64 protein-coding genes and 1 tRNA gene (1 of these 65 only partly in view) are annotated in these 53,025 nt (G+C 64.9%); 28 read left to right on the forward strand and 37 right to left on the reverse strand.

Features of this window, described 5'->3' with window-relative positions; all coding sequences use genetic code 11:
* A partial coding sequence (locus ATE59_RS18270; protein WP_231737418.1) for a restriction endonuclease subunit S occupies nt 1-447 on the forward strand: 447 nt, incomplete at its 5' end.
* A gap of 2 nt (nt 448-449) precedes the next feature.
* Complete coding sequence (locus ATE59_RS14865) at nt 450-1,673, forward strand: DUF3644 domain-containing protein (protein ID WP_058813121.1); 1,224 nt, start codon at nt 450-452, stop codon at nt 1,671-1,673.
* Between the two features lie 178 nt (nt 1,674-1,851).
* On the opposite strand, the gene ATE59_RS14870 is transcribed toward ATE59_RS14865, so the two are convergent.
* From ATE59_RS14870 to ATE59_RS14895, 6 genes are all read right to left on the reverse strand, one after another.
* A tRNA-Thr gene (locus tag ATE59_RS14870) sits at nt 1,852-1,931 on the reverse strand.
* A gap of 7 nt (nt 1,932-1,938) precedes the next feature.
* Nucleotides 1,939-2,970, reverse strand: a complete 1,032-nt coding sequence (gene queA / locus ATE59_RS14875; protein WP_058813122.1) for a tRNA preQ1(34) S-adenosylmethionine ribosyltransferase-isomerase QueA — start codon at nt 2,968-2,970, stop codon at nt 1,939-1,941.
* Nucleotides 2,971-2,995: 25 nt separating this feature from the next.
* Nucleotides 2,996-3,742 (reverse strand): peptidylprolyl isomerase, encoded by a 747-nt coding sequence (locus ATE59_RS14880; RefSeq protein ID WP_058813123.1) that lies wholly within the window; start codon nt 3,740-3,742, stop codon nt 2,996-2,998.
* 98 nt (nt 3,743-3,840) lie between these two features.
* Nucleotides 3,841-4,347 (reverse strand): pantetheine-phosphate adenylyltransferase, encoded by a 507-nt coding sequence (gene coaD / locus ATE59_RS14885; protein ID WP_003040543.1) that lies wholly within the window; start codon nt 4,345-4,347, stop codon nt 3,841-3,843.
* The gene (locus ATE59_RS14890; protein WP_058813172.1) at nt 4,347-5,246 is read right to left on the reverse strand and encodes a polyprenyl synthetase family protein; all 900 of its coding nucleotides are present in this window, start codon (nt 5,244-5,246) and stop codon (nt 4,347-4,349) included. The genes coaD and ATE59_RS14890 overlap by 1 nt, the downstream gene beginning before the upstream one ends.
* A gap of 27 nt (nt 5,247-5,273) precedes the next feature.
* Nucleotides 5,274-5,537, reverse strand: a complete 264-nt coding sequence (locus ATE59_RS14895) for an exodeoxyribonuclease VII small subunit (protein WP_058813173.1) — start codon at nt 5,535-5,537, stop codon at nt 5,274-5,276.
* 73 nt (nt 5,538-5,610) lie between these two features.
* Here ATE59_RS14895 and ATE59_RS14900 point away from each other — a divergent pair, with 73 nt between their 5' ends.
* From ATE59_RS14900 to ATE59_RS14920, 5 genes are all read left to right on the forward strand, one after another.
* A complete protein-coding gene (locus tag ATE59_RS14900) occupies nt 5,611-6,282 on the forward strand; it encodes a hypothetical protein (protein WP_058813124.1) in 672 nt (223 codons plus the stop codon).
* A complete protein-coding gene (locus tag ATE59_RS14905) occupies nt 6,279-6,692 on the forward strand; it encodes a DUF2177 family protein (RefSeq protein WP_058813125.1) in 414 nt (137 codons plus the stop codon). Before ATE59_RS14900 ends, ATE59_RS14905 begins: the two co-directional genes overlap by 4 nt.
* A gap of 132 nt (nt 6,693-6,824) precedes the next feature.
* Complete coding sequence (locus ATE59_RS14910) at nt 6,825-7,121, forward strand: hypothetical protein (RefSeq protein WP_003040557.1); 297 nt, start codon at nt 6,825-6,827, stop codon at nt 7,119-7,121.
* Nucleotides 7,122-7,205: 84 nt separating this feature from the next.
* Nucleotides 7,206-9,461 carry a phosphoribosylformylglycinamidine synthase subunit PurL gene (gene purL / locus ATE59_RS14915; protein WP_058813126.1) on the forward strand — a complete coding sequence of 752 codons (2,256 nt, stop codon included), beginning with the start codon at nt 7,206-7,208 and terminating at the stop codon, nt 9,459-9,461.
* A gap of 109 nt (nt 9,462-9,570) precedes the next feature.
* Entirely contained in the window at nt 9,571-10,311 is a 741-nt protein-coding gene (locus ATE59_RS14920; RefSeq protein WP_058813127.1) for a DUF72 domain-containing protein, read from the forward strand.
* A gap of 13 nt (nt 10,312-10,324) precedes the next feature.
* Here the strand turns inward: ATE59_RS14920 and ATE59_RS14925 are convergent, their stop codons facing one another.
* A complete protein-coding gene (locus ATE59_RS14925; RefSeq protein WP_058813128.1) occupies nt 10,325-11,143 on the reverse strand; it encodes a Coq4 family protein in 819 nt (272 codons plus the stop codon).
* A 150-nt stretch (nt 11,144-11,293) separates the two neighbouring features.
* Here ATE59_RS14925 and ATE59_RS14930 point away from each other — a divergent pair, with 150 nt between their 5' ends.
* The gene (locus tag ATE59_RS14930) at nt 11,294-12,547 is read left to right on the forward strand and encodes a DUF418 domain-containing protein (protein ID WP_058813129.1); all 1,254 of its coding nucleotides are present in this window, start codon (nt 11,294-11,296) and stop codon (nt 12,545-12,547) included.
* On the opposite strand, the gene ATE59_RS14935 is transcribed toward ATE59_RS14930, so the two are convergent.
* The 6 genes from ATE59_RS14935 to panB all read right to left on the reverse strand — a co-directional run bounded on the left by ATE59_RS14935 (nt 12,540) and on the right by panB (nt 17,814).
* Entirely contained in the window at nt 12,540-12,938 is a 399-nt protein-coding gene (locus tag ATE59_RS14935) for an Hpt domain-containing protein (RefSeq protein WP_003040572.1), read from the reverse strand. The genes ATE59_RS14930 and ATE59_RS14935 overlap by 8 nt on opposite strands.
* Before the next feature lie 116 nt (nt 12,939-13,054).
* On the reverse strand, nt 13,055-13,294 hold the full coding sequence (locus ATE59_RS14940) for a sulfurtransferase TusA family protein (protein ID WP_058813130.1): 240 nt from the start codon (nt 13,292-13,294) through the stop codon (nt 13,055-13,057).
* On the reverse strand, nt 13,284-14,660 hold the full coding sequence (gene der, locus ATE59_RS14945; RefSeq protein ID WP_058813131.1) for a ribosome biogenesis GTPase Der: 1,377 nt from the start codon (nt 14,658-14,660) through the stop codon (nt 13,284-13,286). The genes ATE59_RS14940 and der overlap by 11 nt, the downstream gene beginning before the upstream one ends.
* Nucleotides 14,661-14,704: 44 nt before the next feature.
* A complete protein-coding gene (locus ATE59_RS14950; protein ID WP_058813132.1) occupies nt 14,705-16,039 on the reverse strand; it encodes an outer membrane protein assembly factor BamB family protein in 1,335 nt (444 codons plus the stop codon).
* Nucleotide 16,040: 1 nt separating this feature from the next.
* Nucleotides 16,041-16,823 (reverse strand): tetratricopeptide repeat protein, encoded by a 783-nt coding sequence (locus tag ATE59_RS14955; protein ID WP_058813133.1) that lies wholly within the window; start codon nt 16,821-16,823, stop codon nt 16,041-16,043.
* Nucleotides 16,824-16,947: 124 nt separating this feature from the next.
* Nucleotides 16,948-17,814 carry a 3-methyl-2-oxobutanoate hydroxymethyltransferase gene (panB, locus tag ATE59_RS14960; protein ID WP_058813134.1) on the reverse strand — a complete coding sequence of 289 codons (867 nt, stop codon included), beginning with the start codon at nt 17,812-17,814 and terminating at the stop codon, nt 16,948-16,950.
* Nucleotides 17,815-17,941: 127 nt separating this feature from the next.
* Here panB and ATE59_RS14965 point away from each other — a divergent pair, with 127 nt between their 5' ends.
* The 3 genes from ATE59_RS14965 (at nt 17,942) to ATE59_RS14975 (ending at nt 19,070) form a co-directional block, all read left to right on the forward strand.
* A complete protein-coding gene (locus ATE59_RS14965; protein ID WP_058813135.1) occupies nt 17,942-18,364 on the forward strand; it encodes a hypothetical protein in 423 nt (140 codons plus the stop codon).
* A gap of 66 nt (nt 18,365-18,430) precedes the next feature.
* Entirely contained in the window at nt 18,431-18,856 is a 426-nt protein-coding gene (locus ATE59_RS14970) for a DUF2178 domain-containing protein (RefSeq protein WP_058813136.1), read from the forward strand.
* Nucleotides 18,849-19,070, forward strand: a complete 222-nt coding sequence (locus ATE59_RS14975) for a helix-turn-helix transcriptional regulator (protein ID WP_040589196.1) — start codon at nt 18,849-18,851, stop codon at nt 19,068-19,070. The genes ATE59_RS14970 and ATE59_RS14975 overlap by 8 nt, the downstream gene beginning before the upstream one ends.
* A gap of 80 nt (nt 19,071-19,150) precedes the next feature.
* Here ATE59_RS14975 and ATE59_RS14980 read toward each other — a convergent pair whose 3' ends face one another.
* The 4 genes from ATE59_RS14980 to ATE59_RS14995 are packed head-to-tail and all read right to left on the reverse strand — an operon-like array spanning nt 19,151 to nt 22,194.
* Nucleotides 19,151-20,095, reverse strand: coding sequence for an aldo/keto reductase (locus ATE59_RS14980; protein ID WP_058813137.1), 945 nt, complete (start codon nt 20,093-20,095; stop codon nt 19,151-19,153).
* Nucleotides 20,092-21,165 (reverse strand): glycerophosphodiester phosphodiesterase, encoded by a 1,074-nt coding sequence (locus ATE59_RS14985; protein ID WP_058813138.1) that lies wholly within the window; start codon nt 21,163-21,165, stop codon nt 20,092-20,094. The genes ATE59_RS14980 and ATE59_RS14985 overlap by 4 nt, the downstream gene beginning before the upstream one ends.
* Complete coding sequence (locus ATE59_RS14990; RefSeq protein WP_058813139.1) at nt 21,162-21,512, reverse strand: ArsC family reductase; 351 nt, start codon at nt 21,510-21,512, stop codon at nt 21,162-21,164. Before ATE59_RS14990 ends, ATE59_RS14985 begins: the two co-directional genes overlap by 4 nt.
* A gap of 7 nt (nt 21,513-21,519) precedes the next feature.
* Nucleotides 21,520-22,194 (reverse strand): cyclic nucleotide-binding domain-containing protein, encoded by a 675-nt coding sequence (locus tag ATE59_RS14995; RefSeq protein ID WP_003040605.1) that lies wholly within the window; start codon nt 22,192-22,194, stop codon nt 21,520-21,522.
* A gap of 257 nt (nt 22,195-22,451) precedes the next feature.
* Between ATE59_RS14995 and ATE59_RS15000 the strand changes: the two genes are divergently transcribed.
* Both ATE59_RS15000 and ATE59_RS18065 read left to right on the forward strand, forming a co-directional pair.
* Nucleotides 22,452-23,825 carry a class II 3-deoxy-7-phosphoheptulonate synthase gene (locus tag ATE59_RS15000; RefSeq protein ID WP_003040609.1) on the forward strand — a complete coding sequence of 458 codons (1,374 nt, stop codon included), beginning with the start codon at nt 22,452-22,454 and terminating at the stop codon, nt 23,823-23,825.
* Nucleotides 23,822-23,992: a hypothetical protein gene (locus ATE59_RS18065; RefSeq protein WP_003040612.1), complete on the forward strand. Its 171-nt coding sequence runs from the start codon at nt 23,822-23,824 to the stop codon at nt 23,990-23,992. The genes ATE59_RS15000 and ATE59_RS18065 overlap by 4 nt, the downstream gene beginning before the upstream one ends.
* 30 nt (nt 23,993-24,022) lie before the next feature.
* On the opposite strand, the gene ATE59_RS15005 is transcribed toward ATE59_RS18065, so the two are convergent.
* Together ATE59_RS15005 and ATE59_RS15010 are read right to left on the reverse strand one after the other, a co-directional pair.
* Nucleotides 24,023-25,522 carry a M28 family peptidase gene (locus ATE59_RS15005; RefSeq protein WP_231737424.1) on the reverse strand — a complete coding sequence of 500 codons (1,500 nt, stop codon included), beginning with the start codon at nt 25,520-25,522 and terminating at the stop codon, nt 24,023-24,025.
* An 81-nt stretch (nt 25,523-25,603) separates the two neighbouring features.
* Nucleotides 25,604-26,416 (reverse strand): HpcH/HpaI aldolase/citrate lyase family protein, encoded by an 813-nt coding sequence (locus ATE59_RS15010; protein WP_058813141.1) that lies wholly within the window; start codon nt 26,414-26,416, stop codon nt 25,604-25,606.
* 72 nt (nt 26,417-26,488) lie between these two features.
* Here ATE59_RS15010 and ATE59_RS15015 point away from each other — a divergent pair, with 72 nt between their 5' ends.
* Nucleotides 26,489-27,409 (forward strand): SPFH domain-containing protein, encoded by a 921-nt coding sequence (locus ATE59_RS15015; RefSeq protein WP_058813142.1) that lies wholly within the window; start codon nt 26,489-26,491, stop codon nt 27,407-27,409.
* Nucleotides 27,410-27,425: 16 nt separating this feature from the next.
* Entirely contained in the window at nt 27,426-27,872 is a 447-nt protein-coding gene (locus ATE59_RS15020) for an NfeD family protein (protein WP_058813143.1), read from the forward strand.
* Between the two features lie 97 nt (nt 27,873-27,969).
* On the opposite strand, the gene ATE59_RS15025 is transcribed toward ATE59_RS15020, so the two are convergent.
* The 3 genes from ATE59_RS15025 to ATE59_RS15035 all read right to left on the reverse strand — a co-directional run bounded on the left by ATE59_RS15025 (nt 27,970) and on the right by ATE59_RS15035 (nt 30,136).
* Complete coding sequence (locus ATE59_RS15025; protein WP_058813144.1) at nt 27,970-28,500, reverse strand: GNAT family N-acetyltransferase; 531 nt, start codon at nt 28,498-28,500, stop codon at nt 27,970-27,972.
* 31 nt (nt 28,501-28,531) lie between these two features.
* Complete coding sequence (locus tag ATE59_RS15030) at nt 28,532-29,092, reverse strand: hypothetical protein (protein ID WP_058813145.1); 561 nt, start codon at nt 29,090-29,092, stop codon at nt 28,532-28,534.
* A gap of 150 nt (nt 29,093-29,242) precedes the next feature.
* Nucleotides 29,243-30,136, reverse strand: a complete 894-nt coding sequence (locus ATE59_RS15035; protein ID WP_058813146.1) for a metal-dependent hydrolase — start codon at nt 30,134-30,136, stop codon at nt 29,243-29,245.
* A gap of 77 nt (nt 30,137-30,213) precedes the next feature.
* Between ATE59_RS15035 and ATE59_RS15040 the strand changes: the two genes are divergently transcribed.
* From ATE59_RS15040 to ATE59_RS15055, 4 genes are all read left to right on the forward strand, one after another.
* Nucleotides 30,214-30,822, forward strand: coding sequence for a TetR/AcrR family transcriptional regulator (locus ATE59_RS15040; protein WP_231737435.1), 609 nt, complete (start codon nt 30,214-30,216; stop codon nt 30,820-30,822).
* Between the two features lie 125 nt (nt 30,823-30,947).
* The gene (locus ATE59_RS15045) at nt 30,948-31,598 is read left to right on the forward strand and encodes an ATP-dependent Clp protease proteolytic subunit (RefSeq protein WP_058813148.1); all 651 of its coding nucleotides are present in this window, start codon (nt 30,948-30,950) and stop codon (nt 31,596-31,598) included.
* A gap of 166 nt (nt 31,599-31,764) precedes the next feature.
* Nucleotides 31,765-33,033 carry an ATP-dependent Clp protease ATP-binding subunit ClpX gene (clpX, locus tag ATE59_RS15050; RefSeq protein WP_003040640.1) on the forward strand — a complete coding sequence of 423 codons (1,269 nt, stop codon included), beginning with the start codon at nt 31,765-31,767 and terminating at the stop codon, nt 33,031-33,033.
* 282 nt (nt 33,034-33,315) lie between these two features.
* A complete protein-coding gene (locus tag ATE59_RS15055) occupies nt 33,316-35,814 on the forward strand; it encodes a TonB-dependent receptor (RefSeq protein ID WP_058813149.1) in 2,499 nt (832 codons plus the stop codon).
* A gap of 119 nt (nt 35,815-35,933) precedes the next feature.
* Here the strand turns inward: ATE59_RS15055 and ATE59_RS15060 are convergent, their stop codons facing one another.
* The 10 genes from ATE59_RS15060 to ATE59_RS17890 all read right to left on the reverse strand — a co-directional run bounded on the left by ATE59_RS15060 (nt 35,934) and on the right by ATE59_RS17890 (nt 39,474).
* The gene (locus ATE59_RS15060; RefSeq protein WP_058813150.1) at nt 35,934-36,344 is read right to left on the reverse strand and encodes a SufE family protein; all 411 of its coding nucleotides are present in this window, start codon (nt 36,342-36,344) and stop codon (nt 35,934-35,936) included.
* Between the two features lie 58 nt (nt 36,345-36,402).
* Nucleotides 36,403-36,657, reverse strand: a complete 255-nt coding sequence (locus tag ATE59_RS15065) for a hypothetical protein (protein WP_003040645.1) — start codon at nt 36,655-36,657, stop codon at nt 36,403-36,405.
* 23 nt (nt 36,658-36,680) lie between these two features.
* A complete protein-coding gene (locus tag ATE59_RS15070; protein WP_003040647.1) occupies nt 36,681-36,950 on the reverse strand; it encodes a hypothetical protein in 270 nt (89 codons plus the stop codon).
* Between the two features lie 28 nt (nt 36,951-36,978).
* The gene (locus ATE59_RS15075) at nt 36,979-37,227 is read right to left on the reverse strand and encodes a hypothetical protein (protein WP_003040649.1); all 249 of its coding nucleotides are present in this window, start codon (nt 37,225-37,227) and stop codon (nt 36,979-36,981) included.
* Between the two features lie 16 nt (nt 37,228-37,243).
* A complete protein-coding gene (locus ATE59_RS15080; protein ID WP_003040652.1) occupies nt 37,244-37,564 on the reverse strand; it encodes a hypothetical protein in 321 nt (106 codons plus the stop codon).
* 11 nt (nt 37,565-37,575) lie between these two features.
* On the reverse strand, nt 37,576-37,875 hold the full coding sequence (locus tag ATE59_RS15085) for a hypothetical protein (protein ID WP_003040654.1): 300 nt from the start codon (nt 37,873-37,875) through the stop codon (nt 37,576-37,578).
* Between the two features lie 41 nt (nt 37,876-37,916).
* A complete protein-coding gene (gene pspC, locus ATE59_RS15090) occupies nt 37,917-38,297 on the reverse strand; it encodes an envelope stress response membrane protein PspC (protein WP_003040655.1) in 381 nt (126 codons plus the stop codon).
* A 1-nt stretch (nt 38,298) separates the two neighbouring features.
* Entirely contained in the window at nt 38,299-38,574 is a 276-nt protein-coding gene (gene pspB / locus ATE59_RS15095) for an envelope stress response membrane protein PspB (RefSeq protein WP_003040657.1), read from the reverse strand.
* 12 nt (nt 38,575-38,586) lie between these two features.
* Nucleotides 38,587-39,249: a phage shock protein PspA gene (gene pspA / locus ATE59_RS15100; RefSeq protein ID WP_003040658.1), complete on the reverse strand. Its 663-nt coding sequence runs from the start codon at nt 39,247-39,249 to the stop codon at nt 38,587-38,589.
* An 84-nt stretch (nt 39,250-39,333) separates the two neighbouring features.
* Nucleotides 39,334-39,474 carry a hypothetical protein gene (locus ATE59_RS17890; protein ID WP_156000919.1) on the reverse strand — a complete coding sequence of 47 codons (141 nt, stop codon included), beginning with the start codon at nt 39,472-39,474 and terminating at the stop codon, nt 39,334-39,336.
* 176 nt (nt 39,475-39,650) lie between these two features.
* Here ATE59_RS17890 and pspF point away from each other — a divergent pair, with 176 nt between their 5' ends.
* Nucleotides 39,651-40,694, forward strand: coding sequence for a phage shock protein operon transcriptional activator (gene pspF, locus ATE59_RS15105; protein ID WP_058813151.1), 1,044 nt, complete (start codon nt 39,651-39,653; stop codon nt 40,692-40,694).
* Nucleotide 40,695: 1 nt separating this feature from the next.
* On the opposite strand, the gene ATE59_RS15110 is transcribed toward pspF, so the two are convergent.
* Nucleotides 40,696-41,211: a hypothetical protein gene (locus ATE59_RS15110; RefSeq protein WP_058813152.1), complete on the reverse strand. Its 516-nt coding sequence runs from the start codon at nt 41,209-41,211 to the stop codon at nt 40,696-40,698.
* Between the two features lie 226 nt (nt 41,212-41,437).
* On the opposite strand from ATE59_RS15110, the gene rplU reads away from it, so the two are divergent.
* The 3 genes from rplU to ATE59_RS15125 all read left to right on the forward strand — a co-directional run bounded on the left by rplU (nt 41,438) and on the right by ATE59_RS15125 (nt 43,070).
* Nucleotides 41,438-41,908 (forward strand): 50S ribosomal protein L21, encoded by a 471-nt coding sequence (rplU, locus tag ATE59_RS15115; RefSeq protein ID WP_003040663.1) that lies wholly within the window; start codon nt 41,438-41,440, stop codon nt 41,906-41,908.
* Nucleotides 41,909-41,955: 47 nt separating this feature from the next.
* Entirely contained in the window at nt 41,956-42,225 is a 270-nt protein-coding gene (gene rpmA / locus ATE59_RS15120; protein ID WP_003040665.1) for a 50S ribosomal protein L27, read from the forward strand.
* A 248-nt stretch (nt 42,226-42,473) separates the two neighbouring features.
* Nucleotides 42,474-43,070: a GNAT family N-acetyltransferase gene (locus ATE59_RS15125; protein WP_058813153.1), complete on the forward strand. Its 597-nt coding sequence runs from the start codon at nt 42,474-42,476 to the stop codon at nt 43,068-43,070.
* Between the two features lie 18 nt (nt 43,071-43,088).
* Here ATE59_RS15125 and ATE59_RS15130 read toward each other — a convergent pair whose 3' ends face one another.
* The gene (locus tag ATE59_RS15130) at nt 43,089-43,571 is read right to left on the reverse strand and encodes a hypothetical protein (protein WP_058813154.1); all 483 of its coding nucleotides are present in this window, start codon (nt 43,569-43,571) and stop codon (nt 43,089-43,091) included.
* Between the two features lie 6 nt (nt 43,572-43,577).
* Entirely contained in the window at nt 43,578-44,129 is a 552-nt protein-coding gene (locus ATE59_RS15135; RefSeq protein ID WP_058813155.1) for a copper chaperone PCu(A)C, read from the reverse strand.
* Nucleotides 44,130-44,292: 163 nt separating this feature from the next.
* On the opposite strand from ATE59_RS15135, the gene dnaK reads away from it, so the two are divergent.
* The gene (gene dnaK / locus ATE59_RS15140; RefSeq protein ID WP_058813156.1) at nt 44,293-46,197 is read left to right on the forward strand and encodes a molecular chaperone DnaK; all 1,905 of its coding nucleotides are present in this window, start codon (nt 44,293-44,295) and stop codon (nt 46,195-46,197) included.
* 59 nt (nt 46,198-46,256) lie between these two features.
* Complete coding sequence (gene dnaJ, locus ATE59_RS15145; protein ID WP_003040677.1) at nt 46,257-47,393, forward strand: molecular chaperone DnaJ; 1,137 nt, start codon at nt 46,257-46,259, stop codon at nt 47,391-47,393.
* Between the two features lie 30 nt (nt 47,394-47,423).
* Here dnaJ and ATE59_RS15150 read toward each other — a convergent pair whose 3' ends face one another.
* Nucleotides 47,424-49,733, reverse strand: coding sequence for a patatin-like protein (locus ATE59_RS15150; RefSeq protein WP_058813157.1), 2,310 nt, complete (start codon nt 49,731-49,733; stop codon nt 47,424-47,426).
* 179 nt (nt 49,734-49,912) lie between these two features.
* On the opposite strand from ATE59_RS15150, the gene ATE59_RS15155 reads away from it, so the two are divergent.
* Nucleotides 49,913-51,406: a CpaF family protein gene (locus ATE59_RS15155; protein WP_003040680.1), complete on the forward strand. Its 1,494-nt coding sequence runs from the start codon at nt 49,913-49,915 to the stop codon at nt 51,404-51,406.
* 26 nt (nt 51,407-51,432) lie between these two features.
* Here the strand turns inward: ATE59_RS15155 and ATE59_RS15160 are convergent, their stop codons facing one another.
* Nucleotides 51,433-51,618 (reverse strand): hypothetical protein, encoded by a 186-nt coding sequence (locus ATE59_RS15160; protein ID WP_003040682.1) that lies wholly within the window; start codon nt 51,616-51,618, stop codon nt 51,433-51,435.
* A gap of 55 nt (nt 51,619-51,673) precedes the next feature.
* On the opposite strand from ATE59_RS15160, the gene ATE59_RS15165 reads away from it, so the two are divergent.
* Together ATE59_RS15165 and aat are read left to right on the forward strand one after the other, a co-directional pair.
* The gene (locus ATE59_RS15165; protein WP_058813158.1) at nt 51,674-52,516 is read left to right on the forward strand and encodes a class I SAM-dependent methyltransferase; all 843 of its coding nucleotides are present in this window, start codon (nt 51,674-51,676) and stop codon (nt 52,514-52,516) included.
* Nucleotides 52,513-53,025 carry the 5' portion of a leucyl/phenylalanyl-tRNA--protein transferase gene (aat, locus tag ATE59_RS15170; protein ID WP_058813174.1) on the forward strand. 261 nt of this gene lie beyond the right edge of the window, so 513 of the gene's 774 nt are visible here — the first part of the coding sequence; it begins with the start codon at nt 52,513-52,515; its stop codon lies off the right edge, out of view. Before ATE59_RS15165 ends, aat begins: the two co-directional genes overlap by 4 nt.

Below are 53,025 nucleotides of genomic sequence, written 5' to 3' on the forward strand. Positions count from 1 at the left end.
CGCATCCGACAAATCCCCGCGACCCATGACTGCTCCTCAAAAAGCAGTCTTGAATCAGAAGGAGGCGGGCTTGGGAATCCCTTTTGTCAACACGGCCTAAACTCCGACCTCGAGTTCGCGTTCTACGTCAGCCTTTGCCTTATTAAGGTTCCGAGCCATCTCATTTCAGCGGAATACTTGACGATATGGCTAAACAGCCCGGAAGGTCGCCAAAGTTCGACGGCCCGCACCTATGGCAAAGGTGCGTCACAGGGTAATCTGAACCTCAGCCTCATCCGTACTTTCAATATTCCTCTCCCGCCGCTGGCAGAACAGCATCGCATCGTCGCCAAGGTCGATGAATTGATGACCTTGTGCGATCAACTCGAAGCAAGTCTCACTACGGACGAACAGGCCCGTTCCTCCCTGCTCGAAGCCGTCTTACACCACTCCTTGGAGCCTGCCTGACTATGCCTGTCCGTCGCCGTGGCAATAAACTTGAGCGCTGGGAAATAGCCCTGATCAAGGCCATGGTGGCGGACGGGCGATGGCCGAACGATCAGGACATTCTCGCCTATTTCACGCGGCCGACGCGCTCGATCAATCACCGCGCTATCAGTGAAATCCGCAGCAGTGCCAAGCACGCGGCCATCAAGGCCACGACCGCCGACGAGCTTGAAGCGTTCATCGCATCGTGGCCGGAGGTGGACCCGGAAACAGGCCTTAGCCTGCGCGGCGACGAACTGCTGATTAAGGCGCGGGAAGCGATGATCAGCGCCGTTCACACCTTCAACAGCGCGGGCCTGACCTTTCGTGCTGAACTGTTCATCGTCACTGCCGTGATCGCGTGGACCTACCTGATGCACGCTTGGTTCAAGCGCGAAGGGATCGATTATCGCCACACCAAGAATGTGAATGGCGAAAAGGTCGTGGTAAAAACACCGAGCGGCGCCGAAAAATATTGGGAATTGGGCCAGTGCCTGAAACACGCCCGCTCACCGATCGAGCAAGGGGCGAAAGACAACCTAAACCTGCTGCTGGAAATCCGACACGAAATCGAACATCGCTCTACCAGCCGCATTGATGATGCGCTGAGCGCGAAGCTGCAAGCCTGCTGCATCAACTTCAACGACGCCATCAAGAGCATGTTCGGTGCGCAATATGCGCTGGAACGCCGCCTACCCATCGCGCTGCAATTCGTGACCTTCAGCCCGGATCAGCGCGCGATCCTGAAAAAGGCGGGCACGCTGCCCCGACACGTCGAAAGTACCATGGACAATTTCGAGCAGAAATTGACGGCGGAGCAGCAGGCAGACCCACGGTTCGCGTTCCGGGTGTTCATGGTCCACAAGACTGCCAACCGTGTGCCCGGCGCTGATCTTGCTGTGGAGATCGTGCCGCCGGGATCGGACGTCGACCAGAAATTCAACATGGCCCTGAAAGAGGTCGAGAAGAAGAAGTATCTTCCCGCCGCCATTGTAAAGTCCATGAAGGACGAGGGCTTTGATCGCTTCACCATGGATAGTCACACCAAACTGTGGAAGCGCCTTGGCGCTAAAGACCCTGCCAAGAGCTACGGCGCGATCGCTGTGGGCAATCAGTGGTGCTGGTATGAAACTTGGCTCAATCGAGTGCGTGAGGAATGCGAGCAGCGACCCGACGTTTATCGATCGATACAGCCACTGGCCGATTAGAAGCCTTCAATCCCGGCTGCGATTGAGAAACTCCTATCTCGGGTCGGGGCCGTCTGAACGCGGCTCTGGATTGGGTAAGTCTGTTTTCCTTACCCAAAGCCACCCAAACAGGACCCAAAGAAACTCCCACGCGGATGCCACTTTGGCCGCATGTCTGGGGTTTGCCTCCTGGAAGTAGTGGTGCCGCTTACAGGACTCGAACCTGTGGCCCCATCATTACGAATGATGAGACATTCGGTGGGATCAGACGAAAGAGCCTCTAGCCTTATCGATTAGGCAGCAGCAGACTTGCGTCCCCATAGCTATAGAAGCGGTAGCCTTCCTCAATTGCATGCCTGTATGCCGACTGCATAATTTCCAATCCCATCAGCGCACTGACCAACATGAACAAGGTCGATCGCGGCAGGTGGAAGTTGGTCATCAGTCCGTCGATCGCGCGGAAGCGGTAGCCGGGGGTGATGAAGATCACCGTATCGCCTTCGAAGGGCTGGATCACCCCCTCCTCGCCCGCCGCGCTTTCGAGCAGACGCAGGCTGGTGGTGCCGACCGCTATGACCCGGTTGCCGCGGGCGCGCACCGCATTGAGCCGCTCGGCGGTCGCGGCATCGATCACGCCCCATTCGGCGTGCATGACATGATCTTCGGTATCGTCGGCTTTCACCGGCAAAAAGGTGCCCGCGCCGACATGCAGCGTCAGCGTCTCGCTTTCAATCCCCGCCGCACCGAGCGCCGCGAGCAGATCGGGCGTGAAGTGCAAGGCCGCGGTCGGCGCAGCGACGGCGCCGTCCTTTTGCGCGAACATCGTCTGATAATCGCTGCGGTCGGCATCGTCCGTGGCGCGCTTGCCCGCGATATAGGGCGGCAGCGGCATCGTGCCCGCGCGTTCGAGCAGCAGCTCGACCGGCTCTTCGCCCGGGAAGAAGAGGATAAAGCTGCCGTCGGCCAGCCGGTCCTCGGCGAGTGCGCTGACGCCTGCGCCGAAATCGACCGTCTCGCCGATCCGCAGCCGCTTGGCGTTGCGCACGAACGCCTGCCAGCGGCGCAGGTCGATCCGCTTGTGGAGCGTGGCGCCGATGCGGGCGTCGCCGCGTCGCCCTTCGAGCTGGGCGGGGATGACGCGCGTATCGTTGAAGACCAGACAGTCGCCCGGCCGCAGCCATTGCGGCAGGTCGCGCACCCCGGCATCGGTCATCGCACCGCCCGCCACCACAAGCATCCGCGCCGCATCGCGCGGGCGCGCCGGGCGGAGCGCGATGCGCTCGGGCGGCAGATCGAAATCGAAGGCGTCGACGCGCATTATCGGGGTCGCGCGTGCGGCAGGGTCAGCGCTGGAGCGGCGCGTTGAGCTGGTCGGCCGTGATGTCCGTGGCGGGCTTTGCCGGCTGATCCTCGGTCAGCATCGATGCCGGCGGCATCGGCTTGTTGTCGGCGGCCACCGACACCTGGACCATGCGGGACATCACCGCCGGCGGCTCGCCCTTGTGCACGGCATCGACGAATTGCATGCCCGACACGACGCGGCCGAAGGCGGTGTAATTATGGTCGAGGCTGAAGCGCGGCTGCAGCATGATGAAGAACTGGCTGTTCGCGCTGTCGGGGCTCTGCGCACGCGCCATCGACACGGTACCGCGCAGATGCGGCGTATCGTTGAATTCGGCCTTGAGGTCGGGAAGCTCCGATCCGCCCTGCCCGGTTGCGGTCGGATCGCCCGTCTGCGCCATGAAGCCGTCGATCACGCGGTGAAACTTCACCCCGTCGTAAAAGCCGGCCCGGGCGAGCTGCTTGACGCGTTCGACATGGAGCGGCGCGACATCGGGATAAAGCTGCACCACGACGCGGCCGCCGGTCGAAAGATCGAGGTTGAGCATATATTCGGGATTGCCCAGATATTGCTCGGGCTTGATCGTCGGCGCCGCTTCGGCCGCCGTGTCGGTTGCCGGCGCCGCTGCGGTTGCGGGTGCGGCGGCCGCCACGGGGTCCGTCGTCGCCGGGGCCTCCTGCGCCATGGCGGGAAGCGCAAGCCCGAACGCAAGCGCCGTCAGGACCATGGGTCGGATAATCATCTTCATGCTGGGTCAGGCCTCTATCAAAAACTGCTTCGCGCCCCGTTGGCGCGACCTAGCGGGAAAAAGCTGAACGCTCAATGATCGGATTGCCGGCGACGGGATCAGCCCTCGCCCTGGCGAAGTCCGCGTTCGGATATCCGCGCGACGACGGCATCGCGAACGGCGGGGGTGACGAATTTGTGGATGTCGCCGCCGAAGATCGCGATTTCCTTGACCAGCCGCGACGCGATCGGCTGCAGGCTGACGTCGGCCATCAAAAACACGGTTTCCACGCGGTTGTTGAGCTGCTGGTTCATCCCCGCCATCTGATATTCATATTCGAAATCGGCGACGGCGCGCAGCCCGCGGACGATCACCGTTGCCCCCTCGCGCTCGGCAAAGTCCATCAGCAGCGAATTGAAGCCGACGACGCGAATGTCGCCGTCGATCCCCTCTACCTCGCGGCGGACCATCGCCAGCCGTTCCTCGTCGTCGAACATCGGCGATTTGGTGATATTGGTCGTCACCCCGATCACCAGCCGATCGACCAGCTTCGCGCCGCGGCGGATGATGTCCATATGGCCGAGCGTGATCGGGTCGAAGGTTCCGGGATAAACCCCAATGCGCATCAACGGTCCCTTTCCACCACAAAGCGCGCGATCGCGCGCAGCAGCGCCGCCTCTTCGCCGAAACCGGCCAGATGCGCAATCGCCTGATCGACGAGCAGCCCGGCCTGTTCGCGCGCGCGGTCGATCCCCATCAGCGTGACGAAGGTCGCCTTGCCCGCATCCGCGTCCTTGTGCAGCGCCTTGCCGGCCAGCGCCTCGTCGCCCTCGACGTCCATGATGTCGTCGGCGATCTGGAACGCGAGGCCGATGTCGCGCGCATAGCCGCGCAGCGGGCGCCGCCCTTCGGCCGGAATACGCGCGAGGATAGCCCCCGCCTCGACCGAAAAGCCGATAAGGGCGCCGGTTTTGAGCTGTTGCAGCCGTGTCACCGTCGGCAGGTCGAAATTCGACGTTTCGGCCATCAGGTCCATCATCTGCCCGCCCGCCATGCCCGCCGGTCCGGCGGCCAGTGCGAGTTCGCGAACAAGCTCGCTGCGCACGAAAGGATCGGCATGCGTTGCCGGATCGATCAGCCATTCGAAGGCGAGCGCATGCAGCGAATCGCCCGCCAGCACCGCGGTCGCATCGTCGAACGCCTTGTGCACGGTCGGCTTGCCACGCCGCAGATCGTCATCGTCCATGCACGGCAGGTCATCGTGGATCAGCGAATAGACATGCATCGCCTCGACCGCGGCGCCGACGCGCAGGCTGAGCTGACGGTCGACATGGAACAAGTCGGCCGCCGCGCAGACCAGCAGCGGGCGCAGCCGCTTGCCGCCGCCGATCGCAGCATGGCGCATCGCTTCATAAAGGCGCGCGCGCGGGTCTGGCGGGACCGCCAGCAGGCGATCGAACAGCGCGTCGATGCCCGCCGCCACATCGACCAGCGCATTGCGGAGAAGATCGGAAGAATTTTGCATCGCCCCCTCGGCCAGTGCCACCGCGCCTCAGCCTTCGCCGAAGGGCTTGGTTCCGGCGGGCTGTCCATCGGCGCCGAGCCCGACCTGCTCGATGCGCGCCTGCGCCGCGGCAAGCCGCGCTTCGCAGTGCGCACGCAGGGCATGGCCGCGTTCGTACAGCGCTACCGATTCCTCCAGGCTGACATCGCCGCTTTCGAGGCGGCGGACGATGGTTTCGAGTTCGCCCATCGCGGCTTCGAAGGACAGCGCCGCAATATCGGCGGCGGCGGCGGTATCGGGGGTATCCGTCATCCCCCAGCTTTGGCCCGCGAAGGGCGCTGCGGTCAAGCTTGACGTCGCCCTTTTCGTCGATAGCATCGCCACCATGTTCGTCGGCCATTTCGCCCCGGCGCTCGTCGCCGCCACCCGGCCCAGGGCCCCGGGGCTCGGAACGCTGTTCGTCGCGGCGCAACTCGTCGATATCGGCTTCGCCGCGCTGCTGATCCCGGGGGTCGAGGCGATGCGCGTCGTTCCCGGCATCACCGCGATGAACCCGATGGACCTCTATCACATGCCCTACACGCACAGCCTGCTCGGCGCGCTGCTGTGGGGTGCGGCGTTCGGCGCGCTGGTCGGGGCGATTACCCGGCGGCGGGAGGCGGCGTTGCTGACGGCACTGGTCGTCGTTTCCCATTGGTTCGTCGACCTGATCGTCCATATCCCCGACCTCACCCTCTATGGCGCGCCGCCGAAATTCGGGTTCGGGCTGTGGAATTACCCGCTTGCCGAAATGCCGCTCGAGATCGGACTGACCGCCGCAGCAATGATCTATTATGCACGCCGGACCAGCGCGCCGACCGGCAACCGGCGATTGTGGATCCTCGGCGGCTTGCTCGCGGCGGTCCAGGCGGTCGACTGGTTCGGCGCCAAGGCGCCCGACTATTCGATCGAAATCCCGCTGACGATGCTCGCCGCCTATATCGTCCTTGCGCTCGTTGCGGCGTGGGCGGGCGCGAACCGCGCTGTCGTGATGGCGCAGCAGGAGGCCTCGACATGATCCATTACGCGATCGGCTATGTCGCCACCGCGATCCTTTTCGGCCTGCTCGACGCCTTGTGGCTCCGCACGATGGTGCCCGCGGTCTACCGCCCCGAAATCGGTACGTTGCTTATGGACGGATGGCGGCCCGCGCCCACGCTGATCTTCTACGCCCTCTATATGCTCGGCATCCAGATTTTCGCGGTCGCCCCCGCGATCGAGGCCGGGCGTTGGCAGGTCGCGGCGCAATGGGGGGCGCTGTTCGGCTTCTTCTGCTACATGACCTACGACCTCACCAACCATGCCACGATGAAAATCTGGTCAACCAAGGTGACGCTGCTCGACATCGCCTGGGGCAGCGTCGCAACCGGCGTCGCCGCCGGCGCAGCGGCGTGGATCGTGCTGACCGTCGCGCCGCGCACCGCCTGACACGCCGCCCCATTTTGCAATCGCGATAAAGTTTTTTGCAATTGCTGCGCCGTGCGCGCGCCGTCATGCTGCAACGCACAATAAAGAGGGGCTTAAAGGCAAGTTTTGTTCATCAAGACAAGGACTTGCGCGATGAAAAATATCCTATTTCCTGCTTTCGCCGCCGCCGTTCTGGCACCCGCTTTTGCCGCGGCTGCCGAACCGGCGCAGCAGCGTTTCGAGCATGACGGTCACGTCTATGCCTATTCGGTGACCGAAACCAACGGCTATCGCGTCATCAGCGGGGTCGAGGAAAAGAGCGGCAAGCCGTTCAAGCTGCGCGTCGGCGCGCACCGCGTGCGCGGCACCGTCGGCACCCAGCAGGTCAATTTCTCGCTGCGCGACGTCGAACCGCTCGGCGAAGCCGCCGTGACGCTCGCCGCGCGCTGAGACGCCTCTCCGACCGCAGACCCCATGGTGCGAAAAGCATCATGGGGTCTGTTCGTTTCGCGCCTACATCGCTAAAGGCGCGCCATGACTCAGACAGCAACCGCGCCCGCCTCCGTCATCACCCCCGAGATCGTCGCCGACCATGGCCTGTCTCCGGAAGAATATGAGCGCGTCCTTGCCGCGCTGGGGCGCGAGCCGAACCTTGTCGAACTCGGCATCTTCTCGGTCATGTGGTCCGAGCATTGCAGCTATAAAAGCTCGCGCATCCATTTGAAGAAGCTGCCCACCGAAGCGCCGTGGGTGATCTGTGGCCCCGGCGAGAATGCCGGCGTCATTGACATTGGCGAAGGGCCGGACGGCAAGAAGCTTGCCGCCATCTTCAAGATGGAGAGCCACAACCACCCGTCGTACATCGAACCCTATCAGGGCGCGGCGACCGGCGTCGGCGGCATTTTGCGCGACGTGTTCACCATGGGCGCGCGGCCGGTTGCGAACCTCAACGCGCTGCGTTTCGGCCGCCCCGACCATCCGAAGATGAAGCATCTGATTTCGGGCGTCGTCCACGGCATCGGCGGCTACGGCAATTGCGTCGGCGTCCCGACGGTCGGCGGCGAGGTCAATTTCCACAAGGCCTATGACGGCAATATCCTCGTCAACGCGATGACCGTCGGCGTCGCCGAACAGGACAAGATCTTCTATTCGGCCGCCAGCGGCGTCGGCAATCCGATCGTCTATGTCGGGTCGAAGACCGGCCGCGACGGCATCCACGGCGCGACGATGGCGAGTGCGGACTTCGGCGAGGATGCCGAGGAGAAGCGCCCGACGGTGCAGGTCGGCGATCCCTTTACCGAAAAGCTGCTGATCGAGGCGTGCCTCGAGCTGATGGCGTCGGACGCGATCGTCGCGATCCAGGACATGGGCGCCGCGGGGCTTACCAGCTCGTCGGTCGAAATGGCGTCGAAGGGCGGCGTCGGCCTCCACCTCAGGATGGACGATGTGCCGCAGCGCGAAACGGGCATGACGGCTTATGAAATGATGCTGTCGGAAAGCCAGGAACGCATGCTGATGGTGCTGCGCCCCGGCAAGGAAGATTTTGCGAAAGCGATCTTCGAGAAATGGGAACTCGACTTCGCGGTGATCGGCACCGTTACCGACACCGGCCGCATGGTGCTGGAGCATCATGGCGAGGTCGTCTGCGATATTCCGCTCGCCCCGCTTGCCGACGATGCGCCGCTCTACGACCGCCCGCACGTTCCGACGCCGAAGCAGCCTGAACTGACCGACGTCCCCGAAACGACCGATGTCGCGGCCGACCTCAAGACGCTCATGGGATCGCCCGACATCGCAAGCCGCCGCTGGATCTACGAACAATATGACAGCCAGGTCGGCGGCGACACGGTGCAGATCGGCGGCGATGCCGCGCTCGTCCGCATCCACGGCACGAACCGCGCGCTCGCGATGAGCACCGACTGCACCCCGCGCTATTGCTATGCCGACCCGGTCGAGGGCGGCAAGCAGGCGGTCGCCGAAACCTGGCGCAACATCAGCGCGGTCGGCGCGACCCCGCTCGCGATCACCAATTGCCTGAACTTCGCAAACCCGCAGCGCCCCGAAATCATGGGGCAGATCACCGGCTGCCTCGACGGCATGGGCCAGGCGTGCCGCGCGCTCGACTATCCGATCGTCTCGGGCAACGTCAGCCTTTACAACGAGAGCAAGGCGACCGGCGGCGGCAGCGCGATCCTGCCCACCCCCGCGATCGGCGGCGTCGGGGTGATCGACGATCTGTCGAAAGCGGTCGGCATCGGTTTCAAGCGCACCGGCGATATCGTCCTCGCGGTCGGCGAGCGCGCCGGCCACCTCGGCCAGTCGGTGTGGCTGCGCGAAATCCTCGGCCGCGAGGAAGGTCCGCCGCCGCCGGTCGACCTGCGCGCCGAAAAGCGCACCGGCGATTTCATCCGCCACGCAATCAACGCCGGCTGGATCACCGCCTGCCACGATGTGTCGGACGGCGGCGTCGCGGTTGCACTCGCCGAAATGGCCCTGAAATCAGGCATCGGCGTGCTCGTCAGCGAGGAACAGCCCTTCGGTATTGCCGAAAGCTTTTTCGGCGAGGATCAGGGCCTCTATCTCGTCACCGTCTGCGACACCTGCCTCGCCGACTTCCTCGACGCTGCGAACCGCGCCGACGTGCCGGTCGATCCGCTCGGCCGGACGATCAAGGACCGCATCGTATTCGAACTGCCCGACAGCGATTTTTCGGTGACGCTGGCCGAGTTGCGCGAGGCGCATGAAGGTTTCTTCCCCAACCTGATGGGGGCCGACGCAGCACTTGCCTAGGCCGTCATTGCGAGCGTAGCGAAGCAATCCAGAGTGGCGTACGCATGCTCTGGATTGCTTCGCTACGCTCGCAATGACGCGATGCTCATTGGCACGGAGGTAGAAGTCTATGACCATCCACATCGGCGTCGGCGGCTGGACCTACGAACCATGGCGCGGTACCTTCTATCCGCCGAAGCACCCGCAAAAGCGCGAGCTCGACTATGCCGGGCAGCATCTGACCGCGATCGAGATCAACGGCACCTATTATGGCAGCCAGAAGCCCGAAAGCTTCGCCAATTGGGCGGCCGCGGTCCCCGACGGGTTCAAATTCAGCGTCAAGGCGTCACGCTTCTGCACCAATCGCAAGCAGCTCGCCGATGGCGCGGCGTCGGTTGAGAAATTTCTGACGCAGGGACTGACGCGCCTTGGCGACCGGCTCGGGCCGATATTGTGGCAGTTCATGGCGACCAAGACCTTCGATCGCGATGATTTCGCGCGCTTCCTCGACCTGCTGCCCGAAAGCCAGGACGGGCTACCGCTGCGCCACGCGCTCGAGGTGCGGCACGAGAGCTTTCGCGACCCCGCCTTCGTCGACCTGGCGCGCGAGCGCAACATGGCGATTGTCTTCGCCGACAGCGACGAATTTCCGTGCATCGACGAGGCGACCGCGGATTTCAGCTATGCACGGTTGCAGCGCAGCCGCGACGATGTTGCGACGGGCTATGACGAGGCGGCGCTCGACCATTGGGCGGCGCGTGCGAAGGCGTGGGCGGCCGGCGGGCGCGACGCCTATATCTTCTTCATCGCGGGCGCCAAGGTGCGCAATCCTGCCGCGGCGCAGGCGCTGATCGCCCGGTTGGGCGCCTAAGCGCGCGCGGCGTTCAGGCCGCTTGCGCGAGTTCGGGCTGCTTCGCCGCTTGGGCGGCCTCTTTAGTGCCGAGCAGGTCATAGGGATCGACGCCGTCGGCGCGCATCATCGCGTGGACCTGCTTGTAGATTTTCGGCTCGGCGATCCCCAAGCGCTGGCGCGCCGCGTGGATCGGTTCGGCCAGCAGCGCCTCGATATCCTGAAAGGCGATCTGCTGCGCGACGCGGCCGATGCGCTGGCCTTCGCGGACCGCACCGTAGATCGGGTAGCGGCTGCCGAAACCCTTGCGGATCTCGCGCGCGCCCGCCCAGGCGATGAACAGTGTCCCCCAGCTCGGCGTCTGGCTATACGAGAAGGCAAGCACGCATTGTTCGCCCAGCGCGTCGCGGCCATAGCCGGTCAGGATGTGGAACAGGTCGTGCGTGTCTCGCAGCCGGTCGCCATAAAGCTCGACCATATCGTCGAAGCGCGGCTTGGTGCGGCGGAACTTCATCGATTCATCGACCAGCCCCTGCGCCGTCAGCCCTTCGCGTTCCATGAAATCGACATAGACGCGACCGACGCTGCCTTCGGGCAATTTGCGCAGCGCGTCATGATCGTCGAGCATCGCCGGCAGATAGGGGCGATCGGCCAGGACCTTCTGACCTTCCGCGGTCGCGAAGAAACGCGCGACCGACCGTTTGAACCGATTGTCGCGCAGCGCGTCGAGAATGTGAAACACCTGTTCGGTGTCCTCCTTGTCGGCAATCAGCTTGCGGAAATGGTGCAGCGCCTTCAGCGGGCGGAAGCCGGTGTCTGTGCGGTCGGGGTGGATCAGCGGGATAGCGGTCATGGCGTATCTCTTGCGGTTGGGGCCGTGAAGTCTCGATCTAGTCACTACTGACACAAATGTCAATATATCGTGAATGGCCGGAATGTGCGGGCCGGACAAGCCGCTGGACGCGGCCGCTGGGCTCGGCGATAGACGTGTGGGGGACAAAGCATGACCGACCGGTACGAAAGCCTCGACGCGATTCGCGGCGTTGCGGTGATGGGCATATTGGCGATGAACATCGTCGCCTTTGCGATGCCGATGAGCGCCTATTTCAACCCCGCCGCGGACGGAGCGCCGGGCGGCGCGGACCTTGCCGCATGGGCGTTCAATTTCGTCTTCGTCGATTCGAAGATGCGCGGCCTGTTCTCGATGCTCTTCGGGGCGAGCACGCTGCTGGTGATCGAGCGCGCCGAAGCGGTAGGCCGTAGCGCGGCCGCGACCCATTATGCGCGGATGCTGTGGCTCGGCCTCTTCGGTCTCGCCCATTTCTATTTCATCTGGTTCGGCGACATATTGTCGCTTTATGCCGTCTGTGGCCTGCTGCTCTTCCTGTTCCGCGGCCTGTCGGTGCGCGCGCTGCTCTGGTGGGCGGCGGGCTTCCTGCTGGTCGCGATGGCGCTGATGGCATCGATATGGCTGTCGATGACGCTGCTCGAAGCGGGGCAATTGCCCGGCACTGCTGCCGCCGAGGCGCGGGAACAGATGGCACAATTCAACGCGATGATGGGTCCGGACTCGCCCGACTATGCCAGGGATGTCGCCCATTATCTGGGAAGCTACGGCGCGATCGCGGGGATGCGGCTCGGCGCGGGTGCGCTCGAACCGCTGACGCAGGTGATGCTGTTCCTTTGGGAAAGCATGGCGCTGATGCTGATCGGCATGGCGCTGTTCAAAGCGCGGATGCTGACGGGCGAATGGGACGCCGCGCGCTATCGCAAATGGGCGATCGCGGCCTTCCTGTTATCCGCGCCGCCGCTCGCGCTGCTGGCCTGGCATAGCGCAGCCGCGGGTTTCGGTACCGTCGCGGTGTTCGGGGCGGCACTCGTCTGGTCGACCCCGTTCGATTTCGTGATGACGGTCGGCTGGGCCGCAATCATCATGCTGCTCATCAAGACCGCGGCGTCGCCGGCGCTGCGCGCCCGGCTCGCGGCCACCGGGCGCATGGCCTTCACCAACTATCTCGCGACGTCGGCGGTGATGACGACGATCTTCTATGGCTATGGGCTGGCGCTGTTCGGCAGCGTGCCGCGCGCGGCGCTCTACCTCTTCTGCTTCGCCATGTGGGCGGCGATGCTGCTATGGTCGAAGCCCTGGCTCGCGCGTTTCGAATATGGCCCGCTCGAATGGCTGTGGCGCAGCCTGTCGCGCTGGCAGCGACAACCGATGCGGCGCACGCTGGCCGAAGGTCCAGGGCTTAGCTGACGGCGCGGCCGAAAGTCGGGCGGCGCTGGACGAGCGGGTTAGCCTCGCGTTCGAGCGCGGTCAGCGTTTCCTCGAACAGCGGGCGCAGTTCGACGACGCGCGGCAGATATTCTTCCGGGCTGACCTGCGCCTCGACGCAGTGGCGCGCGAACATTTCGATATCTTCGGCCAGCGCGCCGAGCCGTTCGGCGCCGAACTGGCGCGCCTCGCTCTTGAGCGTATGCGCAGGCATGACGAGGCCGCCGGCGCTGCGCGCGCGCATCGCCTCTTCGATCGCGGCGACCGACTTGATGCCGTCCTCGCGAAAATAGCCCAGAATCCGCACGAATGCCGCCCCCAACTGGGTGCGAGTCGCGCGAAATTCATTCCAATCGACCAGGATCTCGTCCAATTTTCCGTCCCTCGGTGTTCAGTCTGGTCCGTGGTCCCGTCCTGCACATGCACCGAAGTCGGTAAAAAAGAGGTTACGCGCGCAAAGCGGACACCGCCGAATCGCCCCGAAACGGGTCAGTCGCGCCGGACGCGCCAGCGCGCAGCCTCGCCCATCGGCCCGGCGTCATCGATCCGCCAGCCCTGTTCGGCGGCAAGCGCCGCAACTTCGCGCGCGGCGTTGGGGTCGTCGGCGATCAGCACGACATCCTGCGCGGCGCGCATCGCGCGGGCGAGCCGCAGCGCCGGCCAGGGGCAGCGCATGCCACGCGCATCGACGGTCAGCGCCGCCGATGTGCCCGCGGCGTCATTCGTCATAGGGGTTGCGCGTGTTGCGGAAATTGATGCGGATCGGCACGCCCTGGAAGCCCAGTTCCTTGCGCATCCCGTTGACCAGATAGCGCTGGTAGCTGGCGGGCAGGGAATCGGTCCGGCTTCCGAAGATGATGAAGGTCGGCGGACGCGTGCGCGCCTGCGTCATGTAGCGCAGCTTGATCCGCTTGCCGCCCGGCGCCGGCGGCGGATTGGCGTCTACCGCGCGTTCGAACCAGCGGTTGAGCTTCGCGGTCGAGACACGGTTGGTCCAGATCGCGCGCTGTTCGAAGGCGACGCGGACCAGCGTGTCGATCCCCTTCCCCGTTGCGCCCGAAATGCTGAGCAGCGGCACGCCCTTGATCTGGCTGAGCCCGTCGTCGAGCGCCGCACGGACGCCGTTGAACAGCGACGACGGGTCTTCGGCAACGTCCCATTTGTTGAGCGCGATGATCAGCGCGCGCCCTTCCTCCAGCACGCGGTCGGCGATGCGCAGATCCTGCGCCTCCAGCCCCTTTGTGGCGTCAAGAAGCAGCACGACGACCTCGGCGAAATCGACCGCGTGCAGCGCGTCGGCCACCGACAGCTTTTCCAGCTTGTCCTGAACCTTCGCCCGCTTGCGCATCCCGGCGGTGTCGAAAAGCTGGATCGGATGGACCTCGCCATCCTTTTCCCATTGCCAGTCGACGCGGATCGAATCGCGCGTGATCCCGGCCTCGGGTCCGGTAATCAGCCGGTCTTCGCCGATCATCCGGTTGATGAGCGTCGATTTGCCCGCATTGGGCCGCCCGACGATCGCGAGCTTGAGCGGGCCGAGCGGCACATCCTCGTCCGCATCTTCGCCGACCGCCTCTTCGTCGGCGTCCATGAAGGGTTCGACGATCGGGCGCAGCGCGTCGAACAGATCGACCAGTCCCTCGCCATGTTCGGCACTGAGCGCAATCGGCGATTCGAAGCCGAGCGAATAGGCCTCCATCAGCCCCGCTTCGCCCTGCTTGCCTTCAGCCTTGTTGGCGCACAGGATGATCGGCGTGTCTTCGCTGCGCAGCCAGCGCGCAATTTCTTCGTCGAGCGGGGTCACGCCCGCGCGCGCGTCGATCATGAACAGCGCCGCATCGGCTTCGCGCACCGCCTTTTCGGTTTGCACGCGCATCCGGCCGGGCAGCGTCGCCGCGTCCTGATCCTCGAACCCCGCGGTATCGACGATCAGAAATTCCAGGCCGAGCAGCTTGCCATCGCCCTCGCGCCGGTCGCGCGTCACGCCCGGCTGGTCGTCGACCAGCGCCAGGCGCTTGCCGACCAGCCGGTTGAACAGCGTCGATTTGCCGACATTGGGTCGGCCGACAATGGCGATCGTCGCGGATCGCGCCATGCGTCTATCCTATCTTCGCGGCGGGCCAACCCGGCCGCGCCCTGTTATTGCCAGGCGGTGATCGTGCCGTCGTCCGCCAGGATATAGAGCCGGTTGTTCGCAACCACGGGTGGCTGCGACAAGGGCGACTTGAACTCGGTGGTCGCGAGCGTCGAACCGTCGGTCGGCGAAAATTCGACCAGCTGTCCCTCGCTGTTCACAGCAATCAGGCGTCCGCCGGCCAGAATCGGGCCGGTCCAGCGGATCGGATCCTTTTTCTTCTTTTCGGTTTCGACGCGATAGCGCGCGAGCTGCTGGATCCAGCGGACCTTGCCCGAACCGCGCGCGACGCACAGCAGCTTGCCGTCGTCGGTCATCGCATAGACCCATTCGCCGACGACATAGGGCGTCGAGATACCGGCGATCGAGATTTCCCAGATGCGCTGCCCGGTGAGCAGGTCATAGCTCGCCATACGGCCGCCCTGGCCGAGCGCGAAAACGCGGCCGCGGTCGATCACCGGGTCGGCATCGACGTCGGTCAGCGTCGAAACCGACAGCGCCATCGAGGTGCGCGCGAGCGCGTCTTCCCACAGGTCGCGGCCGTTTTCGTAACGATAGGCCTGAACCTCACCCGACGAAAAGCCGGCGACGATCGTCCCCTGCCCCGCCGCGGGCGATGCCGCACCGAACACGCTGCCGGGCTCGAGCGACGCGGTCGCCTGCCACTGCACCGCGCCGTCGCCGGCATTGAGCGCGAAAATCTGGTTGTCCTGCGTGATCACATAGACGCCGCCGAAGGCAACCGTCGGCGCGCCGCGCAGCGGCCCCGCGGGTTTGACCTTCCACAACAGCTTGCCATCCTCGGCGTTCAGCGCGGCGACGTCGCCGACGCCGCTCGTCGCATAGACGACATTGCCGTCGACCGACGCGCCGCCGCCGAACAGCGAATTTTCGAAATCCTTGCCCGTGCTGCCGATCGACACGCTCCACAGCTTCGCGCCGGTATCGGCGGCGAAAGCCGACACGACGGCATCGGTATCGACGGCGAACAGCCGGTTGTTCGAAATTACCGGGGCCGCGGCGAGCCGCTGCTTCTTGGTGCTGCCCGCGATCGACGCTTCCCACGCCTTGGTACGCGCGGCGCCGAGCGCGGGATGCCCCATCGACTTGGACGCATTGCCGCCCGATTGTGCCCAATCGGCGTTGAGCACCGGATCGGGCAACACCACCGCAATCTCGGCGGTTGTCGGATCGACCTTGATGCTGTTGTCGTTCGACAGAATCGAAACGCGCTCGCCGACCGTCGGGGTGCGCGGGCCGCCCTTGCCCTTGAACGCGCCGCAGCCCGCAAGCGGCAGCGCGAGCATCATGGCGCAAATCACATATTGGCGTTTCCGCATCTTATTTGGCTTCCTCACTCTTGGCGGCGGCCGCTGCGCCCGGGGCGGCACCGCCTTGCTGGTCCTTTGTCGTGTCCTTGGCGGCGCTTTCCGCCGCGCGATCCTCGACCGCATCGACGCCGAGCATCCCCGCCATCTGCACCGTCCGCGACTGCAGCGATTTGAAGGTGGCGGGCGCCTTGGCGATCCGCGCATAGAGCGCGCCGGCCTTGTCATATTGGCCGAGGTGATAATAAGCCGCGGCCGTCAGCTCGGCCGCGCTGCCGAACCAGCTCGATACCGGGTCGGTCGCATCGACGAGCGGCTTCATCCGCGCGATCACCGCCTCAGGCTTCATCGTATCGAATTCGAGCGCGGTCTGGCGAACCAGCGCCATATCGCGCATCGACTGGTCGAGCTTGGCGTCGCCCGCGACCTGCGCGAGCAGCGCGGCGGCACCCTTCAGGTCGCCGGCTTTCGCCTTTATGTTCGACTGTTCGATCAGCGCGGCGGCGCGATAGGCGGCATTGCCTTCGCCTGCCAGCGTCTTGAGATCGGCGGTCGCCGCTGTCGGCTGCGCCGCGGCCTTGTCGAAAGCGGCCAGCAGCTGTTCGGCCTTTTCGCCGCGCGCCACCGTCTGACGGTGCTCCCAATAGAGATAGCCGCCGAACGCCAGCAGCGCCGCGATCGCCGCGCCGACGATCCAGCGGCCGTAACGCTGCATGATGGAGCTGAGCTGATCCTTGCGGACGGCCTCGTCGACTTCCTGCAGGAAGGCCGCATTGTTCGTCGGGCTCAGGGCCAATCAATCCTCCATAACTCGTTCGCGAGCGATGCCCGCTTCGGGTTCGCCGGCCGTTCCTTAGCGGTCATGCCGAAAAAGGCCAAGCGATTCACTTGACCCGTGCAGGCGCCCGTCCGGAGCGCGGTCAGCCCTTGTAGATTTGATCGTCGGTCGGGAATGAACGGGACCTGACCTGCTCGGCATATTCCTTCACCGCGCCGTCGATCACACCCGCCATATCCTGGTACCGCTTCACGAATTTGGGGACGCGCTCGAACATGCCGAGCATGTCGTCGGTCACAAGCACCTGCCCGTCGCATTGCGCCGACGCGCCGATGCCGATCGTCGGACAGGCAACCTTGCCGGTAATCTCGATCGCGATCGATTCGAGCACGCCTTCGATAACGATCGAAAAGGCACCGGCCTGCGCGACAGCGACCGCATCCTCGACGATCGTGCGCGCTTCCTCGTCGCTTTTGCCGCGCACGCCATAGCCGCCGAGGATGTTTACCGCCTGCGGCGTCAGCCCGACATGCCCCATCACCGGAATCCCGCGCTGGGTCAGAAATTCGATCGTCGGGGCGAGCACCTTGCCGCCCTCGACCTTCACCGCCGCCGCGCCGGTTTCTTTGAGCAGGCGTGAGGCATTGGCGAAGGCCTGTTCGGGGCTCGCCTCATAGCTGCCGAAGGGCATGTCGACGATCACCGCGGCGTGATAGCTGCCGCGCACCACGGCGGCGCCGTGCAACGCCATCATCTCCATCGTCACCGCGACAGTATGCGGCAGGCCATAGATCACCTGCGCCAGCGAATCGCCGACGAGCAGCATGTCGCAATGCGGGTCGAGCAGCTGCGCCTGCCGCACCGTATAGGCGGTCAGCATCACCAAAGGCTCGCCGCCGCCCTTGCGCTGGCGAATGCGCGGCACCGTCAGGCGCTTCATCGGCTGCGGCGTCGGATTGGCGCGGCTGGTGGAGGTGTCGAGGGTGAGCGTTTTTGGGAGCGTGGACATGGGGCGCGGGTTTAGCGGCTTATGCTGCGCTGCGAAAGGCCGCAAAGCGGAGCGATGTTCGCATGGATTGACTCTATGTCAAAAATTATTTACATCGAGTTGCATATTATGAACATGGAGACGCCAAATGTCGTTCCGCGAAAAAATTCACTGGGTGACGCTGGTCACGATGATCGCCGCCTTCGGCTGGTATTTTCTTGCCTATCCGTGGGGGATCGCAGCCAGCCCAGCGGGCCTTTGGGCGAGTGCGGGGATGCTGCTGCCGGTCACCGTCGCGATCATCATCGCGATGACGATCGCATCGGCCTGGATGGCGATCCGCACCCCGGCGGAGGCCAACCTCAAGGAAGACGAGCGCGACCGTTCGATCCATTATCGCGGCACCCATTATGCCTATTATCCGCTCGTCGTCGGCGTGTGGGCCAGCATCTTCGCCCTGTTCTGGAACGCGGGGCCGGCGGTGCAGCTCAACCTGTTGCTTGCGACGGTCGTCCTCGCCGAACTGACGCGGATCGGCGTCCAGCTTTACCTTTATCGCCGGGGCTATTGACCCATGCCCCGCGCGACCCTTGAAACGGCGCGGCAGCTTGCCAGCGCAGGTACCGGAGACTTGTCCATGAATTTCCGCGAAAAGTCCGCGTGGCTGAACGTCTTGGCCATGCTCGCCGCCTATAGTCTCTATTTCGGACTCATCATCGCCGGGCATCCCGCCGGGCGCGAAGTTTTCCCCATGCTGTGGTTGTTCGGCTCGATCGCCTTGGCGCACGCGGCCATCGTCATCGTCGGCACCATCATCCTGTCCGCGCAGGCGCCAAAGTCGGAGCGGGTCCGTGCCGATGAGCGCGACCGCGCGATCCGCCGTCGCGGCGCCACGATCGCCTATTATGTCCTGCTGGCGGGGATGATGGTCGTCGGCGTCTATCTGCCCTTTGTCGAGCAGGGCGTGCCGCTCGCAAACACGGGCCTGTTCGCAATCGTTCTCGCCGAACTGGTGAACAGCGCCGTCGTCCTCATCAGCTATCGCCGGGGTTGGCATGGCTAGGCTGCCCTTCTCGAACGACATCCGCACCTTGCGCTTTCTCGCGGGCGAAATGACGCAGGCCGAACTCGGCGAGCGCGTCGGCGTGACCCGCCAGACGATCGCCGCGATCGAACAAGGCAAATATTCGCCCTCGCTCGAAGTCGCCTTCCGTATCGCGCGCACCTTCGGCAAGCCGCTCGAACAGGTGTTCGGGTGGGACGAGGAAAGCGGCTGATCCGATGCGCGGCCGCGCTGGCCCGGCCCGCCTCTCCCCGGGGGCCGGCCGGGCCGAAACGGCCGCGTGCGCGGCGAACCTTATGCGGTGCCGCGCCCCGCTTCGTTCAGCGCCGCCAATTGCAAGTCGGTCAGCGTGACCGTCTCGCTGTCCATGATCTCGTCGAGTTGCGCGACCGATGTGGCGCTCGCGATCGGCGCGGTGACGCCCGGCTGCGCGGCGACCCAGGCGAGCGCGATCTGCGACAGGGTGGCGCCGGTTTCGGCAGCGATCGCGTCCATTGCGGCGAGCACCGCCGGCCCCTTACCCTCCAGATAGGCTTTGGCCCGCGCGCCGCGCGAGCTCTTGCCGAGATCGTCGGCGCTGCGATATTTGCCTGACAAATAGCCCGACGCGAGGCTGAAATAGGTGACGACGCCGAGCCCTTCGGCGATGCAAAGCTGTTGCAGCGCGCCTTCATATTGATCGCGGTCGAGCAGGTTGAGTTCGGGTTGCATCGCGGTGAAACGCGGCAGCCCCGCAGCGTCGGCGACGCGCAGCGCCTCGGCTAGCCGCTCGGCACTATAATTGGATGCCCCGATCGCGCGCACCGTCCCCGCATCGACCAGTTCGCCGAACGCGCCGAGCACTTCGTCCAACGGCACGTCGGGATCGTCCTTGTGCGCGAAGTAGAGGTCGATCGTATCGACGCCGAGCCGATCGAGCGAGCCTTTCACCGCTTCGCGGATGCGATCGGGCTTCAGCCCGCCGGGCATCATGCCGACCTTGGTCGCGATCAGTACATGGTCGCGCGCGCCGCTATCCTTCAGCCACGCACCCATCATGCTTTCGGATTCGCCGCCCTTGTGCCCCGGCACCCACGCCGAATAGACATCGGCGGTGTCGATCATCCCGCCGCCGCGCTCGACGAAGCGGTCGAGGATCGCGAAACTCGCGGCCCGATCGGCGGTCATCCCGAAGACATTGCCGCCCAGCACGAAGGGACGGACCGACAGGCCGCTCTGGCCAAGGGGACGCTGCGTCATCGCGATACTCCTGCATGGACCACCGGCACCGCCTCGCGCGAATTGTCGCTGAACAGGCCGTCGATCCCGGTCTTCAGATAGGTGCGGATCTCGTCCGCCAGATCGCCGTGCCCGGCGGGGTTGATGCCGCCCTTGTCGCCGAGCGGCAGGAAATAATTTTCGCGGCGAAAGGTCCAGGGGTGGACCTTCAGCCCGGCGGCATGGGCATCGCGCACCAGATGGGTCGGATCGCCGAGCGTGCCGAGCGCGGTGCGCGGGATGATCATCGTCTTGTTGGGTCCGATCCCGTCGGCATAGGCGGCAATCGCCTTCAACCCCGCGGGCGTTGCCATCGCCGCGTAGCTTTGCTGCGCATCGTCGGCCGGACCGTCCTCGCCGTCCATGAGCTGGATCAGCGGCAGGTCGCTTTTCGCCCGGATCGCCTTCAGATTGCCGACCTCGAAGCTCTGGATGAACACCGGCGCGCTGCGGCCATGATAGCCATAGCGTTCCAGCATCGCGAGCAGCGGCGCCTCGTGCGGCAGGCCGATGCCGGCGAAATAGCTCGGATGCTTGGTTTCGGGATAGACGCCGACCGGGTGGGCGCGCCCTTTGTTGACCCGCACGAGCAGGTCGAGGATCTCTGCAAAGGTCGGGATCTGGTAGCGCCCGTCAAATTCGGTCGCTCGCAGTTGCGGCAGCCGCTCCTTCGCGCGCAGCGTCTTGAGCTCGGCCAGCGTGAAATCCTCGGTGAACCAGCCGGTCACATCCTTGCCGTCAATCCGTTTCGTCGCCTTGCGCGCGGCGAATTCGGGGTGGTCGGCGACGTCGGTCGTCTCCGAAATCTCATTCTCGTGCCGCGCGACAAGCACGCCGTCCTTGGTCAGTACCAGATCGGGCTCGATGAAATCGGCGCCCTGTTCGATCGCAAGTTCATAGCTTGCGAGCGTATGTTCGGGCCGTTCGCCCGACGCCCCGCGATGCGCGATGACGATCGCGGGCTTTCCCTCGAGCGTGGGCTGCGCCGCCATCGGTTCAGCCCCGCAGCCGGCGAGCGCGAGCAGCGCCAGCGGGGCGCGCCAGGCCCTCATGCCGCAAAGCGCTGTTGCCAGTCATCGGCGGAGAAGCCCACGCTATACGCGCCGTCGGCATCGACGAGCGGGCGCCGGATCATCGCCGGCTGATCGAGCATCAGCGCCTTCGCCTTCGCCGCATCGATCCCCGCCTTGTCGGCATCGGGCAGCTTGCGGAAGGTCGTCCCGCTCTTGTTGAGGAGCTTTTCCCAGCCGAGCGCATCGACCCAGCGATCGAGCATGACGGGATCGAGCCCGTCCTTGCGATAATCGTGAAACGCATAAGCCACGCCATGCTCGTCGAGCCAGCGCCGTGCCTTCTTCACCGTGTCGCAGTTCGGAATGCCATAGAGAGTCAGTGCCATGCCGCCGTCATAGCGACGGCGCTTCGGCAATGCGAGCGTTTGCGCTTGCCAATTTTCCGCGCAGCGCCCGGGCAAAGCCTTCGTGCAATGCCGCGGCGATGTCGGGATTGGCGGCAAGATAGTCGCGCAGCACCGCGGCGGGGATGAACCACAGCCTGGCGTTGGTCGATAGCGTCACCGTCCCCGTCGCCTGCGCGCCGTCGAGCACAGTCGCCTCGCCGATCAGCGCGCCGTCGCTCACCGCGCCGACCTCGACCCCGTCGCGCAGCACCGACGCTGCGCCTTGGCTCAGATAGAAAAGGCTGGGTGCCGCCTGATTTTCGCGGATCAACACCTCGCCCTGCCGCGCCGAAATCCAGTGCCCCTGATCGATCAGCCCGCGCGCCGCCGTCGCGCTCAGCCGGTCGAAATGACGGGCGCGAAGCTGCTCCTCCTCGGACGAGAAGCGGATACTCAGATTGCGGAGCCAGTCGCGCCAGCCGAACGCGATATTGGCGAGGATGATCGCGAGCAGCAGCAGACCCGCGACCAGCGCCTGCCCCGCGACGAGCGCCAGCGGCAGGGCGACGAGCGCGGCGATCGCCAGCCCGGCGCGCACATATTCGATGCGCACCGCAAAGCTCGCCGCAAGCAGGATGAACAGGGCCAGATAGCCAAGAAGGGCCGGATCGAAATTCGCCATAGCCAATCGTTTTACAGCGGTCCCTGTGCTTAGATTGCTAGGGACCAAATCTTACCGATTACCGAAGACGGACGCGCGACCCGTAAAAGCGTCCCGATTTGCGAAAGAAACTAACAGTTTTTTGCAATGAAGAAAAGCATAGGTGCGCGAAAGCCACCATCATGCTAATTTTATCGCCCGCGCTTGCTTTGGCGGGGCAATCGCGCCAAGGCACCCGGCGAATCGATTTTGACGCAGAAAACGTAAGAAGACCGCATATGACGCACCAATGGCAACCGCAAAGCTGGCGCTCGCACGAAGCCCGCCAGCTGCCGACCTACACCGACGAAGCCGCACTTGCGGCCGCCGAGCGTGAGCTTGCCGGCTATCCGCCGCTCGTCTTTGCCGGCGAGGCGCGCGAGCTGACCAGCGAGCTGGGCCGCGTTGCGGAAGGCAAGGCGTTTCTGCTTCAGGGCGGCGACTGTGCCGAGAGCTTTGCCGAATTCCATCCGAACAACATCCGCGACACCTTCCGCGTCCTGCTGCAGATGGCGGTGGTGCTAACCTTCGCGTCGAAGATGCCCGTCGTGAAGGTCGGCCGCATGGCGGGCCAGTTCGCCAAGCCGCGCTCGGCCGACATGGAAGAAGTGGGCGGCGTCGAGCTGCCAAGCTACCGCGGCGACATCATCAACGACATCGCTTTCGAAGCCGCAGGCCGCGCCCCCGATCCGCAGCGCATGATCCGCGCGTACAACCAGTCGGCGGCGACGCTCAACCTGCTGCGCGCCTTTGCGAACGGCGGCTATGCCAATCTGCATCAGGTCAACGCCTGGACGCATGATTTCATGGACCGCAGCCCTTGGGCTAAGAAATATCAGGAAACCGCCGCGCGGATTTCCGAAGCGCTCGCCTTCATGGAAGCGTGCGGCGTAACGCCGGAAACGGTGCCGCAGATCAAGGGCACGAGCTTCTACACCAGTCACGAGGCGCTGCTGCTTCCCTATGAGCAGGCGCTGACCCGGCAGGACAGCCTGACCGGCGGTTGGTACGACACGTCGGGCCATATGCTGTGGGTCGGCGATCGCACCCGCTTCGAAGGGTCGGCGCATATCGAATATCTGCGCGGCATCGGCAATCCGGTCGGCATGAAATGCGGCCCCAGCCTCGACCCCGACGAGCTGCTGCGCCTGCTCGATACGCTGAATCCCCAGCATGTCCCTGGGCGCATGACGCTGATCACCCGCTATGGTCACGACAAGATCGAGGCGCATCTGCCGGCGCTGGTGCGCGCGGTGAAGGCGTCGGGGCACCCGGTCGTCTGGTCGTGCGATCCGATGCACGGCAATGTCATCAAGACGGGCAATGGCTACAAGACGCGTCCGTTCGAGCGCATCCTCGCCGAAGTGCGCGGCTTCTTCGCGGTCCACCGCGCCGAAGGCACGCATGGCGGCGGCATCCATATCGAGATGACCGGCCAGAATGTCACCGAATGCACCGGCGGTGCGATGGACGTGACGCAGATGGATCTCGCCGATCGCTACCACACGCATTGCGACCCGCGCCTCAATGCCGGACAGAGCCTTGAACTCGCGTTCCTGCTCGCAGAAATGCTCAATCAGGAAATGACCGACCGGGCGAAGCAGGCCGCATGAGCGAACGCCGCATCATCGTGCAGAAGGAAGTGATCCGCAACGGGGTCGGCTTCGGCAGCGCGCTGGCGATGGCGATCAGCTTCACCACGCACAAATCGGTGCTGTGGGCGATCATCCACGGCATCTTCAGCTGGTTCTACGTCGCCTATTTCGTGCTGACCCGCTGAGCGGCGCGCGGCGTCGCCGGAGCTAAGGTCCTAGTCCGCCGTTCCCGGCCAGCGCTTCGTGTCGGCGAAGGCGCGGCCAAGCGCGACGTGCAGATCGGCATCCTCGGCGGCGCCGCCGAGCGGTACCTTGTCCGAAAATTCGTCGGCGGGGCGATGATAGTCGCTGCCCAGAAAGGCCTCGAGCAGTTTCATGTCCGAAAAGCTGCCGCCGACCATCAGCGACGTGACGCCCTTGGCGCCGAGCGCCCAGCCATCCTGCCGCTGGACGAAGGCATCGGCCTCGCCGTCGCTGTCGATCGTCCGGCCGAGCGCCGTCGCAACGTCGCGCACCACCGCGTCATAGGCGGGCTTGCCGCGCCCGATCGTCGCGACCGGGGTGCCGCGCGGCGAAATGGCGATCGTGTCGATGTTGAGCGCGACAGTGATGTCGGACAGCGGCACCACCGGATGGTCGGCGAACCAGCGCGCGCCGAGCAGCCCCTTCTCTTCCGACGTGGTCGCGAGGAAATAGATGTCGCGGTCGGGACGCGGCCCCGCAGCAAGGCGCTTGGCCACTTCGATCAGCACCGCGATCCCGCTCGCATTGTCGACCGCGCCGTTGCAGATGCGATCGGCGGTGCCTTCGGGCCGGCAGATGCCCAGATGGTCCCAATGGCCGAGGAACAGCACTGCCTTGCCGTCGGGCTTCGCGCCCGGCAGCTTGGCGACGATATTGTTGCTGGCAAAATTGCGCACCGCTGCGGTCGCAGTGAAATCGCCCGTCACCGGCAGCAGCGCGCCGCGATAGTCGCCCGCCCCGGCCGCCGCACGCAGCGCCTCGCCGCTCTGTCCCGCCTTGGCGAGCATGGCATCGAGCGCCGCCGGCGCGATATAGCCGCTGATCTTCGGTCCTGCCGGCGCCGATCCCATGCGCACAGTCTTCGCGCCCAGGCCTTCGCGAATCTCGCTCCACGGCATCGAATCCGGCGCGACGATCAAGACGCCCGCTGCGCCCGCGTCCGCGAGCATCTGGCGCCGCTCGCGGTAGCGCGGCAGCTTGTCGCCGAAGGGCGGCGTATCGAACAGCATGACCGCGACCTTGCCCGCGACATCGGCGTTGACCCGGCCCGCCGCATCGACGCCATAGCCAACGAAGACGAGCGGCGTATCGGCCAGCGCCACCGACGCCTCGCTGCCGGTGACGATGATACCCTCGTCGCCGATCGCAAAGGGCTGGTCGGCCACCTTGAAGCGCGCGCTTCCGCCCGTTGCCTGTGTCTCGACAAAGGGAACCGGTTGCAGCCAAGGCGTGTCGCTGCCCGGTACCGCCTGCAATCCTGCCTTCGCCCATTCGCCGACGATATAGGCGATGGTGCGGTCCTCGCCCTCGGTACCCGGCCCGCGGCCCTCGAAGGCATCGCTCGCAAGAACGCGGATATGCTGCGCCAGATCGGCTTCGGCGACGGGCGTGTCGCCCTTCGCATAGGCGGCGGGCGATACGGCGATCAGGGCGGCGGCCGCGACGGCGGCGCGAAGTGTCGACAGTTTCATGACCGCGCCGATGGCATGGAGATGCCGAAGCGGCAAGGCGCGTTCGTCGAACGATGAACGGCATCGGCGGAAAGCCCGCCGCTATTGCGGGCGCGCCCGTTCCAGCAGCGCCTTCGCCGCCGCGACGTGCATATCTTCGATCATATGGCCCGCGTGCCGCTGCGCCCCGCCGGTTGCGGCGGCGACCAGCGCTTCGGCGGCGGCGATCTCGCGCGGCGACGGGGCGAAGGCGCGGTTGCACGGATCGACCTGCGACGGGTGGATCAGCGTCTTGCCGTCGAAGCCGAACCGCCGCCCCTCGCGCGCCTCGGCCGCAAAGCCTTCCGCATCGTCGATCGCATTATAGACCCCGTCGAAGCACCACACGCCGCCCGCCCGCGCCGCGAGCACAATCGCCTGGATCGCATGGCTCATCGCGCCGCGATCCATGCCGTCGGGCAGCTTGAGCTCATAGGCCAGATCGTTGAGCCCGGCGATCAGCCCCTGCACCGCGGCATCGGCGGCGATCCCCTGCGCCGCATAAATGGCGGTGGGCGTTTCGATCATCGCGAGCAGTGGCAGTCCCAGCGTGCGCAGCGGGTCGAGGTCCGAGGGCGCGTCGACCTTCGGCAGCACCACCGCGTCGAGCGCGAGCCCGTCCAGCGCCGCAAGATCGTCTGCCTGCTCGGCGCTGCCGCTGGCGTTGACGCGCACGGCGACGCGCTTGCCCGCAAAGCCCGCCGTCACCGCGGCACGCATCGCCGCGCGTGCCTCTGCCTTGCGCTCCGCGGGCACCGCATCTTCCAGGTCGATGATCAGCATATCGGCGGCGAGCCCGCCCGCCTTTTCGAGCGCGCGGGCGTTGGAGCCGGGAACATAGAGGAGCGAGCGCGGGGCGAAAGCGGCACGGGTCATGCGCTTTTCTGTGGCGCAGCCGGACCATTGCCGCAATAAGGAAGCGGGATTGCGATCGAATTTGCAAAGGGGATGATCATGTATTTCGCACTTGCACTGGTGGTGCTGGCGCTGGTGTTTCTGATCTGGGCGCTGACGCCGGTGCGGCAGGGTTTCGCCTATACGATCGAACGCTTCGGCCGCTACACGCACACCGCGCAGCCGGGCCTCAACTTCATCATGCCGATCTTCGACCGCGTCGGTCGCAAGGTGAACATGATGGAGCAGGTGCTCGACATCCCGGGGCAGGAAATCATCACCAAGGACAATGCGATGGTCGCGGTCGACGGCGTCGTCTTCTTCCAGGTGCTCGATGCCGCGAAGGCGGCCTATGAGGTCAGCGACCTGTACCTCTCGATCATGAACCTGACGACGACCAACCTGCGCACCGTCATGGGGTCGATGGACCTCGACGAGACGCTGTCGAAGCGCGACGAGATCAACGCGCGCCTGCTGCACGTCGTCGACGATGCGACGACGCCATGGGGGGTGAAGATCACCCGCGTCGAGATCAAGGACATCCGCCCGCCCGCCGACATTTCGAACGCCATGGCGCGCCAGATGAAGGCCGAGCGCGAAAAGCGCGCCGCGATCCTGGAGGCCGAAGGGCTGCGCGCCTCCGAAATCCTGCGCGCCGAGGGCGAGAAACAGGGCCAGATACTGCAGGCCGAAGGGCGGCGCGAAGCCGCCTTCCGCGACGCCGAAGCGCGCGAGCGCGAGGCCGAGGCCGAAGCCAAGGCGACACAGATGGTCAGCGACGCGATCGCGAGCGGCAATGCGCAGGCGATCAACTATTTCATCGCGCAAAAATATGTCGAGGCGGTAAGCCAGTTCGCGACCAGCCCCAACGCCAAGACGATCCTGTTCCCGGTCGAGGCGACGCAGCTCATCGGCACGCTGGGCGGCATCGGCGAACTCGCCAAGGACGCGATCGAACGCGGCAAGGCAAGCTGAGGCAGGGGAAGCGGATATGCCCGACTTTATCGCCAATATGGAACCGCACTGGGCGTGGCTGTCGCTCGGCGTCCTGCTTGCCGCCGCCGAAATCATCGCGCCCGGCTTTTTCCTGATCTGGCTCGGCGGCGCGGCGGTTATCACCGGCGTCGTCGCGTGGGTGTTGCCGATCGGCGTGCCGCTTCAGCTCGGCATCTTCGCCGTGCTGGCGGTGATCATCCTCTATGGCGCGCGCAAATGGCTGCGCGACAATCCGATCGTCTCGACCGACCCGCTGCTCAACCAGCGCGGCGGCCGCCTCGTCGGTGAGGTGCTGACGGTGACGACGGCGATCGAGGACGGCCGCGGCCGCGCCCGGGTTGGCGATGGCGAATGGCCGGTGCGCGGACCCGACGCCGCCGAAGGCGCCAAGGTCCGCGTCATCAGCGCCGACGGCGGCGTGCTGGTCGTCGAGGCGGTTTGATCCAAGTCGTCATTGCGAGGAGCCGACGGCGACGCGGCAATCCAGCGTAGCGCAAACCTCTCTGGATTGCTTCGCTCCGCTCGAAATGACGACCAATTCAGCCACCCCGCGGCCGCGCATAAATTCCCACCACATGCCCCAGCGCGTCACTGTCGCCGATGCGGCTAAAGCCCAGCTTTTCGGCGACACGCTCCGATGCAGCATTGCCCGGATCGATGATGCAGCGCACCTCGGGCGCGTCGAGCGTCGCGTCGGCCCAGCCGAGCGCCGCGCTCATCGCCTCGGTCGCGAGCCCGCCGCCCCAATGGTCGGCATCGAACGCCCAGCCCGCCTCGGGTAGATCCTCAAGTTCGGGGATGCCGCGGCAGAAATAGGAAAGCCCGCCCATGCCGATCAGCGCATTGCTGTCGCGGTCGGCGAACACCCAATAGCCAAAGCCCATTACCGGCCACAGCCCGGCAGAGCTCAAAAATTTGCCCCAGCTCACGTCCGGCGCACGCGGTTCGCCGCCGATGAAGCGCGTGACGCGCGGATCGGCCCACATCGCGATATGGACCGGCTTGTCCGAAAAATGCGGCGGGCGCAGGCGCAGCCGCGCGGTTTCGATCGTGGGGGGCGAGGTGATCATCGTGCCGACATGCCCAGCGCGGCGGGCATGGTCAATCGGGGTCGAAGAAATGGTCGAACAGGTCGTGCAACACGGCCTTGCCGTCGACCTGCGGCCGGACGCGCAGCACCGCCAGCGTATCGACGCGTGCCAGCACGTCGCAATGGTTCAGCACGACATGATAGGCGGCGCGGTCCCTGAAATCGTGAAACAACAGCATCGCGTCGGGTTTACAGTGGACGATCGCCTGCAACAGGCAGGCGACACGAAAGCGCCCGTCGATCAGCACCGCGTCTGGGCTGCCGGTCAGATGGCGCCAGATATGCGTGTGATAGCGCGGCCAATCGCGCAGGCGCGCCGGGTCGGTCGGCCGCCCCTCCGCATCGACCGGGCCGATTTCGGGCTGATAGGGCGTGTAGCGCTCCGCCTCTTCGCCCAGTCGGCGCGCGATGGCGGCGAGCCGCTCGCAATCGCCGTCGACCGCCACGATCCGCCGGGCCTGCCGCGCGGCGACGAGCGTCGCCTCGCCGCATCCGAATTCGAGCAGCGATTGGCGTCCGGCGAGTTGCAGTTCGAGCTGCACGAGCTCGGTCGCGGTCCAGATGGATGGCATGAACGGTCCCCTGTTCCCCGTGCAAGGAGATATGGGACTTCGCCGCAGCCGTCCAGCTATGGGACAGATCCCCCACGAAGGCGGCGACGCGGAGAGGGAGAGAGAGGCCCCTCCGGCCGCCCGCCTTCGCGGGGGTGCCGGGCCGCGGCGTCAGGCCGCAGCCGTTGCCAGCTCGGGCGCGACCGACGAATGCGACGGCATCACCGCATCGGCATAATCGCTCTCGAATTTCTTGATGAGCTGGCGGTCGTCATGGTTCCACGGGTGAAAGCCCGGCATGAAATAGGCCAGCCAGGGCACAAAGCTTTTGCGCAGGATGCCGGGGTAGCCGAGCATGAACCACCAGATGCGCGCGCTGACGCGCCAGCCGGTCAGCCCGTCCTGCTGCAAGAGCGCCTTCATGCCCCGGATGCGCTTGGGCCAGAAGCGCGCGGTGATCGCGACCATCATCAGCGACTTCGCCTTCCAGCGCCGCCAGCGGCTCCAGTCGCGCGTCGCGTGGAGCCAGGTGTCGTAAGCGACGCCCTTATGCTCGATTTCCTCGATCGCGTGCCATTTCCACAGCGCCGCCCATTCGGGTTCGGCGCCGTCGTACATCGCGGAATCCTTGAGCATGATCGCCGCCATCATCGCGGTATAATGTTCGAGTGCGATCGTCGCCATCAGGTTGACGATGGGCGGGCGCGTCTTGATGAGTTCCATCACATTGCCGACATCGGCCTCGAGCTCCGACAGGTCGTAGCCCGCCTCCGCCGCCTTGCGATTGAAAACGACATGTTCGCGGCTGTGAATGACTTCCTGCTGGGTGAAGGCGCGGATTTCGCGCGCCAGCTTTTCGGGCACGCCGTCGCGGTGCGCCTTCACCGCCTCGATGAACATCGCCTCGCCCTTGGGAAAAGTTACCGACAGCGCGGTATGAAAGACCGACGCGATCGGGTCGCCATTCATCCACCAGCGCCCCTGCCGGTCGTCGCGGCCGAAGCGGCGATCGCGCGGGGTGATCGACAAATCCTGCGGCGTCGGCGTGCGGGAAAGGCTGGACATATGGTTCTCACCGTCGAAAAGGGGGTTCAGGGCGTGGGGACGCCCGACGGGGCAAGAAATAGGAATTACTTACAGTGGTGTCAATAGCAAAGAAACGGCTCAGCCCGGAGGAAAGCCGGTCGGTGGCGCTCGAAGCCGCGCGGCTGATCCTGATCGAGATGGGGCCGCAGGCGGTGACGCTGAAAGCCGTGGCATCGCGCATCGACCGCACCCACGCCAATCTGCTCCACCATTTCGGCAGCGCCGCCGGGCTGCAAAAGGCGCTCGCCGCCTATCTCGCCGAAACGGTGTGCGACACGATCGCGGCGAAGATGACGTCGTCGCCGCCGGGCGAACGCAATGTGCGCGAGATCGTCGACCTTGCCTTCGACGCCTTCGACAGCGGCGGCGCCGGGGCGCTCGCCACCTGGATGGCGGCGACGGGCAATGAGGACGCGCTCGACCCGATCCTCGATGCCATCCACCGCCTGATCGACGGAACGGCGCCCGACGCGCACGAAAAGCGGCTGATGCACGAAGACACGTTGGCGCTCGTGCTCATGGCGATGGGCGATGCCCAGCTTGGCGGCCCGATGGCCGAAGCACTGGGCCTGCCGCGCGATACCGCGCGCACGCTCGCCACCGAACTCATCACCGGCCGCATCGCCGCCTTCTGGGCCGAACAGGGCGGCAAGCCCGTACAATAGCCGCTCGGCCCGGCGCCGCTATATTTGCCCCCTTGAATCCCTTACGCCACACGCCGATGTAAGGCGCCGAGGGGCAGCCCGCCGGTTCGCGGCGGGCATCCCGGATACTGAAGGACGAAATTTCCATGATCGACCCGCTCGCCGCCCTTGTTCCCGTCGTCGTCGAACAGACGAGCCGCGGCGAACGCAGCTTTGACATCTTCTCGCGCCTGCTGCGCGAACGGATCGTCTTCGTGACGGGCGAGGTTGAGGACAATATGGCGTCGCTGATCGTCGCGCAGCTTCTGTTCCTCGAATCGGAAAATCCGAAGAAGGACATCTATATGTACATCAACTCGCCGGGCGGCGTCGTCACGGCGGGCATGGCGATCCACGACACGATGCAATATATCCGCCCGCGCGTCGGCACCGTGTGCATCGGCCAGGCGGCATCGATGGGCAGCTTCCTGCTCGCCGCCGGCGAACCCGGCATGCGCGTCGCGCTGTCGAACGCCCGCATCATGGTCCACCAGCCCTCGGGCGGTGCGCGCGGCATGGCGTCGGACATCGAAATCCAGGCCAAGGAAATCCTGCGTATCCGCAAGCGGATGAACGACCTCTATGCGCAATATACGGGCAAGCCGCTCAAAGACATCGAAAAGGCGATGGATCGCGACACTTTCCTCGAAGCCGAGGAAGCGCGCGCATTCGGGATCGTCGATCATGTCTACGACCGCCGCCCCGCGCTCCCCGGCGACGAGGGCCCCAAGGAAATCAGCGAAGGTCCGACGCCCTGACGCCGGCCGACCCGCTTTCGGTAACCGCGTTTGTTGACGCCCCGTTCGCGGGCCGTCGTCAGGTTGGACATGTCCCGATGTCACCCAATTGCCATATTGTAATTGGGTGATCGCGGGCTAGGATGAAGGACGGCAGCGCCCTTTTGCGGCTGCCAGAGGAAGATTTATGACGAAATTGAGCGGCTCGGACAGCAAGAGCACTCTTTACTGCTCCTTCTGCGGCAAGTCGCAGCATGAAGTCCGCAAGCTGATTGCCGGCCCCACCGTATTCATCTGCGATGAATGCGTCGAACTGTGCAACGACATCATCCGCGAGGAAATCAAGGGCGGGGTCGCCGCGCGCAAGGACGGCGCGGTGCCGACGCCGCTCGAAATCTGCCAGCACCTCGACAATTATGTGATCGGCCAGAACACCGCCAAGCGCGTGCTGTCGGTCGCGGTCCACAACCACTATAAGCGCCTCGCCAATTCGGGCCGCGGCGATGATGTCGAACTGGCGAAGTCGAACATCCTGCTCGTCGGCCCGACGGGCAGCGGCAAGACGCTGCTCGCGCAGACGCTGGCGCGCTTCCTCGACGTGCCTTTCACCATGGCCGATGCGACGACCCTCACCGAAGCCGGCTATGTCGGCGAGGATGTCGAGAATATCATCCTCAAGCTGCTCCAGGCGTCCGACTATAATGTCGAAAAGGCGCAGCGCGGCATCGTCTATATCGACGAGATCGACAAGATCAGCCGCAAGGCCGAGAATCCCTCGATCACGCGCGACGTGTCGGGCGAAGGCGTGCAGCAGGCGCTGCTCAAGCTGATGGAAGGCACGACCGCGAGCGTGCCGCCGCAGGGCGGGCGCAAGCATCCGCAGCAGGAATTCCTGCAGGTCGACACGACCAACATCCTGTTCATCGCGGGCGGCGCCTTTGCCGGCCTCGAAAAGATCATCGGCGACCGCCTGCAGGGCAAGTCGATCGGTTTCGGCGCGCATGTCGCCGGCCCCGACGAACGCCGCGCGGGCGAGGTGCTCAAGAATATCGAGCCTGAAGATCTCCTCAAGTTCGGCCTGATCCCAGAATTCGTCGGCCGCCTGCCGGTGATCGCAACGCTCGAGGATCTCGACATCGACGCGCTGGTCAAGATTCTGGGCGAACCCAAGAATGCGCTGATCAAGCAGTACAAGAAACTGTTCGATCTCGAAGAAGTCGCGCTGACTTTCACCGACGACGCGCTGGTCGCGGTCGCCAAAAAGGCGATCGAACGCAAGACCGGGGCACGCGGGCTGCGCTCGATCGTCGAGGCGATCCTGCTCGACACCATGTTCGACCTGCCCGACCTGACCGACGTGATCGAAATCGTCGTCGACAAGGATGTCGTCGAAGGCCGCAAGGCACCGGTGCGCGTCTATGCCGACAAGGCGAAGGAAGCGGGCGACGCCGCCTGAGTCGAGTCGCGGCGCGCACCCACGCCGCGGTTTCGCCCCTGCCAATGTTGCATTGCAGCAACAGTTGCACGAAAAAACGCAGCGCTGCCTGTCGATAATTCTGCGGCAGCGACGGAAATTCGCGCTTTTTTGACCTTTTCGCGTACCAGCCCGCCCACGCGGCTTGCACTGTCACATTTGCTGTCACAATCGTGCCACATGCGGGCTTCAGGGGCGCTCGCAGGTCAAGCGCGCCCCAAGCCGCGCGCCTGCCGAATGCCACAATCAAGGGGACAACCTGTCATGAATTTCCGAAACACGCTCGCCGCTGGCGCCGCGCTGCTTCCGCTTGCGCTGCTTTCCACGCCGGCCTTTGCCCAGTCGACGGGCTCGGTCGATTTCGAAAACGAAATCGTCGTCACCGGCACCTCGGCGCAGGACGTCGCCGGCATCCAGTCGCCCGATACGTCGAAGGCGAAGTCGGTTCTGGGTCAGGAAGTGATCGCGCGTCAGAACCCCGGTCAGACCATTCTCGACACCATCAACCTGGTCCCGGGCGTCGTCTTCACCAACAATGACGCTTATGGTTCGTCGGGCGGTCAGCTGACCATCCGCGGCTTTTCGGCCGACCGCATCAGCCTGACCTTCGACGGCGTTCCGCTGAATGACTCGGGCAACTATGCCATCTATTCGAACCAGCAGCTCGATCCTGAACTGATCGAACAGGTCAACGTCAACCTCGGTTCGACCGACGTCGACAGCCCGACCGCCGCGGCAACCGGCTCGACCGTCAACTATCGCACGATGACCCCGACCGAAGATTTCGGTGTCAAGGTCTCGGGTTCGGCGGGCGAATACAGCTTCTTCCGCATTTTCGGCCTGATCAACACCGGCGAATTCACGCCGTTCGGCACCCGCGCCTTCATTTCGGCTTCGAGCGCATCGAACGACAATCCGTTCAACAACTATGGCCGCATCCGCAAGAAGCAGTTCAACGGCCGCATCTGGCAGCCGATCGGCAGCAACGGCGACTTCATCTCGGTGGCCGGCAACTATAACGAGAACCGCAACAACTTCTTCGGTTCGGTCGCTCTGCGTAACGATCGCGCCGTTCCCTCGGGCTTCCCGCAATCGACCGACGAGCGCGAATATAACATCAACTATCCGTGCACGATCGACACGCCGCAGGCTGGCGCTCAAGACTCGACCAACGGCTGCGGCACCGAATTCGACCGTCGTTACAACCCGTCGAACACCGGCAACATCCGCGGCGCGTCGAAGTTCACCCTGTCGGACGGCCTGACCCTGACCGTCGACCCGAGCTATCAGTATGTGAAGGCGAACGGCGGCGGCACGGTTACCGGCCGCGAAGACCTCCGCAACGTCGGTGGCACGAACATCCCCGGCTTCGTCGGCGGCCGCTATTATTTCGGCGTTGACCTCAACGGCGACGGCGACCTGCTCGATCAGGTCACGCTGCTCGCACCGAGCCAGACCCAGACGCACCGCTATGGCGTGATCGCCAACCTGCGTTGGGATATTTCGGACGGTCAGACCGTTCGCATCGGCTACACCTTCGACCGCGCGCGTCACCGTCAGACGGGTCAGGTTCTGGGGCTCCAGCAGAATGGCGAACCGCTTGACGTCTTCCCGGTCAACAATCCGCTGATCGATTCGACCGGCACCGTCATGCAGAAGCGCGATCGCCTGTCCTACGCGACGCTGAACCAGATTTCGGGCGAATATCGCGGCGAATGGATGGACGGATCGTTCGTCACCACGCTCGGCATTCGTGCGCCTTTCTTCAAGCGCGACCTGAATAACTACTGCTTCACGACCAGCGACTCGGGCTTCCTCGATTGCTTCGGTCAGAATGCCGCGTCGAACGCGATCTACGCGGCCGCGAACCCGACGGTTCAGGGTCCGCAGCGCCGCGTGCTCAAGTACGACGACATTCTTCCGAACGTCGGCCTGCTGTTCAAGCCGAGCAACCGCATGTCGATCTTTGCGAACTATTCGAAGGGTCTGCAGGTTCCGGGCACGGACTCGTTGTACAACGCGTTCTTCTTTGCACCGAACACCGCATCGGCGCGTCCGATGCCTGAAAAGTCGGATAACTTCGACCTTGGCGTTCGCTATCGCACCGGTCAGGTTCAGGCGCAGCTTTCGGGCTGGTTCACGAAGTACAGCGATCGTCTGGCTTCGGCTTATGACCCCGTCACCGAACGCAACGTCTACCGCAACCTCGGCCGCGTCGACAAATATGGCATCGATGGCAGCATCGCCTATCAGCCGGTATCGAACCTCGCGCTCTATGTGTTCGGTTCGTACCTGAAGTCGGACATCAAGGACGACGTCCAGTCGGGCGTGGATGGCAATGGCGATCCGGTTTTCGCACCGACCGCCGGCAAGCGCGAATCGGGAGCGCCCGCCTATACCTTCGGTGGCTCGGCGCGCGGCACCCTCGGCCCGGTCGAACTGGGCGTCACGGCGAAGCGCACCGGTGGCCGTTACATCTACGACACCAACCTGCCGGTCACGGCGACGGTCAATGGAACCAGCGTTGAAGTCTATCCGGCCAAGACCAATGCCTATTGGCTGGTCAACCTTGATGCGCGTCTGAGCCTGGAATTCTTGGGTCTGAACGACAAGACCTTCTTCCAGCTCAACGTCTACAACCTGTTCGACAAGCTCTACGTCGGCAGCTACACGACCTCGCTCGCTCAGGGCACGTCGTCGCCGCCGTTCGCCCAGATCGGCGCACCGCGCACGATCAGCGGCACGCTGACGGTCGGCTTCTAAGCCCCCGGCAGTATACGAAAATCAGGGCGCGGGAGGAAACTCCCGCGCCCTTTTTCGTGCTTGTCAAAAGGACGTGCCGACCTCGATGGCGATCGATAGTTGAATCGGGATGCTCAGGCTCAGGCGCCGGCGATGCGCCGCGCCGTGTCCTGGACCAAGGCAATCATGTTTGGGACGCCCTGCGTACGGTTCGACGACAGCTGGCGCGTCAGGTCGAACGGGGCGAGCGCGGCGGCTATGTCCATCGCGGCGACCTCTGTCGCGGGCTTATCCTGCACCGCGGCGAGCACGAGCGCGACGATCCCCTTGGTGATCGCGGCATTGCTGTCGGCAAGGAAGTGCAGCCGGTCGCCGTCCTGCGGCAGCGGGTAGACCCAGACGCTCGCCGAACAGCCGCGGACCAGCGTCGCATCGGTCTTGAGCGGATCGGGCATCGGCTCCAGTTCGCGGCCGAGATCGATCAGCAGGCGATAACGATCGTCGCCGTCGAGGAAGTCATATTCTTCGAAAATGTCGTCGAGGCTGCGCATGGTCGCGGCCGTGGCAGAAAGCGCGTTGGAAGAAAAGCCTCTCGCGGCGTCAGGCTGATCAAAGATCGACCCCCGCCGCAATGGCTTCGAGCTTGCGCAGCCGTTCCTTGAGGTCGGCGATCTCGATCCGCGATCCGGCGTTCGGCACCGCAGGGTCCTGGCCGACGCTGTGGCAGATGGCGAGTTCTTCGCGCTTGAGCTGGATCCAGTCGCGCCAGCCGCGCAGCGCGGCGAGGCTGACGATGCCGAGGGCGGACAGCGCCACTGCGGCGGTGACAAGATTGGTTGCGAGGTCAGAAGTGATGGCGGCCATGACAGGGCTCCTTCTTCGTCACATCAGGGGTGCGAACGATCGCGCAGCTTCTCGATTTCCTCGTCGAGGCTGACAGCGCGATTATTGTCGGTGGCGATCCGTTCGAGCACCTGGATGCGCTCTTTCAATTGACGGATTTCGGCTTGCAGCGCTTTGGTCTCGGCATCCTGATTCGCGTTGCCGACGAAATATTCGTTGCCGCGGCGGTCGCGGTGGACGCCATATTTCGCCCGGACGATGCTGCCGATCGTCACGATCAGCACGATGCCGATGACCATTTCAAAGGGGTTCATGGGGAGTGATCCTTTCGGTCTTGTCTTGTCAGTTCAGCGGGGCTTCGCGCAGCTTCTCGATCTCGTCGGCGACGTCGATTCCCTTGTCGGTCACGATGCGTTCGAGGACGCGGACGCGCGCTTCCAGCCGCTCGGTCTGCGCCGCATATTGCGCGGCCTTTTCGGCGGTGAGTTCGGACTGCTTCTCGATCATCTTCTGCTGGTGCTTGGACCAGATGGCGAAGCCGCCGAGGAGAAAGGGTGCAAGCGGGATCAGTATCCAAATGGTGTCGCTCATAACGGCTGCTCCTTCCTCAGTTCGCCGGACGCCGCAGCGCCTCGATCTCGCGCTCCAGCCGGTGGCCTTCGTCGGTGACGATGCGTTCGACCACCGCCAGGCGATCCTTGACCGATCCGAGTTCGGCGCGAAGCTGGGCATTTTCCTGGCTGATCAGCTTGACGCGCTCCATCGCTTCGTCGCTGGTCTTGGGATAGATCGCCTTGCCCCAGCTGTTCTCGAGCGGATAGCCGTGCTTGATGCGCAGCCAGGTGGTGAAAATCCAGCCGCCGATTGCCGCGAGGCCGATGATCGCCGCGACCGGCGCGATTGCTTCCTTCAGGATGATGAAATCCATGACTATTCCCCTCAGCGCAGGCTGTCTATCTGACTGGCGAGCTGCGCCGCCTGTCCGTTGGTGTCGGTCGCAATGCGTTCGAGAACCGAGATGCGTTCCTCCAGCCGGACGATCTTGCCGGCGAGCTTGGCATTGTCGCTTTCCAGCAGTGCGATTTTTCGATCAGCGTCGGCGTCGGTTCGATGAACCGTGCCGCCCCATTCATTTTCAACCGGATAGCCGTGTTTGGCGCGGATCCAGGTGGTGAACATCCAGCCGGCCATCGAGATGCCGATGATGGCGAGGACGAAAGCGGGACCACCGAAATTCATGTTTCAACTCCCTGTTGCCATGGTTCCGGGCGTCGCCGGGATCAGCGCAGTGCGTCGATCTCGTCGGCGAGGCGGCGGTTGTGGCTCGTGTAGTAAAGTTCGATGTCGGCAAGCCGGCGATCGATGTCGCGGAAGCGCGAGCGGATGTCGCGGGTCGAGGCGCTGGGGTTCGAGCGCACGCCCTGCCAGAATTTCGCCTCTTCCTGCGAGCCATAGAGCGCGAAGGGCTTCGGCTGCGCCATCCAGGCGACGAGCCAATAGGCGATCAGCGTCCAGGGGAAGCCCCCCATCAGCGTCAGCAGCACCGCGCCGACGCGGACCCACAGGGCGTCGATTCCGCTATAGTCGGCGATGCCCGCACAGACGCCGCTCCATTTGGCGTTCTGTTTGTCGAGATAGAATTTCGTGCGGCTAGCGGACATCTCAGTTCCTCCTGCTGATGTTTTCAAGCTGCGCCAGATCTTCATCGCTGCGAACCGCGGGGCGGAAATCGGGATGGTCGGCGCTGATGATCCGTTCGACGGTATGCAGGCGGGCTTCGAGACGGCGCGCCGTGTCATACATTTCGTCGAGCAGCTGCTCATCCTCTCCGGTCAATGTCTTGGCCTGCTTCCACTTGGTGATGTAGTGGAGGATCAGCCAGGGCAGACCGAGGAAGAGCGTGCCGATGACGATCGGGACAATGATCACTTCTTCCATCGGTCCAGCTCCTTAGTTCTTGCCCTGCGCGGCCTTCAGCGCGGCGAGCTCGTCGGCAACCTTGTCGGCGGCCTGCAGCTCGGCGATTTCTTCGTCGAGCGACTTCTTGTAGCCGAGGCCCAGCGCGTCGGCACGGCCTTCGGCTTCATCGACGCGGCGTTCGAGCGTTTCGAAGCGCGAGAAGGCATCCTGGACGCGGTCGCCATTGGTCATTTCGCGCAGACGATAGCGATTTTCGGCGCTTTCGAGGCGATTGACGACGCTCGACTGACGCGCGCGCGCTTCGCTGAGCTTCTTCTGCAGCTTGGTGATGTCGGCTTCATAGCCCTTGAGCGCATCGTCGAGCACGGCGATTTCGGCCTTCAGCTTTTCGGCCATGTCGCCGGCCTTCTGCTTTTCGACCAGCGCGGCGGTGGCCAGGTCTTCGCGATCTTTCGACAGCGCCAGTTCGGCCTTTTCCTTCCAGCTGTCCTGAAGGCTTTCGAGCTTCGCGATGTGGCGACGCATTTCCTTCTGGTCGGCGATGGTGCGGGCGGCCGAGGCGCGGACTTCGACGAGGGTTTCGTTCATCTCGAAGATGATCTGGCGGATCATCTTTTCGGGATCTTCGGCCCGGTCAAGCAGATCGGTGACGTTGGCGGCGATGATGTCGCGGGTTCGTGAAAAAATACCCATGTCTAAACTCCTGTCGAAATTCGTCGAAAATGGCTGGTGCCGGGGCGGGGCAAGGGGGGAGAGTGCCCCGGCACCAGTTTTCGGTCAGGCCACGAGGCTGACCGCCGGGGTTGCAGCAGCGACGTCGTAAACGACCTGCGGATGATCGATCACCCCGACAAGGATGGCCAGCGCACCAACCGCGCTGAGCGCGAAAGTGGCAGTCTGGGCAAACAGCGTCTTCATGATCGTTCCTTCCTGTTTTTCGCTGCACCGGAGCTTTCTGCGCCGGTTCGCAAATATCTCTGCAGGAGGCGTGCCAATTACCGAAAGCGTCGGAAAAGCGCCTAACTTCACACGGAATCGCCCCGTCCGCACAAAATGACTTGCCAATCAGCGGGAGATTTTGCCAATGATTGGGAATGGAGCGCGAAACGCAGTTCATCGGCCAGTCGGTCGCCTTTCAGGATGCGGTCGAGCGCGCGAGCCAGGCGGCGACGCTTGACCGTCCGGTGCTGGTGATCGGCGAGCGCGGCACCGGCAAGGAACTGATCGCCGAACGTCTGCACCGCCTGTCGGCGCGGTGGGACCGGCCCTATGTGATCATGAACTGCGCCGCGATGCCCGAGACGCTGATCGAGAGCGAATTGTTCGGGCACGAGGCGGGGGCATTCACTGGCGCGACGAAGACGCGCGCAGGGCGCTTCGAGGAAGCCGACGGTGGCACCTTGTTCCTCGACGAGCTCGCGACAATGTCGATGGGCGCGCAGGAGCGGCTGCTCCGCGCGGTCGAATATGGCGAGGTGACGCGCGTGGGTTCGTCGCGGCCGATCCGCGTCGACGTCCGCATCGTCGCCGCGACCAACGAGCATCTGCCCGCGCTGGTCGATGACAACCGTTTCCGGGCCGACCTGCTCGACCGGCTGTCGTTCGAGGTCATCACCCTGCCCCCGTTGCGCGCGCGCGAAGGGGATATCGAGGTGCTCGCCACCTATTTCGGACAGCGCATGGCCGCGGTGCTCGGCTGGGACGAATGGCCGGGCTTCGGCCCGCGCGCGCTCGCGGCGATGGAGGGCCACGACTGGCCGGGCAATGTGCGCGAGCTCCGCAACGTCATCGAACGCGCCATCTATCGCTGGGCCGACCCGACGCGCCCGGTCGATGCGCTGAGCTTCGACCCCTTCGCCAGCCCCTGGCAGCCCGTAGCGCGCAAGACGCAGGCGAAGGCCGACGCGGCGCCCCCTGCCCCGGCTGCGCCCGGTGACGAGAGTGCAATGGCCGCCCCCGCCGCACCGCCCGGCGGCGCCGTCAGCGACCTGCGCGCGGCGGTCGATGCCTATGAACGGCAAATCCTGTCGGACACGATGGCGCGCTGCCGCTTCAACCAGAAGGTTGCCGCCGAAGCACTGGGTCTGAGCTATGATCAGATCCGCCACGCACTGAAAAAGCACGGGCTCAACAACTGAGCTATTGCCCCGGCAGCCGCCGCTCGAGCGTGGTCAGGACATCCTTCTGCGCGGCCAGCATCGCCGCGAGCTTGTCGCGCAGCGCATAGATTTCGGGCAGCCCGTCGACCGATTCGGCGATGCTGCGTTCAAGATAGAGGCGGTCGATGTCGGCAAGCGCGTCGGTCAGCGGCGCGCGCGTCGCCTGAAGGCGCGAGATCGCCTGCTGCGCCACGACCCAGCTTTCGCTGGAAATCGCCGCGCCGCCCGCTGCGGCGACGGCGGCCTCGGTCGGCGCCCGCTCGCGCGCGAAGGCCTGCTGCGCGCCCGCCGCGTCCGATTCCCAGCGCGCCAGCCGCCCGGCCAGATCGGTCGGCAGCGGCCCCGGCGGCGGCACGACGACCGACGGCGGCGCAACGTCGAAACGTCCCTCGACCGGGCGCTTCGCGAGCGAAGGATAGTCGCCGCCCTGCGCAGCGGCGCAGGCCGACAGCGGGATTGCGGCCATCAGCGGCAGGATTGCAAGGATTGGCTTCATCGCCGTCCCTGATATGGGCGCAGACGCATCGCAGCAAGCCGAATCGGAGGAGCGGCGCCGCGCGCCCCGAACCGCCCCTTTCGCGATGAAAAGCGCGGAAATATGCGGTTGACAGCATCGCCGTTCGCCGCTAGTGGCGCTGACTTTCCCGCATGCCGGAAAAATCGGTCGCTTCGGCGGCTGACCGGGAGCGCGGGTGTTTTAGTTTCTGATTGGATGGAAGACCATGTTCGCAATCGTGCGCACGGGCGGCAAGCAGTATCGCGTCGCCGCTGGAGACAAGATCGCCGTCGAGAAGATCGAAGGCGCAGCCGGTGACACCGTGTCGCTTGGTGACGTTCTGCTGGCCGGTGACGGCGGCGAGGTGAAGGATGCGAAGGGTCTGACCGTTTCGGCCGAGATCATCGCCCAGACCCGCGGCGAAAAGGTCATCGTCTTCAAGAAGCGCCGCCGGCACAATTATCGCCGCCGCAACGGCCACCGTCAGTCGCTGACGCTGCTGCGCATCACCGCCATCGGCGAAGCCAAGAAGGCCGCTCCGAAGAAGGAAGCCGCGCCGAAGGCCGAAGAAGCCGCCGCTGCGCCCGCGCCCGAAAAGAAGGCTGCTGCGCCGAAGAAGGCCGCTGCGCCCAAGGCCGAAGCTGCCGCCGAAAAGAAGCCCGCTGCCAAGAAGGCGGCCCCCAAGAAGGACGCCTGAGCGCGATCACGCGGCTCGGCTGAAGAACGAAACAAGGAGTTTAGGTCATGGCACATAAGAAAGCAGGCGGTTCGTCGCGCAACGGTCGCGACTCGCAGGCCAAGCGCCTTGGCGTGAAGAAGTTCGGCGGTCAGGAAGTGATCGGCGGCAACATCATCGTGCGCCAGCGCGGCACCAAAGTGTACCCGGGCGTCAACGTCGGCATCGGCAAGGACCACACGCTGTTCGCGACCGCGGACGGCCGCGTCCGATTCCACGATGGCAAGCTTGGCCGCAAATATGTGTCGGTCGACGCCATGGCGGAAGCCGCCGAATAAGGACGATCTTCCAGGTCGTCCACCAAGGGACGACCCGGAACGGTCCTTTCCGCCCAGGCGGGAACAAAGTTCGAAAAGAGGGAGACGGGTCGCCCCGGTCTCCCTTTTTTCTTGCCCGGAATCCGGACCAACCCGGTCCCTTTGAATTTCCGGCTCGAAAACAGGGCCATCCATCTCCCTCGCATATCGACTGTCGTCAAAGCGTCACCATCTGGCGCCACGGCGACAGGCAAATGGGAGTGACGAAAATGTTTGCGCGTACCGAAAGACTGTTGCTGCGGCCCGGCTGGCTCGAAGATGCCCCCGCACTCGCCCGCGCGATCGGCGAGGAAGCGGTGGTGCGCAACCTGGCGCGCGCGCCTTGGCCCTATGGCATGGACGAGGCGCAGGACTTCCTTGGCCGTCCGGTCGACCCGGCGCAGCCCAGCTTCCTGATCTTCGCGCGCACCGGCGGCGCCCCGCGCCTCGTCGGCGGCTGCGGCATCGCGCCGAGCCCCGAAGGGCCGCTCGAAATGGGCTATTGGATCGCCCGCCCCTATTGGGGCCTCGGCTTTGCGACCGAAGCCGGCCGCCAGCTCGTCCGGATCGCGCGCGCGATGCAATTGCCGAAGCTGACCGCGGGGCATTTCCTCGACAACCCGGCGTCGGGCGCGGTGCTGCGCAAGCTGGGCTTCCGCCCTACGGGGCAGATCGCGCAGCGCTACAGCGTCGCGCGCGGCCGCGACGTCGCGTGTGCGCTGTTCGAAGAGGGCGAGGGTGACGGCAGCGATGTCGTCACCCCGATGCGCGGCCGTATCGACAGCGAGGCCGATTTTCGCGAACAATTCCGGCTGATCGCCGCCTGACGCCGCGCGGCGCAGCGCCTATGCTGCTGCCCCGCCGTCCGCGAACGGCAGGATCGCGCGATACGCCTCCACACCCGGCGCGCCGGCAATCGTCGCGCCCTGGGTAAGCAGCCAGTAATGGCGCACGATCTCCGCCTGCTGTTCGAGCCCGTAGCGCGCAAGCGGCCAGCCGGGCTTGAGGCTGTAGCCATAGCTCGCGAAAGGGTGGCGCATCAGCACCAGATACCAGCGCCCGCGCGTCTGCGCCTGCCACACATGCGTCAGTTCGTGGAGGAACAGGCCCTTCCGCGACCGCGACGCGGCGGCGAAATCGTCGCAGTATAAATCACCATGCGGGTGGAAATGCAGCGACCCCATCGGCGCCATCACGACGCGGCGCGGCTGGAAGAATATCCATTTGCGATGACATATGCGCACCCGGTCATAGGCGATCGCATCGCCGAAGACCGACCGCGCCAGCGCAATTTCCCCCGCCGTCAGGGGCCGCGACGGCCGCGCCACGGTTGCCTACTTCTTCGCCGCGTCCGTGTTGGCCGCGCCATGGTCCATCGAGCCATGCTCCATCCCGGCCATCGCACCCGCCGGCGCTTCGCCGCTGCCGTCGGCGCTCGCGCCCGGCGCCGGCTTGATCGGCAGGTCGAAGAGGATGCGGTCATTGTTATAGTTGGTGAAGACGAACTGCATCGGCAGCTTGCCGGCGCGCACCGCGGCGCCGTTGATGTGCCAGATCATCAGATGCTTGCCGCCGGGCTTGAATTCCAGCTCGCCCTTCGCGGGGACGGTCGCCGTGGTCAGCGGCTTCATCGTCACCACGCCGTTTTCCTTGACGCTTTCGTGCATTTCGACGCGCTGCGCGAGGTCGGCGGTCACCGCGACCAGTTCGACATCCTGCGGACCGCCCTTGATCGTGAAATAGCCCGCGGCGGGGCTGTCGGGGGTCGCGCCCATCTGGATATAGCCGGCGACCACCGCGAGTTGCGGGTCGCTGCCGATTTTGCCGTTGCAGCCGGTGAGGGCGAGTGCGCTGGCTGCAAGGGCGGCGATAGCGAAAGGCTTCATGATGCGGGACTCCCGAAATGCGTCGATTTTCGATCCACAGTAAGCGGTCAAAACCCTTGTGCCAAGGATTAGCGCACCTATATCGCGCCCATCAAACCCGCAAGGGAACCCATGTGCGGCGCGCCTCTTTAGGGCGCCGGAAAATGATAAGGACGTTGAGACTATGGCCAAAGTGATCGGGATCGACCTCGGCACCACGAACAGCTGTGTCGCGGTGATGGAAGGCGGCAAGCCCAAGGTTATCGAAAATGTGGAAGGCACGCGGACGACCCCGTCGATCGTCGCCTTCGCCAAGGATGGCGAGCGCCTGATCGGCCAGCCAGCAAAGCGCCAGGCCGTCACCAATCCCGAAAACACCATTTTTGCGGTGAAGCGCCTGATCGGCCGCCGCTTTGACGACCCCATGACCAAGAAGGACATGGAACTCGTCCCCTACACCATCGTCAAGGGCGCCAACGGCGACGCGTGGGTCAAGGCGGGCGGCGAAGATTATTCGCCGTCGCAGATCAGCGCCTTCATCCTTCAGAAGATGAAGGAAACCGCCGAAGCCTATCTGGGCGAAAAGGTCGAGCAGGCGGTGATCACCGTTCCGGCTTACTTCAACGACGCGCAGCGCCAGGCGACCAAGGACGCCGGCAAGATCGCCGGCCTTGAAGTGCTGCGTATCATCAACGAGCCGACCGCGGCCGCACTCGCCTATGGTCTCGACAAGAGCGAGAACAAGACCATCGCGGTCTATGACCTTGGCGGCGGCACCTTCGACATCTCGGTGCTCGAAGTGGGCGACGGCGTGTTCGAGGTGAAGTCGACCAACGGCGACACCTTCCTGGGCGGCGAGGATTTCGACAGCAAGATCGTCGAATATCTGGCCGACGGCTTCAAGAAGGACGAAGGCATCGACCTGCGCGGCGACAAGCTGGCGCTTCAGCGGCTAAAGGAAGCTGCCGAAAAGGCGAAGATCGAACTGTCGTCGGCTGCGACGACCGAGGTCAACCTGCCCTTCATCACCGCCGACGCCAACGGGCCGAAGCACCTCGTCAAGACGATCACCCGCGCCGACCTGGAAAAGCTGGTCGAAGAGCTGATCAAGCGCACCCTCGAACCGTGCAAGAAGGCGATCAAGGACGCCGGCGTTTCGGCAAGCCAGATCGACGAAGTCGTGCTGGTCGGCGGCATGACCCGCATGCCGCGCGTGCGCGAAGTCGTGAAGGATTTCTTCGGCAAGGAACCGCACACCGGGGTCAACCCCGATGAAGTCGTCGCGATCGGCGCGGCGATCCAGGCGGGCGTGCTGCAGGGCGACGTCAAGGACGTGCTGCTGCTCGACGTGACCCCGCTGAGCCTCGGCATCGAGACGCTGGGCGGCGTGTTCACGCGCATGATCGACCGCAACACGACGATCCCGACCAAGAAGAGCCAGGTCTATTCGACCGCCGACGACAATCAGTCGGCGGTGACGATCAAGGTGTTCCAGGGCGAGCGCGAGATGGCGAGCGACAACAAGATGCTCGGCCAGTTCGACCTGGTCGGCATCCCGCCGGCGCCGCGCGGCGTGCCGCAGATCGAGGTGACCTTCGACATCGACGCCAACGGCATCGTCAACGTCAGCGCGAAGGACAAGGGCACCGGCAAGGAACAGCAGATCAAGATCCAGGCTTCGGGCGGCCTTTCGGATGCCGACATCGACCAGATGGTCAAGGACGCCGAACAGTTCGCCGAAGAGGACAAGAAGCGCCGTGAGGCAGCCGAGGCGAAGAACAACGCCGAAAGCCTGATCCACACGACCGAGCGCCAGATCGCCGAACATGGCGACAAGATCGACGCCGGGCTGAAGTCGGAAATCGAAGCGGCGATCGCCGAAGCCAAGACGGCCGTCGAAGGCGGCGACAGCGCTGCGATGACCGAAAAGGCGCAGGCACTGGCGCAGGTCGCGATGAAGCTGGGCCAGGCGATCTACGAAAAGGAACAGCAGGCCGCGGCATCGCCCGCCGCCGATGCTGACGAGAAGAAGGCCGACGACGATGTCGTCGATGCCGAATTCTCCGAAGTCGAAGACGACAAGAAGTAAGCATGAAACTCTCCCCGTCGCGCTTCCCGGCGCGGCGGGGCAGAGGGGGCCGATAGACCATGTCGCTCGACATCGATTATTACGAACTGCTCGAATGCGAGCGCGGCGCCGACGACGCGACGCTGAAAGCCAGCTACCGCAAGCTCGCCATGAAATACCACCCCGACAAGAATCCGGGGTGCGGCGACAGCGAAGCGCGGTTCAAGGCCATCAACGAAGCCTATGACTGCCTGAAAGATCCGCAAAAGCGCGCAGCCTACGACCGCTTCGGCAAGGCGGCGTTCCAGAATGGCGGCGGCCCGGGCGGCGGCTTTGGCGGCGGCGCCGAATTCGGCGACATCGGCGATATTTTCGAATCGATTTTCGGGTCGGCTTTCGGCGGCGGCCGGCAGCAGCAGCGCGGCCCCGCGCGCGGCGCCGACCTGCGCTACGACATGGAAATCCGGCTCGAAGACGCCTTTGCCGGCTGCAGCCGCGAGATTCAGGTCGATGTCGCGGCGCGCTGCGACGCCTGCGACGGGTCGGGCGCGAAGCCCGGCACCGCGACGCACCGCTGCACCACCTGCAACGGCCACGGCAAGGTCCGCGCGCAGCAGGGCTTTTTCATGGTCGAGCGCACCTGCCCGCACTGCCAGGGATCGGGCGAGGTCATCACCGACCCGTGCGGCACCTGTCACGGCGAAGGCCGTGTCGACCGACGCAAGACGCTGACCGTCGAAATCCCGCCCGGCGTCGATGAAGGCACGCGCATCCGCCTGCAGGGCGAAGGCGAAAGCGGCGCGCGCGGCGCGGCGGCTGGCGACCTCTACATCTTCCTCCACATGGCGCGGCACAAGCTGTTCGAACGCGAAGGCACGACGCTGTTCACGCGCGCGCCGATCAGCTTCACCACCGCCGCGCTCGGCGGCTGCATCACCATCCCCGGCCTCGACGGGCGCAAGCATGACATCAGCATTCCCGCGGGCATCCAGTCGGGCAAGCAGCTTCGTCAGCGCGGCGCCGGGATGCCCGTGCTCAACGGTCGCGGCCACGGGGACCTGGTGGTTCAGATCGACGTCGAAACCCCGACGCGGCTGAATGCCAAGCAGAAGGAATTGCTGCAGGCGTTCCGCGAAACCGAAACCGGCGAAGAATGCCCGGCAAGTCAGGGCTTTTTCGGACGGCTCAAGGAAATGTGGGACGATCTGACGGATTGAACCGTCGCTGGGGTCAGTATCCTGACATCGTCATCCAATCTCGCCCCGCAATTCGGCAATCAGCGCCGCAACCTTGGGTAGGCGCGGTTCCTCTTCATCGAGGATCGCGTGGAAGGCCCGGCGCTTGAGCGCCGCCAGCTCGTCGGTGCGCAGCGCGCCCTCGCCGCCGACGCTCGACGCGACGATGTCGATCAGCCGGTCGGCACCGTGGAGCCGTCCCCACAGATAGTCATTCTCGCGATAGGCGCGGCTGAAGAAGGCGCCGAAGCTGTTGAACTCGATCCCCTTGAGCATCGACGCCGCGCCGCCGGTGCGGATCGCGGTCGCGTCCGATGGCGAGATGCGGTCGATCTTGATCGGATCGAATTCGTCGAACCCCTCGCCCTGCAACAGCGGCAGGGTGGCAATGTCGTAAAAGGGGTAGCCGAGATAGGCGAGCAGCATCGTGCGCCGGTCGTCCTTGGGCAGGCTGCCGAGCGCGGCGGCGATCAATATATCGGCTTCGGCATCGACGCTGACCAGATCGCGCCGTTCGGCGATCGCGTCGATCCACTGCGCTGCGCTGGCGTCGACGGGCACGTCGAGCCGCTCGAGCCACTGGTCGCCCTCGCGTTCGAGATAGAGACCGAGCGCGGTGTAGATCGCGCCGCGCATCGTCTCGCAAGCGGGATCCGGCGCATCGCGCTTCGCCTCGACCGCAGCGTCGAGTTCGCGCGCGAGGAAGCGCAGACGCCGGATGCGAAAGCCAAGGTCGTGGGTGCGGAAAAAGGCAATCGCGTCGGTGCTCGCGCCCGAACCGCGCTTGCCCGAAATGCGGTCGAGCCCGCGGCTGCGGATTTCGTCCCACACGGCGTCGCGCCGGTTGCGCTGATGGATGTCGCCCTCTGGCGGTGCCAGCCGGTCGATCAGCGCGACCAGTTCCTCGACCACCGCCGACAGCTTTAGGTGGCCGTAGGGCGCATAGGCGAAGCCGGCGCGCGCCGCCGCCTCCGCCTGCGCCTTTGCGCGCCAGCGGTCGAGCCGCGCCGGGGTTGGGGTGTTGAGGAAGAAGGTCGTGCCGAACAGCGCCGCCACCTGCTCCTCGACCTCGACCTTCATCGCATCGACGACGCGCTGCATGCGGCGGATGCGCCGCGACATATTCTCGATCGCCTCGACGCTGTCGCGGATCGGCTGTTCGCGCGGAATTTCGGACAGTGCGCCGAGGATGGTCGAAAAAAAGCCCGGCGGGCGGCGCGCTTCGCCCTCGCCTCCCTCGCCCGGCTTGCCGAAGCTGATCGAGCGATAATCGGGCTTGGGATCGATATAAACGAAGCGCCGGTCGATCTCGCGCCGCGCCGGCCGCTGCTTGAGCGCCGCGATCGCCGGACGGAACGGCGCGTTGGCGAGCACCGACCCGTCGATGAGCACCCGGTCGGAGGGATCGGCCTCGCTTCCGGTCGGAAGCTGGACGCGGACGAAATCCGCGCGCGCCGGCCAGGCGATGCCGCGCTTTTCGAGCACGCTGTCGAGTTCGCGCAGCGTGAAGGGCGGAAAGGCGCCGGGAAAGCTGGCGGTCGCGCGCGCCGCGGCGGCGAGGCCGGGGACGTCGTCGAGCCGCTTGCCCGCGCGGCCGTCCTGCCGGAAATGCATGATCAGCCGGTGTTCCTGCTCGGTCACGCGCGGCGGACTGTTGAGCGCGAGCGGCATGCTGTGCCCCGCATAGTCGGTCACCGACACGAACAGGTCGACCGGCTGACCCGCCGGCAGCAGCGGCCGCCCCTGCGGCCCCGACGCCATCGCATCGAAGGCATCGAGCAGCAGGCCGGAGAAAATCTGTCCGCCGAAGGGCGGTTCGAACCAGCGCGCGCGCACGAAGCGCGACAGCTTGGCGCGCACCTCGTCCTGTGCGCCCTCGCCCACCGTGCGGTCGATGACATTGCCGCGCCGCTTCATCGCCCAGCCGGCGATCGGCACCGCCCAGAATTTGGTTGCCGCCGACAACGGCCGCGCATCCGGGTCGATCAGCCGGTCGACATCGGCATCGTCGAGCCATAATTCGGTGAGCGGGTCGAGCGACTGGCCGGTCGCCATCGCCCGCGCGAGGAAAATGCCGTTGATGCCGCCCGCGCTGGCGCCCGCGATGATGTCGGCCAGGACGCGCAGCTTGATCCCGCTGCGCGCCGCGAGCGCGACCAGCAATTCGCCATAGGCATCGACCGCCGCCGGTTCCGCCTCGTCATGAAAGGTGCGCGACGCCGCCGCGAGCCGCCACACTTCCTTGGTGATGCCGTGCATGTAGACGGCAAGGCTGATGCCGCCGTAGCAGATCAGGGCAAAGCGTAATTCCTTCTCGCGCATCGGCGACCTGATAGCGCGCTTCCGCACGCCGCGTCACCCCTTGCCGGTCGGTTCCCGAAAAGCCGGGCGGCGCATTAGGACAATATCAAAGTTTCCGATTTATTCACCGTGTCGAATGGGGGTTTGGCCATCAAAAGTGGCCGATTTCCCAGTCTGTAGATTCGAAGCAGGAAGAAGCGATGAGTGCATTCGGACGCCGTCCCGGAACCGCAGGCCGCCCCGCCTTTGGCGTGGCCAAGCCGATGCAGGCTGGCCCCGGCATGGCTGGCGGCGCGCAATTTCCTGCAATCGACACGCCGGCCGCCGAGGCACCCCCGCCGCCGTCGAACCTGAGCCCCGAAATGGAGGCGATGGAGCGGCTAAACCAGCGGTCGACCGCCGAGGCGATGGAGCCCGAAAAGGCGCAGGGTTTCGAAGCCAGCGTCCACAAGATCAAGGAACAGGTGCTGCCGCGCCTGCTCGAACGCGTCGATCCCGAGGCCGCGGCGACGCTGTCGAAGGACGAGCTGACCGAGGAATTTCGCCCGATCATCCTCGAAGTGCTCGCCGAGCTGCGCATCACGCTCAACCGCCGCGAGCAATTCGCGCTCGAAAAGGTGCTCGTCGACGAATTGCTCGGCTTCGGCCCGCTCGAAGAGCTGCTCTCCGACCCCGACATCAGCGACATCATGGTCAACGGGCCGTATCAGACCTATGTCGAGCGCAAGGGCCAGCTCGTCATCGCGCCGATCCAGTTCCGCGACGAACAGCATCTTTTCCAGATCGCCCAGCGCATCTGTAACCAGGTCGGCCGCCGCGTTGACCAGACAACCCCGCTCGCCGACGCCCGTCTGAAGGACGGCAGCCGCGTCAATGTGATCGTGCCGCCGCTCTCGCTTCGCGGCACCGCGATCTCGATTCGTAAATTTTCGGCCAAGCCGATCACGCTCGACATGCTGTGCCAGTGGGGCGCCATGAGCCAGAAGATGTGCACCGCGCTGAAGATCGCGGGTGCGAGCCGGTTCAACATCGTCATCTCGGGCGGTACGGGTTCGGGTAAGACGACGATGCTCAACGCCCTGTCGAAGATGATCGACCCCGGCGAGCGCGTGCTGACCATCGAGGACGCCGCCGAATTGCGGCTGCAGCAGCCGCATTGGCTGCCGCTCGAAACGCGCCCCGCGAACCTTGAGGGCAATGGCGCCATTCACATGGGCGACCTTGTGAAGAACGCGCTGCGTATGCGTCCCGACCGCATCATCATGGGCGAAGTCCGCGGCGCGGAGTGTTTCGACCTCCTCGCCGCGATGAACACCGGTCACGACGGGTCGATGTGTACGCTGCACTCGAACAGCCCGCGCGAATGCCTCGGCCGTATGGAAAATATGGTGCTGATGGGCGACATCAAGATTCCGAAGGAAGCGATCTCGAAACAGATCGCCGACTCGGTCGACCTGATCGTCCAGATCAAGCGCCTGCGCGATGGCTCGCGCCGCGTCACCAACGTCACCGAGGTCATCGGCATGGAAGGCGACGTCATCGTCACCCAGGAATTGTTCAAGTTCGAATATTTGGACGAGGACAAGGACGGAAAGATCATCGGCGAATATCGCTCGATGGGCCTGCGTCCCTATACGCTGGAAAAGGCGCGCCAGTACGGCTTCGATCAGCCCTACCTCGAGGCGTGCCTGTAAGACCCGCCTGCGGGGGGAGGCAGCGCTTAGGGCTTGAGCGCCAGCGCCGCCGCCACGATCGCGACCGCCACGCTCACCAGCGCGATGCCGCGCCACGGCATGAAACCGACCTTGTCGACGTCGCGGCGATTGCGGCGGCGCCACTCGGCGAGTTCGGCGACACCGAACAGGATCGCCGCAGTTACGCTCACCGACAGCATCGACACTTGCATTGACGCTCAACCCTTCGCAAACAGGGGATCTTCCCCCCAGTGACGAGGTGCCGATATGCGTTCGCTTCCGATTATTGCAACTGCTCTTCTTGCCGCCACCGCTCCGGCGTTCGCGATGGCTGATCCGCACGCCGGACATGGCGATCATGGCGCGCACGGTGCCGCGCCCGAGGGCGCGATCGCCGCAGCGGTGGCGGCGCCGACCCGCACGCCCGCCAATGTCGCGCGCGACGCGGCGCGCCATCCCACCGAAACGCTGGCCTTCTTCGGCGTGAAGCCGGGCGATACGGTCGTCGAGCTGTGGCCGGGCGGCGGCTGGTATACCGAGATTCTGGCGCCGCTGACCCAGAGTGGTGGCGGCACGCTCTATGCCGCGGCACCGTGGGAGCGCGGGCTGAATACGATCCGCAAGTGGCAGGAGGCCAAGCCCGACGCCTATGGCGCGGTCAAGCTCGCCGAATTTCCCGCGACCGGCGCCGGGCCCAAGGTTCCCGACGGCAGCGCCGACGTGGTGCTCACCTTTCGTAACGTCCACAACTGGCGTTTCGGCGGCATGGACAAGACCGCCGAGGCCTTCCAGCAAATCTATGCGATGCTGAAGCCCGGCGGCGTGCTGGGCGTCGTCGACCACCGCCTGCCCGAGGCGATGGATTCGGCGCTCGAGGAAAAGAGCGGCTATATGAAGCGCTCGTCGATCGTCGCCTTTGCCGAAGCCGCCGGATTCAAGCTGGCGGGCGAAAGCGAGGTCAACGCCAACCCCCGGGACACGCACGATTATGAAAAAGGCGTGTGGAGCCTGCCGCCGACGCTGACCAACAAGGATGTCGACCGCGAAAAATATGTCGCGATCGGCGAATCGGACCGCATGACGCTGAAGTTCGTGAAGCCGGCAAGCTGAGCAAGCCGCTCGAAACGATCGACCCCGCGCTGCTGCTCAGCGCCTATGCGCAGGGGATATTCCCGATGGCCGACGGGGCGGACGACCCGTCGGTCCATTGGGTCGAACCGCGGCTGCGCGCGATCCTGCCGCTCGATGGCTTTCACCTGTCGCGCAGCCTGCGCAAGCTGCTGCTCGCCGACCGTTTCCGCGTCACCACCGACACCGCCTTTCCCGCGATGATGGCGCTGTGCGCCGAAGCCGCCGACGACCGGCCGACGACGTGGATCAACCCGGTGATCCGCGCGAGCTACGAACGATTGTTCCGCATGGGTCACGCCCATAGCGTCGAATGCTGGCACGCGGGGGAACTGGTCGGCGGCCTCTATGGCGTGTCGCTGGGGCGCGCCTTTTTCGGCGAATCGATGGTCAGCCGGATGCGCGATGCCTCGAAAATAGCGCTCGCGCATCTCGTCGCGCGGCTCAGGGCCGGGGGGTTCGAGCTGCTCGATTGCCAGTTCATGACGCCG

Origin of the sequence: Sphingopyxis sp. A083, from assembly GCF_001468495.1 — a bacterium.
Classification (GTDB): Bacteria; Pseudomonadota; Alphaproteobacteria; order Sphingomonadales; family Sphingomonadaceae; genus Sphingopyxis; species Sphingopyxis terrae.

Bases quoted from the DNA above. Each gene is read 5' to 3' on its own strand.
- ATE59_RS14865 (WP_058813121.1), top strand. From the start codon at position 450: ATGCCTGTCCGTCGCCGTGGCAATAAACTTGAGCGCTGGGAAATAGCC.
- queA (WP_058813122.1), bottom strand. From the start codon at position 2,970: ATGCGCGTCGACGCCTTCGATTTCGATCTGCCGCCCGAGCGCATCGCG.
- ATE59_RS14880 (WP_058813123.1), bottom strand. From the start codon at position 3,742: ATGAAGATGATTATCCGACCCATGGTCCTGACGGCGCTTGCGTTCGGG.
- coaD (WP_003040543.1), bottom strand. From the start codon at position 4,347: ATGCGCATTGGGGTTTATCCCGGAACCTTCGACCCGATCACGCTCGGC.
- ATE59_RS14890 (WP_058813172.1), bottom strand. From the start codon at position 5,246: ATGCAAAATTCTTCCGATCTTCTCCGCAATGCGCTGGTCGATGTGGCG.
- ATE59_RS14895 (WP_058813173.1), bottom strand. From the start codon at position 5,537: ATGACGGATACCCCCGATACCGCCGCCGCCGCCGATATTGCGGCGCTG.
- ATE59_RS14900 (WP_058813124.1), top strand. From the start codon at position 5,611: ATGTTCGTCGGCCATTTCGCCCCGGCGCTCGTCGCCGCCACCCGGCCC.
- ATE59_RS14905 (WP_058813125.1), top strand. From the start codon at position 6,279: ATGATCCATTACGCGATCGGCTATGTCGCCACCGCGATCCTTTTCGGC.
- ATE59_RS14910 (WP_003040557.1), top strand. From the start codon at position 6,825: ATGAAAAATATCCTATTTCCTGCTTTCGCCGCCGCCGTTCTGGCACCC.
- purL (WP_058813126.1), top strand. From the start codon at position 7,206: ATGACTCAGACAGCAACCGCGCCCGCCTCCGTCATCACCCCCGAGATC.
- ATE59_RS14920 (WP_058813127.1), top strand. From the start codon at position 9,571: ATGACCATCCACATCGGCGTCGGCGGCTGGACCTACGAACCATGGCGC.
- ATE59_RS14925 (WP_058813128.1), bottom strand. From the start codon at position 11,143: ATGACCGCTATCCCGCTGATCCACCCCGACCGCACAGACACCGGCTTC.
- ATE59_RS14930 (WP_058813129.1), top strand. From the start codon at position 11,294: ATGACCGACCGGTACGAAAGCCTCGACGCGATTCGCGGCGTTGCGGTG.
- ATE59_RS14940 (WP_058813130.1), bottom strand. From the start codon at position 13,294: ATGACGAATGACGCCGCGGGCACATCGGCGGCGCTGACCGTCGATGCG.
- der (WP_058813131.1), bottom strand. From the start codon at position 14,660: ATGGCGCGATCCGCGACGATCGCCATTGTCGGCCGACCCAATGTCGGC.
- ATE59_RS14950 (WP_058813132.1), bottom strand. From the start codon at position 16,039: ATGCGGAAACGCCAATATGTGATTTGCGCCATGATGCTCGCGCTGCCG.
- panB (WP_058813134.1), bottom strand. From the start codon at position 17,814: ATGTCCACGCTCCCAAAAACGCTCACCCTCGACACCTCCACCAGCCGC.
- ATE59_RS14965 (WP_058813135.1), top strand. From the start codon at position 17,942: ATGTCGTTCCGCGAAAAAATTCACTGGGTGACGCTGGTCACGATGATC.
- ATE59_RS14970 (WP_058813136.1), top strand. From the start codon at position 18,431: ATGAATTTCCGCGAAAAGTCCGCGTGGCTGAACGTCTTGGCCATGCTC.
- ATE59_RS14975 (WP_040589196.1), top strand. From the start codon at position 18,849: ATGGCTAGGCTGCCCTTCTCGAACGACATCCGCACCTTGCGCTTTCTC.
- ATE59_RS14980 (WP_058813137.1), bottom strand. From the start codon at position 20,095: ATGACGCAGCGTCCCCTTGGCCAGAGCGGCCTGTCGGTCCGTCCCTTC.
- ATE59_RS14985 (WP_058813138.1), bottom strand. From the start codon at position 21,165: ATGAGGGCCTGGCGCGCCCCGCTGGCGCTGCTCGCGCTCGCCGGCTGC.
- ATE59_RS14990 (WP_058813139.1), bottom strand. From the start codon at position 21,512: ATGGCACTGACTCTCTATGGCATTCCGAACTGCGACACGGTGAAGAAG.
- ATE59_RS14995 (WP_003040605.1), bottom strand. From the start codon at position 22,194: ATGGCGAATTTCGATCCGGCCCTTCTTGGCTATCTGGCCCTGTTCATC.
- ATE59_RS15000 (WP_003040609.1), top strand. From the start codon at position 22,452: ATGACGCACCAATGGCAACCGCAAAGCTGGCGCTCGCACGAAGCCCGC.
- ATE59_RS18065 (WP_003040612.1), top strand. From the start codon at position 23,822: ATGAGCGAACGCCGCATCATCGTGCAGAAGGAAGTGATCCGCAACGGG.
- ATE59_RS15005 (WP_231737424.1), bottom strand. From the start codon at position 25,522: ATGAAACTGTCGACACTTCGCGCCGCCGTCGCGGCCGCCGCCCTGATC.
- ATE59_RS15010 (WP_058813141.1), bottom strand. From the start codon at position 26,416: ATGACCCGTGCCGCTTTCGCCCCGCGCTCGCTCCTCTATGTTCCCGGC.
- ATE59_RS15015 (WP_058813142.1), top strand. From the start codon at position 26,489: ATGATCATGTATTTCGCACTTGCACTGGTGGTGCTGGCGCTGGTGTTT.
- ATE59_RS15020 (WP_058813143.1), top strand. From the start codon at position 27,426: ATGCCCGACTTTATCGCCAATATGGAACCGCACTGGGCGTGGCTGTCG.
- ATE59_RS15025 (WP_058813144.1), bottom strand. From the start codon at position 28,500: ATGATCACCTCGCCCCCCACGATCGAAACCGCGCGGCTGCGCCTGCGC.
- ATE59_RS15030 (WP_058813145.1), bottom strand. From the start codon at position 29,092: ATGCCATCCATCTGGACCGCGACCGAGCTCGTGCAGCTCGAACTGCAA.
- ATE59_RS15035 (WP_058813146.1), bottom strand. From the start codon at position 30,136: ATGTCCAGCCTTTCCCGCACGCCGACGCCGCAGGATTTGTCGATCACC.
- ATE59_RS15045 (WP_058813148.1), top strand. From the start codon at position 30,948: ATGATCGACCCGCTCGCCGCCCTTGTTCCCGTCGTCGTCGAACAGACG.
- clpX (WP_003040640.1), top strand. From the start codon at position 31,765: ATGACGAAATTGAGCGGCTCGGACAGCAAGAGCACTCTTTACTGCTCC.
- ATE59_RS15055 (WP_058813149.1), top strand. From the start codon at position 33,316: ATGAATTTCCGAAACACGCTCGCCGCTGGCGCCGCGCTGCTTCCGCTT.
- ATE59_RS15060 (WP_058813150.1), bottom strand. From the start codon at position 36,344: ATGCGCAGCCTCGACGACATTTTCGAAGAATATGACTTCCTCGACGGC.
- ATE59_RS15065 (WP_003040645.1), bottom strand. From the start codon at position 36,657: ATGGCCGCCATCACTTCTGACCTCGCAACCAATCTTGTCACCGCCGCA.
- ATE59_RS15070 (WP_003040647.1), bottom strand. From the start codon at position 36,950: ATGAACCCCTTTGAAATGGTCATCGGCATCGTGCTGATCGTGACGATC.
- ATE59_RS15075 (WP_003040649.1), bottom strand. From the start codon at position 37,227: ATGAGCGACACCATTTGGATACTGATCCCGCTTGCACCCTTTCTCCTC.
- ATE59_RS15080 (WP_003040652.1), bottom strand. From the start codon at position 37,564: ATGGATTTCATCATCCTGAAGGAAGCAATCGCGCCGGTCGCGGCGATC.
- ATE59_RS15085 (WP_003040654.1), bottom strand. From the start codon at position 37,875: ATGAATTTCGGTGGTCCCGCTTTCGTCCTCGCCATCATCGGCATCTCG.
- pspC (WP_003040655.1), bottom strand. From the start codon at position 38,297: ATGTCCGCTAGCCGCACGAAATTCTATCTCGACAAACAGAACGCCAAA.
- pspB (WP_003040657.1), bottom strand. From the start codon at position 38,574: ATGGAAGAAGTGATCATTGTCCCGATCGTCATCGGCACGCTCTTCCTC.
- pspA (WP_003040658.1), bottom strand. From the start codon at position 39,249: ATGGGTATTTTTTCACGAACCCGCGACATCATCGCCGCCAACGTCACC.
- ATE59_RS17890 (WP_156000919.1), bottom strand. From the start codon at position 39,474: ATGAAGACGCTGTTTGCCCAGACTGCCACTTTCGCGCTCAGCGCGGTT.
- pspF (WP_058813151.1), top strand. From the start codon at position 39,651: ATGGAGCGCGAAACGCAGTTCATCGGCCAGTCGGTCGCCTTTCAGGAT.
- ATE59_RS15110 (WP_058813152.1), bottom strand. From the start codon at position 41,211: ATGAAGCCAATCCTTGCAATCCTGCCGCTGATGGCCGCAATCCCGCTG.
- rplU (WP_003040663.1), top strand. From the start codon at position 41,438: ATGTTCGCAATCGTGCGCACGGGCGGCAAGCAGTATCGCGTCGCCGCT.
- rpmA (WP_003040665.1), top strand. From the start codon at position 41,956: ATGGCACATAAGAAAGCAGGCGGTTCGTCGCGCAACGGTCGCGACTCG.
- ATE59_RS15125 (WP_058813153.1), top strand. From the start codon at position 42,474: ATGTTTGCGCGTACCGAAAGACTGTTGCTGCGGCCCGGCTGGCTCGAA.
- ATE59_RS15135 (WP_058813155.1), bottom strand. From the start codon at position 44,129: ATGAAGCCTTTCGCTATCGCCGCCCTTGCAGCCAGCGCACTCGCCCTC.
- dnaK (WP_058813156.1), top strand. From the start codon at position 44,293: ATGGCCAAAGTGATCGGGATCGACCTCGGCACCACGAACAGCTGTGTC.
- dnaJ (WP_003040677.1), top strand. From the start codon at position 46,257: ATGTCGCTCGACATCGATTATTACGAACTGCTCGAATGCGAGCGCGGC.
- ATE59_RS15150 (WP_058813157.1), bottom strand. From the start codon at position 49,733: ATGCGCGAGAAGGAATTACGCTTTGCCCTGATCTGCTACGGCGGCATC.
- ATE59_RS15155 (WP_003040680.1), top strand. From the start codon at position 49,913: ATGAGTGCATTCGGACGCCGTCCCGGAACCGCAGGCCGCCCCGCCTTT.
- ATE59_RS15160 (WP_003040682.1), bottom strand. From the start codon at position 51,618: ATGCAAGTGTCGATGCTGTCGGTGAGCGTAACTGCGGCGATCCTGTTC.
- ATE59_RS15165 (WP_058813158.1), top strand. From the start codon at position 51,674: ATGCGTTCGCTTCCGATTATTGCAACTGCTCTTCTTGCCGCCACCGCT.